Origin of the sequence: Brachybacterium sp. SW0106-09, assembly GCF_001293905.1 — a bacterium.
GTDB lineage: Bacteria > Actinomycetota > Actinomycetes > Actinomycetales > Dermabacteraceae > Brachybacterium > Brachybacterium conglomeratum.
This window is the reverse complement of the sequence record NZ_BCAK01000003.1, coordinates 1-57,671: the sequence shown is the minus strand read 5'-3', so window position 1 is coordinate 57,671 and position 57,671 is coordinate 1. Positions and strand designations below refer to the sequence as shown.

General features: G+C 73.4%; 48 protein-coding genes and 1 tRNA gene (1 of these 49 running past the window's edge). 31 read left to right on the top strand and 18 right to left on the bottom strand.

The genetic code is table 11. From position 1 onward, the window contains the following. Positions 1-237: the 5' portion of a hypothetical protein gene (locus Y09_RS02460; protein WP_053916081.1), read on the bottom strand. Its footprint begins 1,353 nt before the window's first position; 237 of the gene's 1,590 nt are visible here — the first part of the coding sequence; the start codon lies at positions 235-237; its stop codon lies beyond the left edge, outside the window. Further along, positions 234-1,538: a tRNA guanosine(34) transglycosylase Tgt gene (tgt, locus tag Y09_RS02455; protein WP_053916080.1), complete on the bottom strand. Its 1,305-nt coding sequence runs from the start codon at positions 1,536-1,538 to the stop codon at positions 234-236. The genes Y09_RS02460 and tgt overlap by 4 nt, the downstream gene beginning before the upstream one ends. On the opposite strand from tgt, the gene Y09_RS02450 reads away from it, so the two are divergent. The 4 genes from Y09_RS02450 (at position 1,531) to Y09_RS02435 (ending at position 10,010) form a co-directional block, all read left to right on the top strand. Further along, complete coding sequence (locus tag Y09_RS02450; protein WP_053916079.1) at positions 1,531-4,200, top strand: acyltransferase family protein; 2,670 nt, start codon at positions 1,531-1,533, stop codon at positions 4,198-4,200. The two genes, tgt and Y09_RS02450, sit on opposite strands and share 8 nt — an antisense overlap. An 85-nt stretch (positions 4,201-4,285) precedes the next feature. Beyond that, positions 4,286-6,493: a DUF6541 family protein gene (locus Y09_RS02445; RefSeq protein ID WP_053916078.1), complete on the top strand. Its 2,208-nt coding sequence runs from the start codon at positions 4,286-4,288 to the stop codon at positions 6,491-6,493. Beyond that, positions 6,490-7,809, top strand: coding sequence for a M18 family aminopeptidase (locus tag Y09_RS02440; RefSeq protein WP_053916077.1), 1,320 nt, complete (start codon positions 6,490-6,492; stop codon positions 7,807-7,809). Before Y09_RS02445 ends, Y09_RS02440 begins: the two co-directional genes overlap by 4 nt. 74 nt (positions 7,810-7,883) lie before the next feature. Next, positions 7,884-10,010 (top strand): acyltransferase family protein, encoded by a 2,127-nt coding sequence (locus tag Y09_RS02435; protein ID WP_053916076.1) that lies wholly within the window; start codon positions 7,884-7,886, stop codon positions 10,008-10,010. Positions 10,011-10,044: 34 nt separating this feature from the next. On the opposite strand, the gene Y09_RS02430 is transcribed toward Y09_RS02435, so the two are convergent. Further along, positions 10,045-10,311 (bottom strand): hypothetical protein, encoded by a 267-nt coding sequence (locus Y09_RS02430; protein ID WP_053916075.1) that lies wholly within the window; start codon positions 10,309-10,311, stop codon positions 10,045-10,047. Between the two features lie 92 nt (positions 10,312-10,403). Between Y09_RS02430 and Y09_RS02425 the strand changes: the two genes are divergently transcribed. After that, positions 10,404-10,802 carry a hypothetical protein gene (locus Y09_RS02425; RefSeq protein ID WP_053916074.1) on the top strand — a complete coding sequence of 133 codons (399 nt, stop codon included), beginning with the start codon at positions 10,404-10,406 and terminating at the stop codon, positions 10,800-10,802. A gap of 31 nt (positions 10,803-10,833) precedes the next feature. On the opposite strand, the gene Y09_RS02420 is transcribed toward Y09_RS02425, so the two are convergent. Next, positions 10,834-12,309: a glutamyl-tRNA reductase gene (locus Y09_RS02420; protein ID WP_053916073.1), complete on the bottom strand. Its 1,476-nt coding sequence runs from the start codon at positions 12,307-12,309 to the stop codon at positions 10,834-10,836. A gap of 299 nt (positions 12,310-12,608) precedes the next feature. On the opposite strand from Y09_RS02420, the gene hemE reads away from it, so the two are divergent. From hemE to Y09_RS02355, 13 genes are all read left to right on the top strand, one after another. Beyond that, positions 12,609-13,667 carry a uroporphyrinogen decarboxylase gene (gene hemE / locus Y09_RS02415; RefSeq protein WP_053916072.1) on the top strand — a complete coding sequence of 353 codons (1,059 nt, stop codon included), beginning with the start codon at positions 12,609-12,611 and terminating at the stop codon, positions 13,665-13,667. Further along, complete coding sequence (gene hemG / locus Y09_RS02410; protein ID WP_053916071.1) at positions 13,664-15,154, top strand: protoporphyrinogen oxidase; 1,491 nt, start codon at positions 13,664-13,666, stop codon at positions 15,152-15,154. Before hemE ends, hemG begins: the two co-directional genes overlap by 4 nt. Continuing rightward, positions 15,151-15,876 (top strand): hydrogen peroxide-dependent heme synthase, encoded by a 726-nt coding sequence (gene hemQ, locus Y09_RS02405; RefSeq protein ID WP_053916070.1) that lies wholly within the window; start codon positions 15,151-15,153, stop codon positions 15,874-15,876. Before hemG ends, hemQ begins: the two co-directional genes overlap by 4 nt. Before the next feature lie 46 nt (positions 15,877-15,922). Next, positions 15,923-17,176, top strand: coding sequence for a ferrochelatase (locus tag Y09_RS02400; protein WP_053916069.1), 1,254 nt, complete (start codon positions 15,923-15,925; stop codon positions 17,174-17,176). Next, positions 17,173-18,192, top strand: coding sequence for a hydroxymethylbilane synthase (gene hemC / locus Y09_RS02395; protein WP_053916068.1), 1,020 nt, complete (start codon positions 17,173-17,175; stop codon positions 18,190-18,192). The genes Y09_RS02400 and hemC overlap by 4 nt, the downstream gene beginning before the upstream one ends. Beyond that, positions 18,192-19,034 carry a uroporphyrinogen-III synthase gene (locus tag Y09_RS02390; RefSeq protein ID WP_053916067.1) on the top strand — a complete coding sequence of 281 codons (843 nt, stop codon included), beginning with the start codon at positions 18,192-18,194 and terminating at the stop codon, positions 19,032-19,034. The genes hemC and Y09_RS02390 overlap by 1 nt, the downstream gene beginning before the upstream one ends. Further along, positions 19,031-20,053: a porphobilinogen synthase gene (hemB, locus tag Y09_RS02385; protein WP_053916066.1), complete on the top strand. Its 1,023-nt coding sequence runs from the start codon at positions 19,031-19,033 to the stop codon at positions 20,051-20,053. The genes Y09_RS02390 and hemB overlap by 4 nt, the downstream gene beginning before the upstream one ends. 100 nt (positions 20,054-20,153) lie before the next feature. Further along, the gene (hemL, locus tag Y09_RS02380; protein WP_053916065.1) at positions 20,154-21,482 is read left to right on the top strand and encodes a glutamate-1-semialdehyde 2,1-aminomutase; all 1,329 of its coding nucleotides are present in this window, start codon (positions 20,154-20,156) and stop codon (positions 21,480-21,482) included. Between the two features lie 170 nt (positions 21,483-21,652). Further along, entirely contained in the window at positions 21,653-22,540 is an 888-nt protein-coding gene (locus Y09_RS02375; protein ID WP_148639490.1) for a WXG100 family type VII secretion target, read from the top strand. 58 nt (positions 22,541-22,598) lie between these two features. After that, positions 22,599-23,774 carry a WD40 repeat domain-containing protein gene (locus Y09_RS02370; RefSeq protein WP_053916063.1) on the top strand — a complete coding sequence of 392 codons (1,176 nt, stop codon included), beginning with the start codon at positions 22,599-22,601 and terminating at the stop codon, positions 23,772-23,774. A 76-nt stretch (positions 23,775-23,850) separates the two neighbouring features. After that, the gene (locus Y09_RS02365) at positions 23,851-24,396 is read left to right on the top strand and encodes a DUF4919 domain-containing protein (protein ID WP_053916062.1); all 546 of its coding nucleotides are present in this window, start codon (positions 23,851-23,853) and stop codon (positions 24,394-24,396) included. An 86-nt stretch (positions 24,397-24,482) separates the two neighbouring features. After that, positions 24,483-25,469 carry a WXG100 family type VII secretion target gene (locus Y09_RS02360; protein ID WP_053916061.1) on the top strand — a complete coding sequence of 329 codons (987 nt, stop codon included), beginning with the start codon at positions 24,483-24,485 and terminating at the stop codon, positions 25,467-25,469. 51 nt (positions 25,470-25,520) lie between these two features. Beyond that, the gene (locus Y09_RS02355) at positions 25,521-26,657 is read left to right on the top strand and encodes a WD40 repeat domain-containing protein (protein ID WP_082358590.1); all 1,137 of its coding nucleotides are present in this window, start codon (positions 25,521-25,523) and stop codon (positions 26,655-26,657) included. 46 nt (positions 26,658-26,703) lie between these two features. On the opposite strand, the gene Y09_RS02350 is transcribed toward Y09_RS02355, so the two are convergent. Continuing rightward, positions 26,704-28,386 (bottom strand): DUF222 domain-containing protein, encoded by a 1,683-nt coding sequence (locus tag Y09_RS02350; protein ID WP_234695599.1) that lies wholly within the window; start codon positions 28,384-28,386, stop codon positions 26,704-26,706. 336 nt (positions 28,387-28,722) lie between these two features. On the opposite strand from Y09_RS02350, the gene Y09_RS02345 reads away from it, so the two are divergent. Together Y09_RS02345 and Y09_RS02340 are read left to right on the top strand one after the other, a co-directional pair. Then, positions 28,723-28,796 (top strand) — tRNA-Met (locus Y09_RS02345). A gap of 54 nt (positions 28,797-28,850) precedes the next feature. After that, positions 28,851-29,513, top strand: coding sequence for a pentapeptide repeat-containing protein (locus Y09_RS02340; protein ID WP_053916059.1), 663 nt, complete (start codon positions 28,851-28,853; stop codon positions 29,511-29,513). Between the two features lie 136 nt (positions 29,514-29,649). On the opposite strand, the gene Y09_RS02335 is transcribed toward Y09_RS02340, so the two are convergent. From Y09_RS02335 to Y09_RS02305, 7 genes are read right to left on the bottom strand one after another with little or no spacing between them, the layout of a single operon-like run. Beyond that, positions 29,650-30,213 (bottom strand): CoA-binding protein, encoded by a 564-nt coding sequence (locus Y09_RS02335; protein WP_082358589.1) that lies wholly within the window; start codon positions 30,211-30,213, stop codon positions 29,650-29,652. Beyond that, on the bottom strand, positions 30,210-31,610 hold the full coding sequence (locus Y09_RS02330; protein ID WP_255351626.1) for an O-acetylhomoserine aminocarboxypropyltransferase/cysteine synthase family protein: 1,401 nt from the start codon (positions 31,608-31,610) through the stop codon (positions 30,210-30,212). The genes Y09_RS02335 and Y09_RS02330 overlap by 4 nt, the downstream gene beginning before the upstream one ends. Then, complete coding sequence (gene sfnG, locus Y09_RS02325) at positions 31,607-32,845, bottom strand: dimethylsulfone monooxygenase SfnG (RefSeq protein WP_053916058.1); 1,239 nt, start codon at positions 32,843-32,845, stop codon at positions 31,607-31,609. The genes Y09_RS02330 and sfnG overlap by 4 nt, the downstream gene beginning before the upstream one ends. Positions 32,846-32,898: 53 nt before the next feature. Further along, on the bottom strand, positions 32,899-35,001 hold the full coding sequence (acs, locus tag Y09_RS02320; protein ID WP_148639489.1) for an acetate--CoA ligase: 2,103 nt from the start codon (positions 34,999-35,001) through the stop codon (positions 32,899-32,901). Beyond that, positions 34,998-35,882, bottom strand: a complete 885-nt coding sequence (locus Y09_RS02315; RefSeq protein ID WP_053916057.1) for an ABC transporter permease — start codon at positions 35,880-35,882, stop codon at positions 34,998-35,000. The genes acs and Y09_RS02315 overlap by 4 nt, the downstream gene beginning before the upstream one ends. Next, the gene (locus Y09_RS02310) at positions 35,879-36,943 is read right to left on the bottom strand and encodes an aliphatic sulfonate ABC transporter substrate-binding protein (protein WP_053916056.1); all 1,065 of its coding nucleotides are present in this window, start codon (positions 36,941-36,943) and stop codon (positions 35,879-35,881) included. The genes Y09_RS02315 and Y09_RS02310 overlap by 4 nt, the downstream gene beginning before the upstream one ends. Next, positions 36,943-37,839, bottom strand: a complete 897-nt coding sequence (locus tag Y09_RS02305; RefSeq protein WP_053916055.1) for an ABC transporter ATP-binding protein — start codon at positions 37,837-37,839, stop codon at positions 36,943-36,945. Before Y09_RS02305 ends, Y09_RS02310 begins: the two co-directional genes overlap by 1 nt. Before the next feature lie 254 nt (positions 37,840-38,093). On the opposite strand from Y09_RS02305, the gene Y09_RS02300 reads away from it, so the two are divergent. Genes Y09_RS02300 through Y09_RS02290 form a run of 3 tightly spaced genes read left to right on the top strand, consistent with a single transcriptional unit; the run spans position 38,094 to position 40,787 of the window. Beyond that, a complete protein-coding gene (locus Y09_RS02300; protein WP_053916054.1) occupies positions 38,094-39,032 on the top strand; it encodes a WXG100 family type VII secretion target in 939 nt (312 codons plus the stop codon). Next, complete coding sequence (locus Y09_RS02295) at positions 39,029-40,213, top strand: WD40 repeat domain-containing protein (protein WP_053916053.1); 1,185 nt, start codon at positions 39,029-39,031, stop codon at positions 40,211-40,213. Before Y09_RS02300 ends, Y09_RS02295 begins: the two co-directional genes overlap by 4 nt. A 49-nt stretch (positions 40,214-40,262) precedes the next feature. After that, positions 40,263-40,787 carry a hypothetical protein gene (locus Y09_RS02290; protein ID WP_053916052.1) on the top strand — a complete coding sequence of 175 codons (525 nt, stop codon included), beginning with the start codon at positions 40,263-40,265 and terminating at the stop codon, positions 40,785-40,787. Between the two features lie 22 nt (positions 40,788-40,809). On the opposite strand, the gene Y09_RS02285 is transcribed toward Y09_RS02290, so the two are convergent. Genes Y09_RS02285 through Y09_RS02275 form a run of 3 tightly spaced genes read right to left on the bottom strand, consistent with a single transcriptional unit; the run spans position 40,810 to position 43,778 of the window. Next, positions 40,810-41,496, bottom strand: a complete 687-nt coding sequence (locus Y09_RS02285) for a GNAT family N-acetyltransferase (RefSeq protein ID WP_082358588.1) — start codon at positions 41,494-41,496, stop codon at positions 40,810-40,812. Then, entirely contained in the window at positions 41,489-42,619 is a 1,131-nt protein-coding gene (locus Y09_RS02280) for a glycosyltransferase family 1 protein (RefSeq protein ID WP_053916051.1), read from the bottom strand. The genes Y09_RS02285 and Y09_RS02280 overlap by 8 nt, the downstream gene beginning before the upstream one ends. Positions 42,620-42,629: 10 nt before the next feature. Next, complete coding sequence (locus Y09_RS02275) at positions 42,630-43,778, bottom strand: NAD-dependent epimerase/dehydratase family protein (RefSeq protein ID WP_053916050.1); 1,149 nt, start codon at positions 43,776-43,778, stop codon at positions 42,630-42,632. A 147-nt stretch (positions 43,779-43,925) separates the two neighbouring features. Here Y09_RS02275 and folP point away from each other — a divergent pair, with 147 nt between their 5' ends. Further along, the gene (gene folP / locus Y09_RS02270) at positions 43,926-44,873 is read left to right on the top strand and encodes a dihydropteroate synthase (protein ID WP_053916049.1); all 948 of its coding nucleotides are present in this window, start codon (positions 43,926-43,928) and stop codon (positions 44,871-44,873) included. A gap of 105 nt (positions 44,874-44,978) precedes the next feature. On the opposite strand, the gene Y09_RS02265 is transcribed toward folP, so the two are convergent. The 3 genes from Y09_RS02265 to Y09_RS02255 form a co-directional block, all read right to left on the bottom strand. Further along, complete coding sequence (locus tag Y09_RS02265; protein ID WP_053916048.1) at positions 44,979-48,125, bottom strand: alpha-mannosidase; 3,147 nt, start codon at positions 48,123-48,125, stop codon at positions 44,979-44,981. 83 nt (positions 48,126-48,208) lie between these two features. Beyond that, positions 48,209-49,015: a serine hydrolase gene (locus Y09_RS02260; protein WP_053916047.1), complete on the bottom strand. Its 807-nt coding sequence runs from the start codon at positions 49,013-49,015 to the stop codon at positions 48,209-48,211. Further along, a complete protein-coding gene (locus Y09_RS02255) occupies positions 49,012-49,845 on the bottom strand; it encodes a serine hydrolase (RefSeq protein ID WP_053916046.1) in 834 nt (277 codons plus the stop codon). The genes Y09_RS02260 and Y09_RS02255 overlap by 4 nt, the downstream gene beginning before the upstream one ends. A gap of 316 nt (positions 49,846-50,161) precedes the next feature. Between Y09_RS02255 and Y09_RS02250 the strand changes: the two genes are divergently transcribed. The 7 genes from Y09_RS02250 to Y09_RS02220 all read left to right on the top strand — a co-directional run. After that, entirely contained in the window at positions 50,162-50,920 is a 759-nt protein-coding gene (locus Y09_RS02250) for a L,D-transpeptidase family protein (RefSeq protein ID WP_053916045.1), read from the top strand. A gap of 232 nt (positions 50,921-51,152) precedes the next feature. Further along, positions 51,153-51,866, top strand: a complete 714-nt coding sequence (locus Y09_RS02245) for a DUF3662 and FHA domain-containing protein (protein ID WP_053916044.1) — start codon at positions 51,153-51,155, stop codon at positions 51,864-51,866. Between the two features lie 7 nt (positions 51,867-51,873). Then, entirely contained in the window at positions 51,874-52,401 is a 528-nt protein-coding gene (locus Y09_RS02240; protein ID WP_053916043.1) for an FHA domain-containing protein, read from the top strand. After that, a complete protein-coding gene (locus Y09_RS02235; RefSeq protein ID WP_053916042.1) occupies positions 52,398-53,747 on the top strand; it encodes a PP2C family serine/threonine-protein phosphatase in 1,350 nt (449 codons plus the stop codon). Before Y09_RS02240 ends, Y09_RS02235 begins: the two co-directional genes overlap by 4 nt. Then, positions 53,747-55,138 carry an FtsW/RodA/SpoVE family cell cycle protein gene (locus Y09_RS02230; RefSeq protein WP_053916041.1) on the top strand — a complete coding sequence of 464 codons (1,392 nt, stop codon included), beginning with the start codon at positions 53,747-53,749 and terminating at the stop codon, positions 55,136-55,138. Before Y09_RS02235 ends, Y09_RS02230 begins: the two co-directional genes overlap by 1 nt. Next, entirely contained in the window at positions 55,135-56,580 is a 1,446-nt protein-coding gene (locus Y09_RS02225; RefSeq protein WP_053916040.1) for a penicillin-binding protein 2, read from the top strand. Before Y09_RS02230 ends, Y09_RS02225 begins: the two co-directional genes overlap by 4 nt. Next, positions 56,577-57,671: serine/threonine-protein kinase (locus tag Y09_RS02220; protein WP_053916039.1), on the top strand; the 1,095-nt coding region annotated here is incomplete at its 3' end. The genes Y09_RS02225 and Y09_RS02220, both read left to right, overlap by 4 nt.

The following is a 57,671-nucleotide window of genomic DNA, read 5'->3' as shown; positions in this document are numbered from 1 at the left end:
GCCCGCGGCGAGGAGCGTCCGCGTCCGACGGCGGAGGCGACCGCCGAGCAGGGCGATCAGCAGCACGCCGAGGCCGGCCCCGGCGAGCACCCCGGCCGCGAGACGCAGCACACCGAGCAGGAAGTGGCCGCCGAGCAGGGCGCAGATCCCGGCGAGCGCGAGCAGCACCACCGCCAGGCCCAGCGCCGTCGCCGCGTCCGGCGCGTGCTCACCGGCCGGTGCTCGGTCCTCGCTCACCGCGGCTCGCCGTAGTAGGCGCCGGTGGTCTCCTCCCGCAGGGCGTCGAAGGTGCCGTCCTGGAGGGAGGCCCGAATCCGGTCCACCAGCCGCACCACGAAGCGCTCGTTGTGGATCGTGCACAGGGTCGAGGAGAGCATCTCCTTGGCCCGGAAGAGGTGGTGGACGTAGGCGGCGGTGTAGTGGGTGCAGGTGTAGCAGTCGCAGGTCTCGTCGATCGGCGCGAACTGTCGGCGGTAGCGGGAGCCGGTGAGGTTCACGCGGCCGGTACGGGTGTAGACCGCGCTGTTGCGCGCCACGCGCGAGGGCGAGACGCAGTCGAAGGTGTCGGCCCCGGCGGCGATCGCGACGAAGAGGTCGTCGACCTCGCTGATGCCCAGCAGGTGGCGGGGCTTGTCCTCGGGCAGCTCGCCGGTCACCCAGCCGACGATGGTGCCGAGATTCTCCTTCTCCAGCGCTCCGCCGATCCCGAAGCCGTCGAAGGACCAGCCCTCGACCTCCATGCCGCCGAGGTCATGGGCGGCCTGTCGCCGCAGGTCCTCGTACTGCGCGCCCTGGATGACGCCCCACAGCTGCTGGTAGGGGCGGTGGGTGCGCTCGTGGGTGAGACGGGCGTGCTCCGCCAGGCAGCGCAGCGCCCACAGCCTCGTGCGCTCGAGCGCCTGCTCCTGATAGCCGCGGGAGTTCATGAGCGTGGTCAGCTCGTCGAAGGCGAACATGATGTCCGCGCCGAGGCCGTGCTGGATCTGCATGGAGATCTCGGGGGTGAAGCGGTGCTCGTCGCCGTTGATGAAGGAGCGGAAGGTGACGCCGTCGTCGTCGACGTGGGCGAGACGCTCCTTGCCCTCGCGGACGGCGTCGTCCTCGCCGTTGGCGGTGCGGGCCTTCTCGCCGCCGGAGAACTCGGAGGAGAGCACTTTCTGGAAACCGGCCCCCAGGCTCATCACCTGGAAGCCGCCGGAGTCGGTGTAGGTGGGGCCGGGCCAGTTCATGAAGGCGCCGAGGCCGCCCGCCTCGTCGACGAGGTCGTGGCCGGGCTGGAGGTAGAGGTGGTAGGCGTTCGCCAGCAGCGCCTGAGCGCCGAGCTCCGCCATCGACTCCGGCAGCACGCTCTTCACCGTCGCCTTGGTGCCCACCGGCACGAAGGCCGGTGTCGCGATGTCGCCGTGCGGGGTGGTGATCACCCCGGCGCGGGCCTTCTCGCCGTGACGGGCGGTGACCTCGAAGCCGACGTCGGCGGGGGACGGGGCGGCGGCAGGCGTCTCGGCCGCGGAGGGCGCAGGGGGCGGGGGCGTGGTCACCGTCCCATGGTCCCACGGCCTACCGCGCCGTAAGATCGCGGAGGCCGCACGACCCGCACCGCAGGAGGGACCATGTCGACACCCCCGAACGACGCCTCGGCGTCGTCGCTGCCGTCGACGATCCCCGCGGTCCGCGCGGTCGGCCGGGCCCCTTCGGGAGGGGTGCGCGATCAGCTCCCCCAGTGACCCGCCCGCTCCGCGCCGCGGGGGCCGACAGGCACGGCAGCAGGAGGACGGGGAGCACGCCGAGGGAGATGCCCCGCGCCTGGCCGACGACCTCTCCGACTGGACGCAGGAGGCCGCGGACGCAACGGCGCCCGGCCCGACGCCCGAGCCCGCGACCACGACCACCCCCACCCCGTCCCGGCCGCGCTCCACCCTCGCCGCGTGGACCGCGGATGCGCTGCCCTCCTCGACCTCGTCGCTGGACGACTGGCTGCAGGGCCCCGTCGAGGCGCATGCCGAGCGGGAGGCGGAGGACGCCTGGTCCACCAGCGGCTCCGTCTCCGGCACCTGGCGGCCCGAGGGCGAGGAGAGCCGATCGCGTGACGCGGCGAGCGCCCCCTCCGTCGGCGTCGCCGGCGGCCCCGCACCGGCCGGCGCCCCCACGCCGCCGCGGCCCGCCTTCCGCCGCGAGCTGCACGGCCTGCGCGCCGTCGCGCTCGGGCTCGTCGCCGTCTACCACATCTGGCTCGGCCGGGTCTCCGGCGGCGTGGACGTCTTCCTGTTCCTCTCCGCCTTCTTCCTCACCGGCACCTTCGTGCGCCGCCTCGAGAGCGGCCGCCCCCTCGGCGTGCCCCGCTACTGGCTGCACACCTTCAAGCGCCTGCTCCCGCCCGCGGCGGTGACGATCCTGCTCACGCTGCTGGCGACCGCGCTGCTGCTGCCCTCCTCGATCTGGCCGACGATCATGCAGCAGGCCGTCGCCTCCGCGGTCTACCTGCAGAACGCGCTGCTGGTGGGGATGCAGGTCGACTACTACGCCCGGGACGCCGGGGCCGCCTCCCCGCTGCAGCACTTCTGGTCGCTGTCGGTGCAGGGACAGGCGTTCATCGTGTGGCCGCTGCTGTTCCTGCTGGTGGTGCGACGGGCGCGGGCCGGGAAGTCCGTGCGCCGCCCGCTGATCGCGATCATCGCGGTGATCGGTGCGGCCTCGCTGACCTGGTCGATCCTCTCCACCCAGTCCCAGCAGCAGATCGCCTACTTCGACACCGCCGCCCGGATGTGGGAGTTCGCCGCGGGCTCTCTCCTCGCCCTCTCCCTTCCGGTGCTGGACCGGATCACCGGCGCCCGCCGCCCCGAGGACGGGGTCCCGCCGCGGATGCGCACCCTGCGCGCCCTGGCCGGCTGGGCCGGCATCGCTGCGCTCCTGGCCTGCGGGATCGTGCTGGACGTCTCCTCGATGTTCCCGGGCTGGATCGCGATCTGGCCGCTCGCCGCGGCCGCGGCCGTGGTCGTCGCCGGGCACTCGGGGCGGCGCTGGGGCGTGGATGCGCTGCTGTCCACCCGTCCGGCCGCGTTCATCGGCGACATCTCCTACGCCCTCTATCTCGTGCACTGGCCGCTGCTGGTGCTCTGGCTGCACCGCAGCGGCCAGGAGCGCGCGGGCCTGCTGGACGGGTTCGCGGTGCTCGCGGCCGCAGTGCTGCTGGCCTGGCTGCTCACCCGCGCCGTCGACGCGCCGGTGCGCCGCTCCCGCTGGCTCGAGGCCCGTCCCTGGCGGGCCCTCGTCGCGGTCGCGGCGAGCGTCGCCCTCGTGGCCGGGGCGGCAGGCGGCTGGTGGGGCGTGCTGCAGCGCACCGCGTCCTCCCCGCCGCCGGTCGCGAGCGAGGCCGCGATCCCCACCGACGAGGTCGCGACCGAGGCCCCGGCGCAGCTGCGCCCGGAGGGCTGGGACCTCGGCAGCCAGTGGCCGAACCTTCCCGAGGACTGCGCCGGGGTCTGGAAGCCGGCGACCAGCTTCCGCAACACGGACTGTCAGCAGCGGCTGCCCGGCGATGCCGAGCCCAGCATGACGATCGTGGTGGTGGGCAGCTCCCACTCCCGCCAGTACGTCCCCGCCCTGCTGCCCACCGCCGAGGCCCGCGACGCCCAGATCGTGAACCTCACCATGAGCGGCTGCGGCTTCCTCGCCGGCACCGAGCGGTGGCCCTACTGCGCGGGCTACGACGAGTGGGTCCTGGAGTACCTCGACGCGGTCCAGCCCGATCTGGTGATGACCACGGTGACCGAGACCGTCCCCGACTCCGCCGCGGAGACGATGCCCGAGGGGACCGAGGGCGCGATCCAGACCCTCCTGGACCGAGGGATCGACGTGCTCGCGATGAGGGACACCCCGCGCTGGGAGCAGGATCAGTACGTCTGTGCCGAGGCCGTGATCGAGGACGGCGGAACGCCCGTCGACGCCGACGCCGCCTGCGGCGCGGACGTCTCCGAGAAGCTCGCGCCGGAGAACCCCGCGGCCCCACTCACGGCGCTCACCGGACCGGACTCCGCCGTGAGGGTGCTGGACCTCACGCCGGAGGTCTGCCCCGAGGGACGCTGCTCCCCGATCCTCGGCGACACCTACGTGCACATGGATGACAACCACCTGACCCGCGTGTTCGTCGAGGAGACCCTCGCCCCGACGGTGACGCGCGAGCTCGCGGCGGCCGCCGGATGAGCAGGTCGCAGGGCCGACGGACGACTAGCATGATCCGGACCCTCGGGGCGCCCACGCCCCGCCGATGGACTGCAGGAGGCCGTGCGTGGACGTTCTGAGAGTGTTCGCGGTGCTGGTCGCGGCACTCTTCGTGCTCGGCGCGCCCGGACTGCCGACGGTCCTGGCGCTGCGGCTGCGGCCGCTGACGGCCCTCGCCGTGGTGACCCCGGTCTCGGCCGTGCTGATCGCCGCCTCCGCAGAGCTCGGCCACCTCCTCTCGATCCCGTGGACGGTGCTCTCCCCGCTCGTGCTCGGCCTGGTCCTCGGCGGTCTGCTGTGGTCGGCCGGCATCGGCCGACGCCGCTCCCGGCACACCCACCGCGCCGGCGCCGCCCCGGAGCCCGTCGCGCACGACGCGGCGGAGCACCGCGTCGCGGCGGAGGACGCCGACGGCGCAGCGGCCGACGGCGCCGACGCGGCGACCCCCGACGCGCAGACCGTCGACGCAGCGCACGACGCCGAGGGCGCCGCCTCCTCCACGTCCACGGCGACCGCCGCGGCGACGACCACTGCCACAGCCACGACGACCACGGACGTCCCCGGGACCGCCCTCGGCCGCGCCCTCGCCACCCGCCGCGGCCGCGCCGTCACGATCCTGCTCGGCCTCGCGATCGGCGGCGGGTACATCCTGCTGCGCGCGCTGGACATGATGGGCGGCCTGTTCCGGGTCAACCAGTCCTACGACAACGTCTTCCACCTCAACGCCGTGCGGCACATCCTCCGCCTCGGCGACGGCTCCGCCTGGACCGTGGGCGGGATGACCACCCTGCCCGGTGAGGAGACGTTCTACCCCGCGCTCTGGCACCAGACCGTGAGCCTGGTCGTCCAGCTCTCCGGGCAGGACATCGTCCTCGCCTCGAACCTCGTGATGCTGCTGCTGGGCACGACGGTGTGGCCGCTGGCGCTGACGGCACTGGTGCGCACCGGCACGAACGCGGGCCCCGCCGGCTGGCTGGCCGCGGGCGCCCTGGCCGGGGTCGCCTCCGCCTTCCCTCTGTCGATGATGTCCTGGGGCGTGCTGCTGCCCTATCTGTACTCGCTGTCGATGATGCCGCTGGTGCTGATGCTGATCGTGCACCTGGTGCGACTGGCGCCGGACGGGGGCCAGCGCCTCACCGGGGGACAGCTCGGCGTGCTGATGCCCGCCGTCTTCGGGGCGGTCGCGCTCGCCCATCCCCAGGGGGTGTTCGTCGCGCTCGTGATGGGCGTGCCGATGATGGTGTGGGCCGTGCTCGCCACGGCGACCGACCTCGTGCGCCGCCGCCCGCGCGCCGGGATCCGGCTGGCCGTGCTCGTGCCGCTGACCGCCCTCGTCATCGTCGTCGGCCACGACATCTGGTACCGGTTCCGGCCCGTGGAGGCCTCGGCCGCCGTGTGGGACCCGAACGCCACGACGGACGAGGCGATCTGGCAGACCCTCACCCTCGCCCCGAACGCGACCCCGATCTGGCTGCCGCTCGGCGTGCTCGTGGCGCTGTGCGCGCTCGCGGTGCTGATCGGCTCCCGCTCCCGCTGGCTCGTGATCGCCTTCCTCGCCGCGGGCGCCCTCTCGGTCGCGACCCGCTCGCTGCCCGTCGACGACCTGCGCTACGAGCTCACCGGCAACTGGTACAGCGACAACAACCGCATCACGGTGATGCTCGCGACCGCCGCCGTCCCGCTGCTCGCCGTCGGCCTGGACGTGCTGCTGCGATGGGCCGCGCGGCTGCTGCCCGTCCTGCGCGGCGCCGCCGGCGCCGTCCTCGCCGTCGCGCTCTGCCTCGCGATCATCGCGGTGGGCCACTTCTCCCCCAGCACCGAGGTGTCCAAGAGGTATCTCGAGCGCGAGTGGCGCAGCGACAACCTGCTCAGCGACGACGAGCGGACGCTGCTGCTGATGCTGCCGGAGGTGGTCCCCGAGGAGGCCGTCATCGCGACCAACGCCTGGAACGGCAGCTCGCTGGCCTACGCGATCTCGGACCGCGAGGTGCTCAACACCTTCATGAGCTTCCAGGCGGAGGACGAGGTGCACCTGCTCAACGGCCACCTCGACGATGCGCAGAGAGACCCCGAGGTGTGCGATGCGGCGGACGACCTCGGCGTGGACTACGCGCTGGACTTCGGGCCGCAGGAGCTCCACGACCGGTCCGCGACCTACACCGGGCTCAACGAGATCTCCGAGACCGGCGCCGCCGAGGTGGTGCTGCAGGTGGGCGACGCGAAGCTGCTGCGCATGCTCCCCTGCCGCGGCACCGATGGTTCAATGAACGGGTGACCCCCTTCTCCGCCGCGTCCCCCTCCCCCCGCGCCCGCGCCGCCGCGCTCGACCTCGGCGCCTTCGTCACCGCCTCCCCCTCGAGCTTCCACGCCGCCCGCGAGGCGGCCCGGCGCCTCGCCGCGGCAGGCTTCACCGAGCTGGTGGAGACAGCGCCCTGGACCGCAGGCGACGTCGCCGGGGACCGCTTCGTGCTGCGCGACGGCTCGCTCATCGCCTGGTCCGCCCCCGAGGGCGCGGACGCGGCCACCCCCTTCCGGATCGTCGGCTCCCACACCGACTCCCCCGCCCTGAAGGTCAAGCCCGATCCCCGCTTCGGCGCCGAGGGGCTCAGCCAGGTGGGCGTCGAGATCTACGGCGGACCGCTGCTGAACTCCTGGCTGGACCGCGAGCTGCGCCTGGCCGGCCGGCTCGCCCTGGCCGACGGGTCGACCGTCCTCGTGGACACCCCGGGCCTGCTGCGCATCCCGCAGCTCGCCGTGCACCTGGACCGTGGCGTGAACAAGGACGGCCTGACCCTGGACCCGCAGCGGCACATGCAGCCGGTCCTCGGCTTCGCGGGTCTGGACGTGCTGGAGATCCTCGCCCATCACGCCGGGGTGGACCGTGCCGAGATCGTCGGCCTCGACGTCGTCACCGTCGACGCGCAGGCCCCGGCGCTCTTCGGCGCCGACGAGGAGTTCCTCGCCTCGGGCCGGCTCGACAACCTCACCTCCGTGCACGCCGAGGTGGAGGCGCTCGCGACCGTCGCCGGCGCCACCCGCCCGGAGACCGCGGAGGGCCCCGCCCCGATCGCGATGATGGTCGCCAACGACCACGAGGAGGTCGGCTCGGCCACCCGCTCCGGCGCCGCCGGCCCCTTCCTCGAGGACGTGCTGGTGCGCGTCCACGCCGCGCTCGGCGGCGACGAGGCGAGCCGCCGCCAGGTCCTCGCCTCCTCCCTCGTGCTCTCCGCGGACGCCGGCCACGCCGCGCACCCGAACTACCCCGAGCGTCACGACCCCGTCACCAGGCCGCGCCTCGGCGAGGGCCCGATGCTGAAGATCAACGCCCAGCAGCGCTATGCGACCGACGCCGTCGGCATCGCCGCCTTCGTCGCCGCCTGCGAGCGGGCCGGGGTGCCGCACCAGCACTTCGTCTCCCACAACGCCATGCCCTGCGGCTCCACGATCGGGCCGATCACCGCGACCCGTCTGGGCATGACCACGATCGACGTGGGCATCACCCTGCTGTCCATGCACTCCGCCCGCGAGATGTGCGCGACCGCGGACCCGCTGCTGCTGCAGCAGGCCTGCGCCTCCTTCCTGCGGGGCTGACGCCCCGCACGGCGGCGCCCCGCGCATCCCCTCTCCCCCTCCCGGCCCTCCCCGAGATCCTCCGAGTCCCCTCCATGCCTTCGCAGCCCTCCTCCCCCGCCCGCGCCGGGACCGCCGCAGCCGGCGCCGCTCCCGCCGGCGGGACCACGCCCGCCGGTCGCTTCCGCCCCGAGCTGCACGGCCTGCGCGGCCTCGCGATCGGCCTGGTCGTGCTCTACCACGTCTGGTTCGACCGGGTCTCCGGCGGCGTGGACGTGTTCCTGTTCATCTCCGCGTTCCTGCTGGTGGGGACGTTCCTGCGCAAGGCCGATGCGGGCCGGGCGATGCGACCGCCGGCCTACTGGGCCCGCACCTTCAAGCGGCTGCTGCCGCCGACGGCCGTGGTCGCGCTCGCGACCCTCGCCGGGGTGTACCTCGTGCTTCCCGCGGACCGCTGGATGACCGCGCTCACCGATGCGATCGGCTCGGTGCTGCACGTGGAGAACTGGGTGCTGGTCCAGCGGGGCGTGGACTACTACGCGGCGGAGGAGACGGGCGCCTCGGCCTTCCAGCACTTCTGGTCGCTGTCCATCCAGGGGCAGGTGTTCCTGGCGTGGCCGCTGCTGATCGCGGGCGGCGTGCTGCTGGCGCGGTGGCGCGGCTGGTCCGTGCGCGGCGTGCTCGCCGTCGTCTTCGCGCTCGTGCTGGTGGCGTCCTTCGCCTGGTCGGTGCACTCCACCGCCGTCCAGCAGGAGATCGCCTACTTCGACACCTTCGCCCGGCTGTGGGAGTTCGCAGCCGGGTCCCTGCTGGGCCTGGCGCTCCCGGCCTGGGAGGAGCGCCGCGCCCGCACCGGCCGGCGCCGCCGTCCCCGTCCCCGCGCCGCCCTGGTCCCGGTGGTGATGGGCTGGGCGGGCATCGTCGGGCTCGTCTCCTGCGGCCTACTGGTCGACGTGGAGGGCGCCTTCCCGGGCTGGATCGCGGCCTGGCCGCTCGCGGCCGCGGCGCTGGTGCTGTGCGCCGGCACCACCGGGCATCCCCTCGGCGTGGACCGTCTGCTCTCGACCCGTCCCGGCCGGGTGCTCGGCGACATCTCCTACGGCCTGTACCTGGTGCACTGGCCGCTGCTGACCCTCTACCTCGCCCGGGCCGGGAAGGAGCGCGCCGGCCTGCTCGACGGGCTGGTGCTGATCCTGCTCTCGCTGGTGCTCGCCTGGCTGCTCACGAAGGTCGTCGACACCCCGGTCCGGCGCTGGCGCTGGGCGGGAGCGAAGGCGCGGCGCGGCGGCCTCGTGGTCCTCGCCTGCCTCGTCCTCGCGCTCGCACCGATGATCGGCGCGCAGCAGCACCTGCTGGGCGAGCAGCGCGAGGCGGAGGCCCGCGCCGTGGCCGACAATCCCGGCGCCCGCGTGCTGGACCCCGATTTCACCGTCCACCCCGACGCGGACCCGTCGGCCGAGCCGCTGCCCACCGCGGCGACGCTCGGGAAGGACTGGTTCACCGGGACCGAGCCGTGCACGGGCGCTCTCGAGCCGCAGGGCGAGGCCGCCGAGCGGCTCTCCACCCGCTGTGCGCAGATCCCCGGCGAGGAGGGCGGCCCGGTGCTGGTCAGCGCAGGCAACTCCCGCATCGAGCAGTTCACCGGCGCGCTGGCCCCGCTCGCCGCGCGCGAGGGCTGGACCGTGATCACGCTGTGGGAGGGCGGCTGCACCTACGCGCCCGACGCTCATGTCAACGAGGTCTGCGACCGGTTCAGCGCCGACGCCGAGGCGTACATCGAGCAGATCGCGCCGGAGGCCGTGGTGCTGAACACGACCTTCCTCTCCACCGACTACGAGGAGACGCTGGTCCCCGGGATCGAGCAGACCCTCGCTTCGCTCAGCGCGCAGGGCTCGGCGGTGATGGCGCTGCGGGACCAGCCGCGGCTGGAGGTCGAGCCGGTGCCCTGCACGGAGGAGAAGGGCGCGGAGGACCCCTCCTGCATCTCTCCCCTGCCCGCGCCGCTGGCCGAGGAGCGCCCGGACGCGGCGCTGCTCGAGCAGGCGCCGGGCCCCGTCGTGCCGCTGGACGTCAACGACCTGATCTGCCCGGGCGGCGAGTGCCCGCCGGTGATCGGGAACGTGCGCGTCTCGCTCGACAACGACCACATCACCGAGACCTACGCGATCTCGATGCAGGGGGAGGTCGATGCGCGCCTGCGGGAGGGCGGCTTCCGCTGGTGAGGCGCGGGGCCGACGGGCCGAGGTCCGCGCCGGCTCAGCCCCGGCGGACGATCTCCTCGACCGCGTCCTTCGCGGCGCGCGCCCGCACGGTCGCCTCGTGCTCCTCGCCGTGCTCGCGCCGCGCGTCCTTGAGCAGCTCGTCGGCCTGGTAGTAGGCGTCCTCGAGCTGGCCCGCCTCGGCGGTGGCCTCGGCGAGCTCGGCGCGCAGCGTGATCGCCTCGGGCGTCGTGGACTCGCCCTCCTCGAGCAGCGTGAGAAGGCGTCGGGTGGTGTCGCGGACGCGCTCGGCCGGGGTGCTCATTCGGGTCTCCTCGTGCTGGTGGTCGACACCTGATCCTACGGTCCCCCGCCCGGTGCGGCGGCCCCTCGCCCCGGCAGTAGGCTGGGCGCGAGATGGAGATCAACCCCTACGACTCGCGTCTACGCATGCTGCAGCAGATCGACACCGTCGCGATGCAGCGCGAGGCGGCTCCCGACGAGGAGACCGCCGGCTGTCCGGGGTGCCCGTTCTTCTGGACCTGCCCGGTGCCGCACCGCGGCGAGGAGGTCCGCGTCCCGCAGGAGCCGGCGGCGGCCGAGGTCGAGGAGCTCCTGCCGGGCCGTCGCCCCTTCGTGCCCCGGGACGAGTCCGACGTCGGCTGGACCGACGTGTGGGTCGACGAGGACGGCCTGCGGATCGACCCCGAGGACCTCGAGCAGCCGGAGCCGGCGCAGGAGCCGTCCGAGGAGTCCGCGCCGACTCAGGAGGAGCCCGCGCGCCGTCGCCGCTGGTGGAGGCGCTCCCGGCGCTGAACGACGTGCCGTGGTCCCGGCCCCGGGAGGCTCAGCCCTCGGCGTCGTGCCCGGCCGGGCAGCCCCCGCCGCGCAGGGTCCGCCGGGCGAGCTCCGCCCCGGCGGGCCGGCCGCCGACGGCGAGGGCGGCCGCTCCCGCCAGTCCCGCGAGGTCGGCGGGGCCGGGCGGGACCGTGCGGTCCACGCGCATCCAGCCGGCCGGCACGGGCTCGGCGGCGCCGGGCGCCGCCGGCACCGTCGGGTCCTCGGCGCCCTGCGCGGCGGAGATGTCGATCCCGAAGATCGTGTGGAAGGCGGAGACGTACTCGTCGGCGAAGCCGGTCTCGGCCAGGTGCCGGGCCCGCTCGGCGGGCTGGTGCATGACCCTGGCGAGGATGCGGCGCACCGAGCGCTCGAGCTGGTCGGCGGTCTCCCCGGAGACGTCGCGGCGCAGGCGGTCGATCTCCCCGTCGGCCGCGTCGAACACCTCGCGGCGCAGGGCGGCCATCGCCGGGTCGATGCGGCGCACCTCCTGCTGCTGGCGGAAGGCCTCGACGTTCTCGGCGATGATGCCGCGCGCGGTCACCAGCGCCGGGTCCTCGCCGTCCGGGTCCTCCCGGCGCAGGTCCTCCAGCCGCAGCACGGTGATGCCCTCGAGGCGGCGCACGAGGGGGTGGAGGTCGGAGTGCAGCGCGAGGTCGAGCACGACGGTGCGGCCCGCGTTCAGGAACAGCTCGGGGAACAGCGAGGTGCCGCGGCCGGAGGCGGCCAGCACCAGGTCGGCCTCGCGCAGGGCCCGCTCGAGCCCCTCGGCCTCGACGGCCTCCGCGCCGTGGCGCTCGGCGAAGCCCGCCGCCCGCCCGGACGGCGAGAAGACCTGCATCCGGGAGACGCCGCGTCGCGCCAGCTCCGACAGCCCCAGCCGGGCGTAGGCGCCGGTGCCGACGATCAGCACGCTGCGGCCCTCGAAACCGCCGAGCTGCATCCCGGCGCGGTCCAGCGCGACGGCGGCGCCGGAGCGACCCGCGGCGCCGACGGGGGCCTGGGTGGCGACGCTCTTGGCGCAGCGGAAGCCGTGCTGGAAGAGGTCGTGGAGCATCGAGGTGGTGCGACCGGCGCGGCGCGCGGCCTCGTAGGCCTGCTTCACCTGGCCGGAGATCTCGGCCTCGCCCATCACGATCGACCGCAGCCCCGAGGTGACCTCGAACAGGTGCTGCGGGACGGGGGCGTCCATCGCGGCGTCGAAGCAGAGGGAGACCACCTCGCGGTCCAGGCCGCTGGTGCGGGAGACCGCGTCGATCACGAGCTCGACGCCCTCGTGGAAGCGCTCGGTGTCGAGGTAGACCTCGAGCCGGTTGCAGGTGCTGAGCACCACCGCTCCGGAGACGACGGGCGGGGCGCCGATGGTCCCGGCGCGCTCGGCCTGCAGCTCCTCGAGCGCCTCGGGCAGGGACTCCGCACCCCGGGTCAGGGCGTCGAGCATCTCGAGGTCGAGATGCTCGTGGGAGGCACGGAGAGCAGCGAGCATGATCCTCAGTCTAGGCACGTCCGCCCCTCGCTCCGCCCCCGGAGGACCTGTCTGGCGACGCCGCGCGCGAACGTGTGCACAATGGGGGCGTCATGAACCAGAACCCCATGTCAGAGCCCATTTTTGCCGACGGTGCGTCAGATCGATCGCGACACCTGTCAGCATCCGGGAACGCCGCAGGCCCCGGGCTCGCCACCGCTGCCGCACCCCTTGCCGAGACCCCTTCGACGCACCCCCTCACGGGCCCCGGATCGCTCCCCGAGGAGCATCCCGCGCGCCGCTCCGCCGTCGACGGCGGCGTGGCCGACGCCTCACTGCTGCAGGAGCTGCGCGGCGTGAGGAGCGACACACCGAGCGTGTGGTTCATGCGTCAGGCGGGGCGCTCGCTGCCCGAGTACCGGGCGCTGCGCGAGGGCACCACGATGCTCGACTCCTGCGTCCGCCCCGACATGGCCGCGGAGATCACGCTCCAGCCGGTGCGCCGCCACGGCGTGGACGCCGGGATCTTCTTCTCGGACATCGTCGTCCCCGCCCGCCTCGCCGGGCTCGGCGTCGAGATCCGCCCGGGCGTCGGCCCGGTCTTCGACCATCCCGTGCGCACCGAGGCCGACATCGAGGCGCTGCCCCCGCTCGGCGACGACTACGAGGAGGCGCTCGCCCCGATCCGCGAGGCGGTGCGCCTGACCGTGGCGGAGCTCGGCACCACGCCCCTGATCGGCTTCGCCGGCGCCCCCTTCACCGTCGCGAGCTACATGGTCGAGGGCGGCCCCAGCCGTGACCACCTGCGCACCCGCGCGCTGATGCGCTCGCGCCCGGACCTGTGGGAGCGCCTGGCGACCTGGGTCGCGGAGCTGTCGGGCCGCTTCCTGCGGGCCCAGGTCCTCGCGGGCGCCTCCGCGGTGCAGCTGTTCGACTCCTGGGTGGGCGCGCTCGGGCAGGAGCAGTACCTCGAGCACGTGCAGGCCCATTCCGCCGCTGCGCTCGCCCATGTCTCCGACCTCCCCGTGCCGCGGATCCACTTCGGCGTCGGGGCCGCGCACCTGCTGCTGCCGATGCTCGGCGCCGGCGCGACCGCGATGGGCGTGGACCACCGCCTGCGCCTGGACCGGGCGCTGGAGGTCCTCCCCGCCGGCACCCCGGTGCAGGGCAACATCGACCCCGCGGTCCTGTTCACCTCGGAGGAGGCGCGCTTCGCGGAGGCGCGCGGCGTGCTCGAGGCGGGCGCGGCCGCGGCCGGGCACGTGGTGAACCTCGGCCACGGCGTCCCGCCGGACACGGACCCGCAGGTCCTCACCGACCTGGTCGCCTTCCTCCACTCCCAGCGCGTCCCGCGCGCCGCGGAGGCGCCCGAGGCATGAGCGCCCGGATCCTCGTCGTCGGCGGCGGCCTCGCGGGGCTGCTCGCCGCCCGACGCCACCAGCGCGCGGGGCACCGCGTGGTGCTGCTCGAGGCCGAGGACCGCCTCGGCGGCGCGGTCGCGGAGCTCGCCCTCCCGGGCGCCGGCGACCTCGCCCTGAACGCGGGCGCGGAGGCGTACTCGACCGCCTCCGGCGCGGTCGACGCGCTGGTCGCGCAGCTAGGGCTCGCAGATCGGATCGTCTCCCCGCGCGAGGGGCTCGGCAGCCGGATCGTCTCCGCCGCCGGGGTGCACCGCGCCCCGGCCGGCGCCCTGCTCGGGGTGCCCGGCCGACCGCTCGCCGCCGACGTCCGCGCCGTGCTCGGCTGGCCGGGGGCGCTGCGCGCGGCGCTCGAGCCCCTGCTGCCCGCCCGCGTCGGCGCACGGCCCGGGGCGACCGTCGCCGAGACGGTGGGACGCCGGATGGGCCGACGGGCGCTCGAGCGGCTCGTCGCCCCGATCGTCGGCGGGGTGCACTCCGCCGATCCGGCCGAGCTCGAGCTCGCCGCCGCCTCCCCGCAGCTCGCGACGGGCCTGGCCGAGCACGGCTCGCTGGTGCGGACCGTGCGCCGCCTGCGCGGCGGGGGACGACGGGGCGACGCCGGCCGCACGGCCGGCGCGAGCGCCGGGACCCGTGTGCACGCCCTCGCCCCGACCATGGCGGCCCTTCCCGCGGCGCTGCGCGAGGAGCTGCTCGCCGCGGGCGGGATCGTGCGCACCGGCGTGGAGGTCACGGGCCTGGACCGCGAGGGCGAGCCGTGGCGGGTCCGCACCGCCCGAGGCGAGCAGCTCGAGGCCGACCGCCTCGTGCTGGCCTGCCCTCCTGACACCGCCCGCGTCCTGCTCGCCGGGGCCGCGCCGGAGATCGCGGAGGCGATCCCGGAGACCCCGTCGGCCGCGGTGCGGCTGGTCGCCCTGGTGCTGGACGCCCCCGCCCTGGACGCCCATCCCTCGGGGACCGGGGCCCTCGTCGCGCCAGGCACCCCGGGGATCCGCGCGAAGGCCCTCACCCATGCGAGCGCCAAGTGGGAGCACGTCGAGCGCGCGCTGCGCGAGGCCCTCCCGTCGGCCGCCTCCCCGCACCTGGTGCGCCTCTCCTACGGCCGTCCCAGCGAACAGCTGCCGGAGCGGGAGGAGATCGTCGACCTCGCCCTCGCCGACGCCTCCGCGATCCTCCGCACCCCGCTCACCCGCTCCCGGCTCGCGGACTCCGCCGTGATCGACTGGGACCGGGCGATGCGCCGGCCCCGCCCCGGCCACCGCGCCGCCCTCGACGCGCTCGCGGCGCTGCTCGAGGCGCGGGACGACCTCGAGCTCGTCGGCTCCTGGCGGGCCGGCACCGGCCTCGACGCGATCGTCCGCGCCGAGGACGGACGCGCCGAGGACGCCTCCGCCCCGCAGACCACCCCGATCTCTCCCACCGCTCCCACGGAAGGAACCCCACGATGAACGACACCCCCGCCTCGACCCCCGAGCAGCTCGCGCAGACCACCCGGTACACGAGCTACACCGTGTTCCGCCGCCTCTCGGGCCTGACCGAGGACGGCGAGCTCACCGCCGCCCAGGTCGCCGAGGCGCTCGCCCAGACGGTCCCACTGATCGAGTCTGCCAGCGATGGAGGAGTCGAGATCCTCGGCTTCTACGACGTCTCCGGCTTCCGCGCCGAGGACGACCTGATGCTATGGCTCGCCGCCGAGGACCCCGAGGCGCTGCAGCGCGGCCTGCGCGAGTTCGAGCGCTCCCTGGTCGGCACCTGGCTGCACCGCGAGTGGTCGTCGGTCGGCGTGCACCGCATGGCCGAGTTCGCCAAGGGCCACGTCCCCTCGTTCATGGTCCCGAGCGCGACGCGCAAGCAGTGGATCACCGTGTACCCCTTCGTGCGCAGCTACGAGTGGTACCTGCTGCCCGACGAGGAGCGCAATCGCATGCTGCGCGAGCACGGCCTGCTGGGCCGGGACTACCCGCAGGTGAACGCCAACACGGTCGCCGCCTTCGCACTCGGCGACTACGAGTGGCTGCTCTCCTTCGAGGCCGATGATCTGCACGACCTCGTCGACATGATGCGCCACCTGCGCTACTCCGATGCGCGCCTGCACGTGCGCGACGAGCTCCCCTTCCACACCGGCCGCCGCCTCGAGGACCTCGAGGACGTCGCCGCGCTCCTGGCCTGATCCCGGACGCCTCCCTGCCCGCACGACCTTCACCGAGGACCACACCATGACCGACACCACCACCCATATGCCCGCGCCGCGCACCGCGGCCCCCGACTCCCCCACCCATGCGCGACGCGGCGAGGCCCGTCCCTTCGACGCGATCCTGTTCTCCTCCTTCGGCGGCCCCGACGGGCAGGACGACGTCATCCCCTTCCTGCGCAACGTCACCCGCGGTCGCGGGATCCCCGACGAGCGGCTGGAGGAGGTCGCGGGCCACTACCGCGCTCTCGGCGGACGCAGCCCGATCACCGAGCAGAACGAGGCGATGATCGCCGCGCTCGCGGAGGAGCTCGCCCGCCGCGACGTGGATCTGCCGATCTACTTCGGCAACCGCAACTGGGCGCCCTACAACGCCGAGGCCGTCCGCGCTCTGCACGCCGACGGCCACCGCCACGCACTCGGTCTCGTCACCAGCGCGTACTCCTCGTACTCCTCCTGCCGGCAATACCGGGAGGACTTCGGCATGGTGCTCGAGGAGACCGGTCTGGCCGGCGAGGTCACCATCGACAAGGTCCGCGTCTACTTCAACCACCCCGGGTTCCTCGCGCCGGTGGTCGACGGCGTCGAGGCCGCACTGGCGAGCCTCGCCTCCGAGGGCCACGACAGCGAGCGCATCGCGGTGCTCTTCTCCACCCACTCGGTGCCCACGGCGATGGCCGAGGCCTCCGGGCCGGAGGAGACGCGGTTCGAGGGATCCGGCGGCTGGTACGTCGAGCAGCATCTCGCCGCCTGCCGATGGGTGATGGACCAGCTGCACGACGATGCCCCCGAGCTTCCCGACTGGCAGCTCGTCTACCAGTCCCGCTCCGGGGCGCCGCACATCCCGTGGCTCGAGCCGGACGTGAACGACGTCATCGCCCGGCTCGCCGAGGAGGACTCCGTCGACGCGGTCGTCGTCGTCCCCATCGGCTTCGTCACCGATCATGTGGAGGTCGTCTGGGACCTGGACACCGAGGCGAAGGAGACCGCCGAGGAGAAGGGCCTCGCCTTCCGCCGCGTCGCCACTTCCGGGGAGGATCCCCGCTTCATCGCCGCCCTCGCGGATCTCGTCCAGGAGCGGCTGGACGAGTCCTTCCCGCGACGGGTGGTCACTGATTTCGGGGGCACCCCGGACGTGTGCGGGACGAACTGCTGCGCAGGACGCATCTGCCGTCCCACCACCAGCGCGGTGGACTCCGCGTCGGACGTCGAGCGGGCCCGGGCCGAGCGCCGCGCCGCGGCCGGCGACGGCCAGGCGGGCACAGGATCCCTCTCGTGACCGCGTCCCCGCTCCGGCTCGGCACCCGCGCCTCCGAGCTCGCGCTCACGCAGTCCGGGCACGTCGGCGCCGCGGTCGTGGAGGGCACGGGTCACGAGGTCGAGCTGGTGCACGTGAGCACCCATGGCGACCGCGACCGCACAAGCCCTCTCGCCCAGATCGGCGGCACCGGCGTGTTCGTCACCGCCGTGCGACAGGCGCTGCTGGACGGCGAGGTCGATGTGGTGGTCCATTCCTGGAAGGACCTGCCCACCGCGCCGCTGGACGAGATCACGCTCGCCTGCTCGCCCGTGCGGGAGGACCCGCGCGATGCGCTGTGCGCCCGTGACGGGATGACCCTCGCGCAGCTCCCGGCCGGGGCGCGGGTGGGCACCGGCTCCCCGCGTCGCGGCGCGCAGCTGCTGCGGGCGCGGCCCGATCTCGAGGTCGTGGGGATCCGCGGCAATGTCGAGACCCGCCTGAACCGAGCGCTCGGGAAGGACGCGGACCTCGATGCCGTGGTGCTCGCCGCCTCGGGGCTGCGCCGCGTGGGCAGGGAGGCCGTGATCAGCGAGCTCCTGCCGGTCGAGGTCATGCTGCCCGCCCCCGCCCAGGGCGCGCTCGCGGTCGAGGCGACCACCGCCGCGCTCGCGCCGTCGCCCTGGTTCGCCGAGCGGCTCGCGGCGGTCGACGACGCGGCCACCCGCGCCGCGGTCACGGCGGAGCGGTCCCTGCTGCGGGCGCTCGAGGCGGGCTGCTCCGCCCCGGTCGCCGCGTACGCGGTGCTGGAGCCGGGCGCGGAGCCCGGCCCGGGGCCCGATACGGCGCCCGCCGCCACGCAGGTCCTGCGCCTGCGCGCCCTCGCGATCCGTCCCGACGGGACGCACGTCGTCGAGGGCGAGGCCCGGGTGGACCTGGACCTCGCCGCCGATGCGCTCTCCGGGCCGGGCTCGGTCCCGGTCGAGCTCGGCCAGGAGCTCGCCGCGGACCTGCTCTCCCGCGGCGCCGGCGAGATCCTCGCGGAGGCCCGCGCCTGATGCCCTCCGCCGAGATGCCCTCCTCCCCGCCCCGCGCCGCCGGGCCCGTGCTGGTCACGCGCCCGGCGGGGCGGGGCGAGCATCTCGCGAGCCTGCTCGAGGCGGAGGGGCTCACGGCCGAGCACGCCCCGCTGACCCGCCTCGTCCCGAGCACCGGCGAGGAGCTCGAGGCCGCCCTCGAGCAGCTCGCCGCGGGCGCGTTCACGCATCTCGTGGTCACCTCCCGCACCGCCGCAGAGCGCCTCGCCGGGGCGGAGGCTCCCTTCGAGACGGCGGTCATCGCCGTCGGAGGGGGCACCGCCGAGACCCTGCGGGCGGCGGGTCTCTCCCCGACCGCCGTGGCCGACGGCTCCGGTACGGCGCTCGTCGCCGCGATGCCGCCCGCCGCCCCGGGCGACCGAGTGCTGCTGCCCGCCTCGGCCGCCGCCTCCCGCACCGTCCCCGAGGGGCTGCGCGCGGCCGGCTACGAGGTGGTGGAGGTCGAGGCCTACCGTCCCGAGCCCGTGGACCCGCCCCCGGCGGTCGCGGAGTCCCTGGCCGCAGGGCGGTACGCGGCGATCGTGCTGACCAGCCCGATGATCGCCCGACGCGCCGCCGAGCTCGGCGTGCACCCCGCCACCGCGGTGATCGCCATCGGCGACCCGACCGCCGAGGCCGTCCGCGCGGCCGGCCTCGGCCCCCTCCACCAGGCCGCCGCCCCGACCGACGAGGCGCTCGTCGCGGCCGTCCTCGAGGCGCTCGACGCGGCGCCGCACGAGCCGCCCCCGTCAGGCCCCGCCGCTCCGAGCCCCGCCCCGTCGGCCGCCCACCCCTCGCACCCCCGATCGAAGGAGACCCGATGACCCAGCCGACCCTCCCCGGACCGATCGACCGCCCTCGCCGCCTGCGCAGCAGCGCCGTGATGCGCTCCCTGGTGCGGGAGCACGCCCTCCGGCCCGCCGACCTCGTGCTGCCGATGTTCGTGCGCGAGGGCGCGCGCGAGAACCGGCCGGTGTCCTCGATGCCCGGCGTCGAGCAGCACACGATGGACTCCCTGGTCCGCGCCGCGACCGAGGCGGCCGAGCGCGGCGTCGGCGGCGTGATGCTCTTCGGCGTGCCCGAGCACAAGGACGCCGTCGGCTCCGGCGCCACCGACCCGGACGGGATCCTGAACCTCGCCCTGGCCCGCCTGCGCGCCGAGCTCGGCGATCGGACCGTGATCATGGCCGACCTGTGCCTGGACGAGTTCACCGACCACGGCCACTGCGGCGTGCTGGACGCCGACGGCCGGGTCGACAACGACGCGACGCTCGTGCGCTACCGCGAGATGGCCCTCGCGCAGGCCGAGGCCGGCGCGCACCTGCTGGGGCCGTCGGGGATGATGGACGGCCAGATCGCCGCGATCCGCGATGCGCTCGATGCCGAAGGGCATCTCGAGACCGCGCTCTTCGCCTACACCGCGAAGTACGCCTCCGCCTTCTACGGCCCGTTCCGCGAGGCCGTGGACTCGTCCCTGCAGGGCGATCGCCGCACCTACCAGCAGGATCCCGCCAACGGCCGCGAGGCGCTGCGCGAGCTGGAGCTCGACGTCGCCGAGGGCGCGGACCTCGTCATGGTCAAGCCCGGCCTGCCCTATCTCGACGTACTGAAGGACGTCGCCGCCGCCTCCCCCGTCCCCGTCGGCGCCTACCAGGTCTCCGGCGAGTACGCGATGATCGAGGCGGCCGCGGCGAACGGCTGGATCGACCGTGACCGCACCGTGCTCGAGTCGCTGCTGGCCTTCCGCCGCGCCGGTGCCTCGACCGTCCTGACCTATTACGCGAGCGAGGTCGCGGGCTGGTTCCAGCAGGGCCTGCCCCCGCACCTGCGCGAGTTCGCCTGAGCCGCAGCCCGGCCCGCGCCCGTCGGCGCGCCCGCCGTGCCGCGGCCCGGCGCCGCACCATCACCCGTCGTCCCCCGCCCCATATGCAGAGGAGCCCCGCATGACCCCCTCGACCACCCTCTCCGCCGATCTCTTCGACCGCGCCCGCCGCGTCATCCCCTCCGGCGTGAACTCGCCCGTGCGCGCCTTCGGCTCCGTCGGCGGCACGCCCCCGTTCCTCACCAGCGCGAAGGGCGCCCTGCTCACGGACGCGGACGGCAACGAGTACGTGGACCTGGTCGGCTCCTGGGGTCCGATGATCCTCGGCCACGCCCATGACGGCGTGGTCGAGGCGGTGCGGGAGGCGGCCGGTCGCGGCCTGTCCTTCGGCGCCCCGCAGGCCGGGGAGGTCACCCTCGCCGAGGAGGTCTCAGGTCGCATCGGCCCCGTCGAGCAGCTGCGCCTGGTCAACTCCGGCACCGAGGCGACGATGAGCGCGCTGCGCGTGGCCCGCGCCGCGACCGGCCGCGACGTGGTCGTGAAGTTCGCCGGCTGCTATCACGGGCACGTCGACGCCCTGCTGGCCGAGGCGGGCAGCGGGGTCGCGACCTTCGCCATGCCGGGCTCGGCCGGCGTCACCGCCGCGACCGCGAAGGACACGGTCGTGCTGCCCTACGGCGACCGCGAGGCCGTCACGTCCCTGTTCGCCGAGCGCGGCGGCGAGATCGCCGCGATCATCACCGAAGCGGCGCCCGCGAACATGGGCGTCGTCCCGCCGCTGGCGGAGGACGGCGTCGGCTTCAACCGCTTCCTCGCCGACACCGCCCACGCCGCGGGCGCGCTGCTGATCAGCGACGAGGTGCTCACCGGCTTCCGCGCGAGCCGTGAGGGGCACTACGGGGTCGACGGCCCGCGCGGCACCGGCGAGGACTGGGCTCCGGACCTGATGACCTTCGGCAAGGTGATCGGCGGCGGCCTGCCCGTCGGCGCCTTCGGCGGGCGCGAGGACCTGATGGGCCTGCTCGCCCCGGCCGGACCCGTCTACCAGGCCGGCACCCTGTCGGGGAACCCGCTCGCGACCGCGGCGGGGCTGGCGACCTTCGCCGGGCTCGACGACGCGGCCTACGAGACGCTCGGCCGCGCCTCGAACGCGCTGCAGCAGCTGGTCGCCGACGCGCTGACCGCCGAGGGCGTCCCGCACGTGGTCCAGACCGCCGGCACCCTGTTCTCGGTGTTCTTCCGCGGTGAGCCGGTCAGGACCTACGACGACGCGAAGGCGCAGGACACCGACGCGTTCACCCGCTTCTTCCACGCGATGCTCGAGGGCGGGGTGTACCTCCCTCCCTCGGCCTTCGAGGCCTGGTTCGTCTCCACCGCCCACACCGACCAGGTCCTCGACCGGATCGCGTCGGTGCTGCCGGCGGCGGCGAAGGCGGCCGCACGGGGCTGAGAGCGCGAGACGTCACGCGGTGCCGTGCCCGGGGAGTTCTCCCCATCGCTCTCGTGCAGGGCTCGCTCTACCATCGGACCGACGACGCGTGACGCGACAGATCGCACGGTGCCGAGGGGGCACGGAACCGCGCGCGGGACGAGACGGGGGATCCCATGGCCTTCATCGGCATGAGCACCGACCAGGCATCGGCGCAGGCAGAGCGCACCGACACCGGTGCTCAGCAGCTGGAGCAGCTGGCCGAGGAGCTGGGCTCGGCCGTCGTGCGCAGTTCGGAGTTCTGGATCGGTGCCGATGCAGAGGCATTCCGCGCCTCGTGGAGCTCGACGGCGCAGGCGCTCCGCACCGCCGCAGGAGATCTGATCACTCGCAGCGGCGAGCTGTCCCAGCACCGCGACGAGCAGGAGAGCGCCTCCGAGAGCGACGGGACTGCTGCCTCCTCCGGCGCGGGCGACGAGGCCGGGTCGGCGACGGGCCCCTCGGCACAGGACGGCCCCAATGCACCTGGCGAGGAGCCGTACTACGGCAAGGTCGATCCGGAGGTCGCCGAGCGCTGGGAGTCGATGAGCAAGGAGGACCGCGAAGCGGTCGCCCGAGCGATCATCGAGGAGGAGCTGGAGCAGTACGGGATCGAGGACGTGCCCATCGATTTCGCCCTGACCGACGGGAACGGCCTGTGGTCGTTCGGCGAGGAAGGACACTCGATCTCGATCAACGGCAGCGTCCTGGACACCCCGCGCCTGCTGCACACCCTCGCTCACGAGGCCCGTCACGCCGCACAGTGGGAGGCCGTACAGGATACGGAGCCCGGGTTCTGGGACTGGCTGCCCGGCGTGGATTCCACCGCGGACGACTACGAGCGCCTCGAGGAGGAGCACGGCTTCACCCGGGAGGAGATCGACTCCTGGCGTGAGCACTGGGAGGCCTCCGAGGAGGAGAAGGATCCGTATTACGACAGGTCCGTCGAGGTCGATGCCCGTAACGCCGGGGCAGAGTTCTCCGAGGAGCTGACGATGGAGGATCTCGACCGATACGAGGAGCGGGCAGGGGTCCGATGAGGAACACTCTGATGAGCAGTGCCGAGCGTCCTGACACCGACCACCACGAGGAGCGACGATGACCCCCTCCCCGAGCCGCCGGAGACTGCTCGGCGCGAGCCTGCTGCCCGCGGCGCTCTCCCTCGTCGGCTGCGGATCCTTCGGCGGCGGCGACGAGCCCTCGCAGGACCCGGTCACCGCCGACGGACCGGGGGAGACGCAGACGGTCGCGTCGCCGGATCGCTGCCTGTCGGACGAGGACGCGTCACGCCGGGAGCGCCCCGAGCCGCCCGCGCGCGCGGACGCCGGCCCGGAGAACGAGGCGATCCCGGACCGGCCGCTGTCGGAGTACGGCCTGGCCCTGTTCGCGGGCGGGGAACGGATCGCCGCCCAGCAGACCTCGGACGCGCTGATGCTCGGAGAGTCGGACACCTTCGGGACCGTCGTGTGGAGCACCGCCGACGGCACGATCCTCGAACGGCTCGACAACGGCCTGGTCGGTGCGATCGCCGCGGACGCCCGCGGACGGCTCGCGATCGGCGGTGTCACGACCGCCGAGCTCCGCGAGGCGGACGGCGAGGTGCTGAAGGTGCTGACCGGCGGCGAGGAGCCCTTCGGCCCCCGGATCGGGAATCGGGTCGGCGATCTCGCCCTCACCGCCGACGGCACCCGCCTGGTGGTGCTCGGCGCCGACGGGCGCGTCACGATCTGGCACCTCGAGGACGAGACCTGCGAGGTCGAGCACGAGATCGCTGCGGAGCTCGGGACGGTGATCGCGCTCAGCCTCTCCCCCGCCGACGACACGCTCGCCCTCTGCGCCGAGGACGGCACGGTCGAGCTCTGGGACCCGCACGCCGGGACGCGCACGGGCACCGGGCCGGACCTCCCCGGGACGGTCGCCGGGCTGGCGCACGCCGAGGACGGCACGCTGATCCTCGCCGCCGACGGGGAGCGCGCCCTCCACGCCCTGGCCCCGTCCGGCGAGGTGGCCACCGGACCGGCTCTCTCCGCGGAGGGCCCGTACTGGGTGGCCGCAGGGGCGGGGGGACGTGTCGCCGCCGTCGGCCGGGGCGACAACCGGGTCCTGCTCTGGGAGCGCGAGACCGACGGGACCGTCGAGCTCCCCGTCGTGCGCGGATCCGCAGGCCGGCTCGTGTTCTCCTCCGACGGCAGGACTCTGTACAGCGCCTCCCCGTCCCAGGGCGTCGTCGCCTGGTCCGGAGGCGAGTCCTGGAACAGCTTCGAGACGCCCTGATGCTCCTGACGCACCGACCGACATGGACCTCCTCCGCCTCCACGGCTCTCCCACCTGACCCGCGAAAGGACACACGATGTCCCTGAACGACCTCGTCGAGGCCTACGCCCTGGACCCGACGGCCGAGGGTCTTCACGACCTGCAGGCCGGGATCATGGCGGCTCCCCGCTACGACCCCCTGCTCTCAGTCTCCCGGGCGGTGGTCCCGCTGCTGCGCGACGGGAAGCACCAGGAGATCGTCGACCTGATCCGCTCGTGGATGCCCGGCGCGCTCCTGAGCCCGTCGGCGCACGGCTACCTCGCCAAGGCGCTCACCGAGCTGGGCGACGCCGAGGCAGGCCGCATCGAGGCGAAGTTCTCCCGGCTCGCGCTCGACAGCATCGCGGCCTCGGGCAGCGGCTCCGAGGAGGAGCCGTGCTCGGTGCTCCGCATCGAGGACGAGTACGACATCCTGCGCGCCTCCTCGCAGCGCCCGACCGCCCAGCGGCAGGTCTCCGACGAGCGCGGACAGTTCGACGTCCACACCCTCGAGGACGGCGGCGAGGTGTGGTTCCGGCTGCTCTGGCTCGCCCCGTCGGCCGCCGTGCAGGAGGACGAGGCCGGAGACGCCCCGGAGAACTGAGCTCCGTCCACAGGGGAGGACTCCCCATGTCGCCGACCGCCGAGGTCCCCTAGTGTCGATCCCGGGACGGAACGAAAGGGGAGGCCATGGGGCTCATCGGCATGGACACCGCGCAGGGCGAGGCCCACGCCGAGCGCCTGCGCGCTGCCGGCGAACGGCTCGAGGAGCGGCACGACCTGCTCGTTGCGCTCGTGGGGGCGAGCGAGGCGATCTGGCGAGGGCCGGATGCGGACCGCTTCCGCGCGGACTGGAGCACCGGTGCATCGCGGCTGCTGCGCGAGCAGTGCACCGCGCTCGGGGCCGCCGCGACGCTGCTCGAGGAGGAGGCGGATCAGCAGGAGACCGCCTCGCAGGACGAGAACGGCAGGGGTGAGAGCAGCAGCAGCGGGGTCAGCTCCTCCGGCAGCGCATCGGGACGTGGCCGCCGCGCCGGCGGCGACGGGGACGGGACGGTGAGCCAGGAGGTCGCCGACGCCTGGACCGCGATGGACCCGCCTGAGCAGAAGCGGGTCCTCCGGGAGATCGTCGCCCAGGAGCTCGAGCGTCAGGGTGTCGACGACGTGCCCGTCTACTTCGACGATCTGTCGGAGGACGGAGCCCTCGGCTGCTGGTACGAGTTCGACATCCGGCATCCCCTGCGCGGGGAGCACATCCAGATCGACAGCACGTCCCTCGAGGACCCGGACTCCCTCAACACCGCCGTCCACGAGGCCCGCCATGCCGCACAGGACAACTGGATCGAGGAGACCGACGAACCTCCCGCATGGCAATTCTGGCGGGAGGACCACAGCGCGGCGGAGTACGAGCGCATCAAGGAGGAGTACGGGGTCACCAAGGAGGAGATCGAGGCCTGGCGCGAGAACGACAAGGACTACACGGAATTCCCGGAGGACCAGCCGGGCGAGGACGCCCCGCAGTCGGAGAAGGACGCCTGGAACGAGGAGTACGAGGCGTACCGGGAACAGCCGCTCGAGGACGATGCCTTCGACGAGGGCGACGAGTTCGCCGAGGACATCACTCTCGAGGAGCTCCGGCAGTACCAGCTCGATGCCGGCGTCCCGGTCATCTCATGAGCGTCCCTGCGCTGAGACCGCTCCCCGGTTCCCCTTCGAGGCGGTGATGCCATGATCCTCTCCAGTGACAGGCTCGCGCTGCCGCGACGCCGCTGGCTGCTCGGGGCTGCGGCCCTGCCGGCGGCGCTGCTGCTGCCCGGTTGCGGGAGTAGCCCCGAGGTGGGCAGCTGCCTCGGACCGGACGAGGAGGTGCCGGAGCCGGAGCCGCCCCGCCTGCCACGAGGTGCCCGCGTCCGGCCCAAGATGCCGCGGGAGGGGCGCTATTTCGAGGACCAGAGTCCCGCCGTCTCCCCCGACGGCACCCTCATCGCCGCCTGCGAGGCCCCGGACCGCTACCAGCTCGACCTCGCCGACACCCACGGCGTGCTGCTGTGGGACACGCGCACCGGGGAGATCGTGCGTCGGCTGAAGCCCCGCGCCATCGGGCCGCTGTCCTGGCACCCGAACGGATCGCGCCTCGCGGTCGGCGACGCCCTCCACGTCGCGGAGGTGGATGTCGAGGGCACTCTGCTGCGGAACCTCGTGGGCAATGCGGAACCTCGTGGGACTGCCGCGCGGATCCTCGACGTCGCCTACAGCCCGGACGGATCGCTGCTGGCGGCCTCGGCGAGCGACGGCGCCGTCCGGCTGTACTCGACCTCCGCGGACAGCTGCACCGGCACCCGGGTCCTCACCCCGGGAACTCGTCGACAGAGGACCGTGGCGTTCTCGCCCGACGGCGCACGCCTCGCCGTCGGCGGCGTCGCGCTGACGGGCGCCGACGAGGGCGGGAATCCGACCGGCCTGTGGGATCCGCACAGCGGCCGGCGTGAGGAGGTCCTCGACGGGGTCGACGGGGTGGTGCTCGGGCTCGGGTACGGCGGGGACGGCGCCCTGGTCCAGGTGCTCGATGCCCCGTCCTCGATCACCGTGCATGCGCCCGACGGCGCGACGAGCACGGGCCCGCCGGTGGGCTCGGCGCGGTTCAGGGACCTGGCCGTCGGTGCGGGATCCCGGGTCGCGGTGCTCAGTGCGTCGGGCACCCTCCAGCTGTGGGATCGGGACAGCGACGAGCAGGAGACGCTCGAGATGTCGCTCCTGGAGAGGATCTGCTGGTCCCCGGACGAGGCGACGCTCTACACGCTGAGCGAGTCGGAAGGGATCTCTGCCTGGGACCGGACGGAGTGGCGGCAGTTCGAGCTGCCGTGAGCACATCCGCCGTGACGTGCTGCGGTGGTGTCACTGCGGTGACGAGCTAACTCCCCGTCGGCTTCCGCGGCGACATCGGCCACGTCGGGTCGGCCGATTCCGGGGAGTCGATCGGTCCCGTCGGCCCGGCCGGTCCCCCAGGGCATGCCGCTCCTGTCGGTCCGTCAGGTTCTCGAGTGCACGCCCGTCCCGGGGCATCGGCCGGCTCCTGCGGTGCTGTCCCGTCCGTCGGCAGCTGCAAAGCCTGTTCCCTCGGCCCTGGATCTGGGGGCTCCACGCGATGAGTCAGCGACGCCGAGCGGGTCCGTCGGGTGGTGCCGAGCCGCGTCGTCCACTCCACCACGTGCCCGTCGACCGCCGGGTCCCCGACCCGCTCCACGCTCGCCAGCTGCTGCTCCTTGTCGTTGCAGTAGGCGCAGACCCCCTGCCCGTTCTCCAGGCAGGTGCATCCCCCGGCAGCGTGGGGCCGGATGTGGTCGATGTGGCGGATCGGGGCGTTGCAGTGGGGGCCGCGACAGGTCCGGTCGCGCAGACGGATGAACCGGGCGAGCGCGGACGGGAAGGCCCGCGCCCGGGATTCGACGGCGACCAGTTCCTCGGTCCTCGGGTGCTCGTACAGCTTTCGCAACACGGCGCGCAGTGCCGGACCGTCGGGACCGAGCGGGTCCTCGTCCGTGCCCGCGATCGCGTCGAGCGGATCGCGCAGACTCTCCCTCACCGCCTCGGCGGGAACCGTGCCGTAGCCCTCGATCTGGGCGAGGTCGCCCGTGCCGGGGTCCAGGAGCACGTGGTCGGTGATGATCACGCCGATGTCCAGCGTCACCGGCTCCATGCTCCCGCTGCGGCCGATCAGGGTGTCCACGAAGGTGTCAGCCTGGATGGCCTGATGCCCGCGGCGGTCGCCGGCAGTGCGCAGCCGCTCGGCCTCGAGGGAGAGACGCTTGCGGATCAGGGCCGCGTCCAGCGCGGTGACGTGTGCCGTCACCGTCGCCATGCCGTGCTCGCCGCGGCGCACCGTCACGTGCCGCTCCCGCTTGGCGTGCTGGTGGCGCCGCGCCTCGCCGTCCGGGTCGGCGAGGGAGATCGCGGCGGCGCGGGCGTCGGCCCACTCCTCGGAGCCGGCACCGTCGAGATAGGGCAGGCGCTCCCCGAGCAGCCGGTCCGCCTCACGGCGCTGGGCCGGGGTGAGCGGGGCGAAGGAGCGGGCAGTGCGATAGGCGTCCTCGGTGGTGACCTGGGAGTCCGCGAGGGCGGAGAGCATCACGGGCATGTCCGCCACGAGCCGACGCCGGGCGGCGAGCGAGCGGGAGGCGGATGCCGGGGAGCGGCGGGTGAGCATCGAGACCTCACGGGCCGCCTCCCGGGAGGCCGCGCGCAGCAGCTGCGCGGGCGGGGTCTCCTCCCCAGCCTCCTGCGCGGCGTGCGCCCTCGCCTCGGACTGCCTGCGCAGGGCGAGGGAGTCGGCGAGCGCGACGACGGCGCGGGTCTCGAGCGCGTCGATCGCGCTGCGCAGGGAATGCAGGCTGCCGATCACGTCGCGGAACGCCTCGGCCGACGGATCCGCGGGGGCGAACAGCTCCAGCGGGAACCCGGTGAGGGCGCTCAGCACATGAGCGCGGTCGCCGAGCTCCTCGGCGAGCGCCCCGGGACCTCCCGCACGCACGGCCTCGATCAGCTGCTGGTGGGGATCACCAGCAGCCGCGCCGAGGTCCTGCACTGCGAGAGTCATGGCCCTATTCTTCCGGCCCCCACCGACAAAGGAAAGGCCCGCAGAAGAATGTGGATAACGCCGATCAGGGAGAAGCCGTCGCACACACACCTGCCCGCCGATCCGACCATATGTGCAGGCCAAAGACATTCCACTCGGACCCGAGCGTCACGTCCTGAAACGCATCCACACACCACTCGGACACTCCACCGAATGCGACGCGAGAATGTGGATAACCACCCTCTGTGGAGGAAAGGTCGCGGGTGCCGCACCTCGAATGCGACGGCAGATGACAGCGCGCTCGACACCGCCGGACCGGTCCCGCAGGCTGGTCCCACAGCACCCGTTCGACACCACCGCTTCGTAGCTCAGCCCGGTAGAGCACCTCCCTCATGAGGAGTGGGTCGCAGGTTCGAATCCTGCCGGAGCGTCTCCCCCTCCCCGTACCCTCGAGGACGACCTCACGCCGCCGACCCGAGGACCTCATGCGCCGTCGCACCACCACCCGCCCGCCCGTCCTCGAGCGCCTGGTCCTTCCCGACCTCGAGGAGGCGGACGCCGCACAGCTGAACGCCCAGGACCGGCACGACGGCCTGCGCCTCGTCGGCGCCGATCTCACCGGGGCGGACCTCACCGGCGCGACCTTCACCGAGTGCGAGCTGGTCGACGTCACCGCGCACACCACCGTGCTCCAGCACACCCGGCTGCTCGAGACCCGGATCGAGCGCCTGAACGCCCCGGTGCTGGATGCGACCCGCTCCACCTGGCGCGACGTCGAGCTGGTCGGCTCGCGGATCGGGGCGCTGGACGTCTACGACGCCGAGATCCGCTCCACCCGCATCACCGGCACGAAGTTCGACTGGATCAACCTGCGCTCCTCGACGCTGGAGGACGTGCTCTTCGAGGACTGCACGATCGACGAGCTCGACCTCGGCGCCGTCACCGCCTCCCGCGTCGCCTTCGTGAACTGCCGCGCCGGCTCCGTCGCCCTTCCCCACGCCCGGCTCGAGGACGTGGACCTGCGCGGGCTGGAGATGGGGTCGATCGCGAACCTCGAGGGCCTGTCGGGCGCGACGCTCGACGCCGCGCAGGTCACCGCGCTCGCACCCCTCCTCGCCGCGCACCTGGAACTCCGCATCGAGGGGTGAGCGGTGCCGGTGCGCCCCGGATCACCGGACCCGCAGGACCGGCCCGAGCGGCGCCGGGCCCCAGTGCTCATACCCCCGGACAGCAGAACGCGGGCCGGGGTGATCCCCGGCCCGCGCCTGATCTCCGAGCGTACGCTCAGCGCCGCGCGCTGACCCTCTGCTTGCGGGAGGTGATCTCGCCGGTGTTGAACCCGGCCAGGTGCAGCCCGCCGTGGAAGCGGGCGTGCTCGATCTTCACGCAGCGGTCCATCACCACGTCAAGGCCGCCGGCCTCGGCGATCGCGGCGGCCTCCTCGTTCCAGGAGCCGAGCTGCAGCCACAGCGCCTTCGCGCCGACCTCCACGGCCTCGCGGGCGACGCCCGGCAGGTCGGCGTCCCGGCGGAAGACGTCGACGATGTCGGGCACGACGGGCAGGTCCGCGAGCGAGGCGTAGGCCGGCTGCCCGAGGATCGTCGTCGCTCGGGGGTTGACGAAATAGACCTCGTAGGGCGCGCTCGAGAGCAGGTAGGTGCTCACGAAGTAGCTGGCGCGGGCGGGGTTCGTCGAGGCGCCGACGATCGCGATCGAACGCGCCCGGCGCAGGATCGCGAGCCGCTCCGGGGCCGAGGGGCCCTGCCAGGTGCGCGCGGGCACTCCCTCGACGTCCGTCGCCGACGGCGCGGCGCAGGCCGCGCCGGACTGGATGCTGATGCCGCTCATGCCTGCTCCTCCCTGCTGCGGCCGGTCGCCGCGGTGATCGCCTGGTCGAGGTCCCAGAGGATGTCCTCCACGTCCTCGAGGCCCACCGAGATGCGGATGAGGTCGGGCCGGACGCCGCCGGCGACGAGCTGCTCCGCGGTGAGCTGGCGGTGCGTGGTCGAGGCCGGGTGCAGGACGAGGGTGCGCGCGTCCCCGATGTTCGCCAGGTGCGAGGCGAGCTGCAGGTTCTCGATCACCCGCTCGCCCGCGGCGCGGGCCGCGGCCGCCTCGTCCTCGGCGCTCGCGTGCTCCCCCGTCGGCCGGACGCCGAAGGCGAAGACGGAGCCGGGGCCGAGCGGCAGGTACTTCGAAGCGCGCTCGTGGTGCGGATGGGACTCGAGCCCCGCCCAGGTCACGAACGAGACCCGCGGGTCCGCGTCGAGCCACTCGGCGACCGCGCGCGCTCCGGCCAGGTGCGCATCGATCCGCTGCGGGAGCGTCTCCACGCCCTGCAGCAGCTGGAACGCCGCCTGCGCGGAGAGGGAGGGGCCGATGTCGCGCAGCTGCTCGGAGCGCAGCTTGGTGAGGAAGCCGTACTCGCCGAAGTTGTCCCACCAGCGCAGCCCGCCGTAGGACTCGACCGGCTCGGTCATCGAGGGGAACTTCCCGTTGCCCCAGTCGAAGCGCCCCGACTCCACGACCACGCCGCCGAGGGTGGTGCCGTGCCCGCCGAGGAACTTCGTGGCCGAGTGGATGACGATGTCCGCGCCGTGCTCGAGCGGCCGCACCAGGTACGGGGTGGCGAGGGTCGCGTCGACCACCAGCGGGACGCCGTGCTCGTGGGCGAGCTCGGCCAGGCCCTCGAGATCGGCGATCTCGCCGGAGGGGTTGCCGATCATCTCGACGTACAGCACCTTCGTCTCCGGCCGGAACGCGGCGCGGTAGTCCTCCGGGTCGGAGGAGGCGACGAAGGTGGTCTCCACGCCGAAGCGGCGCAGGGTGACGTCGAGCTGCGTGACGGTGCCGCCGTAGAGCTGCGCGGAGGAGACCACGTGGTCCCCGGCGCCGACGAGCGCCGCGAAGGTGATGAACTCGGCGCTCATGCCCGAAGCGGTCGCGACCGCCCCGATCCCGCCCTCGAGCGAGGCGATGCGCTCCTCGAAGGCGGCGACGGTGGGGTTGCCGATGCGGGAGTAGATGTTGCCGTACTTCTGCAGCGCGAACAGGGTCCCGGCGTCGTCCGCGTCGTCGAAGACGAACGAGGTCGTCTGGTAGATCGGGACGGCGCGCGCGCCGTGCTGCGCGTCGGGGGTGCCGCCGGCGTGCAGCGCACGGGTGCGGAACCCGAAACCGCCCTCCGGGGCCGACGGGGACTCCGGGGCCGACGGGACCTGGTCCTCGAGGGTCTCCTGGCTCACGCGGCGGCCCCAGCCTTCGCCGGGTGGTCGGCGGGGAGGGTCTCGGCGGTCGCGGCGGCGGCCTCCTCGGCGGAGACGCCGGGGGCGATCGGGAGCAGGTCGGTGTTCAGCTCGGTGCCGTGGGCGCGGGCGAGGTCCTTCTCCTTCTCGCGCACGATCGGCATCACGTCCCGACCGAAGGCGGCGACCTCCTCCTGGAAGTGGAGGTAGCAGGTCAGCAGGAGGTTCACGCCGATCTTCTTGTACTCGATGATGCGGTCGGCGATCTCCTCGGGCGTGCCGATGAGGCGGGTCTTGAAACCGTCGTTGTACTGGACGAGGTCCTCGAAGGAGGAGTCCGCCCACATGCCCTTGCCGTCCTTGGTGGAGGCGCCGGCCTCCTGCACGGACTGCCTGAAGCCCTCGACGGCGGGGCGGTGCGCCTTGGAGACGATCTCGCGCAGCGTGTCCTCGGCCTCCTGGCGGGACTCGCGGGCGATGACGAAGCCGTTCAGCCCGAACCTCGGGGAGCGGCCGGCCTCGGCGGCGGAGGCGAGGACGCCGGCGACGTTCTCCTGGTAGCCCTCGAGGGTGCGGCCGTTGGAGAAGTACCAGTCGGCGACGCGGCCGGCGGTGGCCTGCGCGGCGGTGGAGTTGCCGCCGAAGAAGATCTCGGGGTGGGGGCGGCCGGGGACGTCGACGGGCTTCGGGTTCAGGGTGAAGCCGTCGATCGAGTAGTACTTCCCGTCCTGGGTGTACCCGTCCTCGGTGAGCAGGCCGCGCAGCGCGCGGATGAACTCCTCGGTGCGCACGTAGCGCTCGTCGTGCTCGAGCCACTCCAGGCCGAAGTTCACGAACTCGTCCTTCAGCCAGCCGGAGACGATGTTGACCGCGGCGCGGCCGCCGGAGAGGTGGTCGGCGGTGATCAGCCACTTGGCGAGCACGCCCGGGTGCCACATGCCGGGGTGGAAGGCGGCGATGACGCGAAGGCGCTCGGTCGCGCCCAGCAGGGCGAGGGAGAAGGCGGAGGCCTCGTGCTGCTTGTCCGCGCCGTAGCTGGCGGCGTAGCGGGTCTGGGTCAGCGCGTACTCGAAGCCGGAGTCCTCGGCGATCTTCGCCAGGCGCGAGTTGTAGGGCAGCTGCCAGTCGGTGCGCTGCTCGATCGTGGAGACGACGAGGCCGCCGGACACGTTCGGCACCCAGTACGCGAACTTCAGCGGCGTCTCGAAGCTCGAGGCGGGGACGGTGGTGGTCATGGGTCCTCCTTGGTCGGCGGGGCCGACGGTCGGTGCGGGCGGTGGGAAGTGTGTCAGTCCTGCGGGGAGACGGCCGGGTCGTCCGCGGGGAGGGATGCGAGCACGTCCGCGACCGAGGCGACGGCCTCCGGGTTCTGCAGGGAGGTGACGTCCCCGAGCGGGCCCGGGGTGCGGCCGGCGCGGCGTGCCCGCTCGGTGTGGACGAGCTGGGCGAGCAGGCGGCGCATGATCTTCCCCGAGCGGGTGCGGGGCAGGTCCGGCACCTCGATCACGTGGCGGGGCTTCGCGATCGGGCCGATCTCGCGGGCCACCCGGTCGCGCAGGGCCGCGGCGTCGGGGCTGCGGTCCCCGCGAGGGATGACGAACACGGCGACGGCCTGGCCGGTCAGCGCGTCGTCGATGCCGGCGGCGCCCGCCTCCTGCACGCTGCCCTCGGCGACCAGCGCCGACTCGATCTCGATCGTGGACAGGCGGTGCCCGGAGACGTTCACGACGTCGTCGAGGCGGCCGAGGATCCAGAAGCATCCGTCGGCGTCGACCGTGGCGGAGTCCCCGGCGACGTAGTAGCCGCCGTGCTCGCCGCAGCCGGCGTAGTCCCGCCAGTAGGAGTCGCGGTAGCGCTCCGGATCGCCCCACACGGTGCGGGCCATCCCCGGCCAGGGCCGACGGGCCACCAGCGTGCCGGCGACCCCGGCGGGGACCTCCCGGCCGGCCTCGTCGACCACGGCCATGTCGATGCCGGGCAGCGGGCCGGTCGCGGATCCGGGCTTCAGCGTGGTCACCCCCGGCAGGGGCACGAGCATCGACGCGCCCGTCTCGGACTGCCACCAGGTGTCGATGATCGGCAGCTCGCCGCGGCCGAAGGTGCGGTGGAACCAGATCCAGGCCTCGGGGTTGATCGCCTCGCCGACGGTGCCGAGCAGGCGCAGCGTGGACAGGTCGTGGCCGGACGGGAGCTCCTCGCCGAACCAGGACATGAGGGTGCGGATCAGGGTGGGCGCCGTGTAGTAGACGGTCACGCCGTAGCGCTCGATGATCTCGAGGTGTCGTTCGCGGTGCGGCTCCCCGGGGGTGCCCTCGTAGATGACCTGGGTGAGGCCGTTGCTGAGCGGGCCGTAGATCTCGTAGGTGTGCGCGGTGACCCAGGCGAGGTCCGCGGTGCACCAGTGGACGTCGGAATCCTTCGCGTCGAAGTGCGCCCAGTGCGACCAGGAGGCGTGGGCGAGATAGCCGCCCGAGGTGTGGACCAGGCCCTTCGGCTTCCCGGTGGTGCCGGAGGTATAGATGATGAACAGCGGGTGCTCGGCATCGAAGGGCTCGGGCGCGTGCTCCTCGCTCGCGCGGTCCACGCTCTCGTGCCACCACACGTCGCGGCCCTCGGTCCAGGCCACGTCCTGGCCGGTGCGGCGCACGACGAGGACGTGCTCGAGGTCGGGCAGGTCGCGGGCGGCCTCGTCGGCGGCGGACTTCACCTCGACGGCCTTCCCTCGGCGGAACTGCCCGTCGGAGGTGACCAGCAGCTTCGCCCGGGTGTCCTGGAGGCGGAAGCGGACCGCCTCGGCGCTGAAGCCGCCGAAGACGAGGGAGTGCACCGCGCCGATCCGGGCGCAGGCGAGCGCGATGACGACGGTCTCGATGAGCACCGGCAGGTAGACGACGACGCGGTCGCCGGGGCCGATGCCGAGGTCGGTGAGCGCGTTCGCGGCGCGGGAGACGCGAGCCTGGAGGTCCGCGTAGGTGATGGAGAGGCGGTCCCCGGGCTCGCCCTCGAAGTGGAGGGCGACCTTCTCGCCGCGGCCGGCCGCGACATGGCGGTCCACGCAGTTCTCGGCGACGTTCAAGCGCCCGCCGACGAACCAGCGCGCGGCGGGGACGGACAGCTCCCCGCTCGCGGGGTCGGTCGTCGGCGGCTCCCACTCGAGCGCCGTGTGCCACGGCTCGGCCCAGTCCAGGCGCCGGGCGGCGTCCTCCCAGAAGGCGATCGGGTCCGCCTCGGCCTGCGCGTGGATCCCGGGGCCGACGTTCCAGGTGCCCGCGAGCGCCGGGTCCGGCGCGAAGGTGCGGGCCTCGACCAGTCGGGACTCGGTGGTGTTCGCGTAGGCGGTGTTCGTGTCGGTGGTGTTCGTGTCGGTGGTGTTCGTGTCGGTGGCGGTCATGCCCACTTCCTCAGGAGCTTCTTCTCGACGAGGCCCAGCAGGGCGTTGGTGAGGCTGCCCAGCAGGGCGAGCAGCACGATGGTCAGCAGGATCCGGTCCACGCGGCCGTTCTGCTGGGAGTCGTTGAGCAGGAAGCCCAGGCCCATCGAGGAGGCGATCAGCTCCGCGGCGACGAGGAACAGCCAGGCCTGGGCGAGCGCGAGGCGCAGTCCGGAGACGACCGAGGGCACCACGGCCGGCAGCTGGACGGTGCGGAACAGGGACCAGCCGCGCAGGCCGAAGCAGCGCCCCGCCTCGACCAGGTGCGGGTCGATGTGCCGCAGCGCGGCGGCGACGGTGGTGAAGACGGGGAAGAAGGCGCCGATCGCGATCAGGGTCACCTTGGACTCCTCGCCGATCTGCAGCCACAGGATCAGCAGAGGCACCCAGGCGAGCGAGGGCACGGCCCGCAGCGCGGCGAGGGTGGGGCTCAGCAGCGCGTCCCCGGCACGGGAGAGGCCGACGACCGCGGCGACGGCGAGGCCGATCACGGACCCGATCGCGAAGCCGAGCAGCACGCGCTGCACGGAGATCGCGATGTGCAGCCCGAGCTCGCCGCGGGAGACGAGGTCGCCGCCCGCCTGCAGCACGGTCAGCGGCGCCGGCAGGCGGTAGGCCGGGACGAGCCCGGTCGCGGTGACGAGCTGCCAGGCCGCGAGGATCACCACCGGCACCAGCGCCCCGGCCGCGAGGCGCACCCCGGGACGGTCCCAGGCGGAGGGCCGAGCACCCGACGCCCCGACCGAGGGGCCGCCGGCCGACGGATCGGCGCCGGATGCGCCCGCGCCGGCCGGGGCCGCCGGGCCGGTCGAGGTGGGCAGGGGGCTCTCGGCGAGGCTCACTTCTCCTCCACCGCGGCGAGCGCGAAAGCGTCGTGGATGATCTCGTTGCGAGCCTTCTCGACGTCCTCGGCGCCGCCGGCGACGTCGCCCGAGTCGGCGAGGACCGGCGAGATCGCCTCGAGCACCGCGAGCTGGTCCTCGCCCGGCACCCCGGAGACGTCGAGGTTGGAGCGCTCGGTGATCACGGTGCTCGCGACCTCGGAGCCGATGCCGGCGACCTCGGCGAGCAGTGCCGCGGTCTCCTCGAGGTGCTCGAGCGCCCAGGCGCGCGCCTCCTCGTAGGCGTCGACGACCACCTGGGCGACATCGGCGTGCTGATCGATGAACTCCTCGGTGGCGTTGAGGAAGCCGTAGGTGTTGAAGTCGACGTTGCGGAAGACGAGCTGCGCCCCGGACTCGACCTCGGCCGCGGCCATGATCGGGTCGAGCCCCGACCAGGCGTCGACGCTGCCGCCCTCGAGGGCGGAGCGCCCGTCGGCGTGCTGCAGGGGCTGCAGCTCGACGTCCCCGATGGACAGCCCCGCCTCGGCGAGCGCCTGGACCAGGAAGAAGTACGGGTCGGTGCCGGGGGTCGCGGCGACGGGGCGGCCGGCGAGGTCCGCGGGACCGGTCACGTCGCTGCCCTCCGGCACGACGAGCGCGGACCACTCGGGCTGGGAGTAGATGCCGATGACTTTGATCGGGGAGCCGTTGGCGCGGGCGAGCAGTGCGGCGGAGCCCGCGGTCGAAGCGACGTCCGCCGAGCCCGAGCGCAGCAGCTCGTTGGCCTTGTTGGAGCCGGCCGACTGCACCCACTCGACGGTGACGGACTCACCGAGGGCCTTCTCGATCAGCTGCTGGTCGCGGACGACGAGGCTGAGCGGGTTGTAGGTCGCGAAGTCGATGGTGAGCGAGTCGGTGCTCCACTCCCCTGCCCCGCCTCCGGAGGCTCCCGCGCCGGCGGCGGTGTCGTTCGAGCCCTCGCCGGCGACGCAGCCGGCGGCGCCGAGAGCGGCGGCCGCGGTCAGGCCGAGGGCGGCGACGGAGCGGCGGGTCAGGGTGCGGGCGGTGCGGTGGCTCATCAGCGGTCCTCGGAGGAAGTCGTGGTGGACGGGGTGGTGTGCGCGTGGACGCCGAGTCCCTCGAGGAGCTCCATGCGGAGCCCGGCGAGGGCGGCGTCGGCGCGGTCGCGGGGGCGGGCGCCGGGCACCTCGACGATGCGGGCGAGGGAGGGCAGGCCCGGCTCGACCTGGTCGGCGGTGCGCAGGGAGCGCAGCAGCAGCACCCGGTCGGAGAGGTACAGCGCCTCCTCGACGTCATGGGTGACGACGAGGACGGTGGTGGGCTCGGCGGCGTGGATCTCCAGCAGCAGGTCCTGCATGCGCAGGCGGGTCAGGGCGTCGAGCGCGCCGAAGGGCTCGTCGAGCAGCAGCACCTGGGGGCTGCGGGCGAGAGCGCGGGCGAGGGAGGCGCGCTGGGCCATGCCGCCGGAGACCTCGCGGGGGCGCAGGTCCGCGGCGTGCTCGAGGCCGACCAGCTGCAGCAGGTGGCGCACCCGCTCGCGGCCCGCCTTCGCGGGGGTGGTGCGGGGCAGGCCGAGGGCGACGTTCTTCTCGAGGGTGCGCCAGGGCAGCAGGCGCGGCTCCTGGAAGGCGACCGCGGTGCGCTCGTCGGTGCCGACGAGGGCCGTGCCGCCGAGGCTCAGCGCACCGGCGCTCGGCCGGTCCAGGCCCGCGATGAGCCGCAGGAGGGTCGACTTCCCGCAGCCGGAGGGGCCGACGACGGCGAGGATCTCGCCGGAGCGGAGCTCGAGGTCGAGGCCGCGCAGCACGTCATGGCGGCCCTGCGGGGTGTCGAAGGAGCGGGCCACGCCGTCCAGCCGCACGCCGTCGGGCGCGCTGCGCCGGGCGGCGGCTGCCGCGGGCTCCGGGACGGTGCTGCCCGTGCGAGTGCCGGGCTCGGTGGCGGTGCTGGTCATGACCCCGACTATGACGGCGTGGGACGGGAGCACGCCAGAATCGCGTCATAAGCCGTCATAGTCGGGGTGCGAAGGCGGTCTACGGGGCATGGTGGTGCGATCTGGGCCACAGGGGTCGCCGCGGCCTTGCTACCCTGACGGGACCGACGCGCGGGGACGTGCAGGGGGCGCGGGGGAACGCGCACGGCACGGATGCCCGGGGAGGCGCGGAGGCCTGGACATCGAGATGCAGGGGTCGGGGACAGAGGACGAAGATGGCCTTCCAAGGGATGGATCCCGAGCAGGTGCGAGCGACCGCGGAGCGGATGCGCTCCTCCGGGACGCTCCTCGCCCAGCAGTACGACACCCTCCATGGACGGATCCTCGGCAGCGCGGAGATCTGGCGGGGCGAGGATGCGGAGCGCTTCCGCGAGACCTGGTCCTCGACCGTCGGACCGCGGTGGAGCCGCGCGCTCGAGCGCCTCCAGCAGCTGGCGGAGACCGCCGAGCAGGACGCCGAGGAGCAGGACGTCGCCTCCGCAGGCGAGGACGACGCGGGCGGAGGCGACAGCGGCGGCACCGGCAGCGGCAGCTCCTCCGTCACCATGTTCGACGGCGATGCGGGCGACGTCCCGGTCGACTTCGAGGTGCAGGACGCATGGCGGGAGATGGAGCCCGACGAGAAGAAGGCGGTCCTCCAGGAGATGGTGGACCAGGAGTTCGAGCGCTACGGCATGGACCCTGTGGAGATCACGTGGTTCTCCGGGAAGCCAGATCCGGTGACCAACCTGGTGACCTTCGGGTCGTGGAACGAGGACGATCAGGTGCTGAGGCTCAACGACTTCCTCCTCGACCAGCCCGACCTTATGTTGACCACCGTGCACGAGGTCCGTCACGCCGTGCAGTACGAGTTCATCGAGCAGACTGAACCCGAGTTCTGGGACTTCCTGCCGTTCGTCGACTCCCAGGCCGACGACTATGCAGCGATCGAGGAGCAGTACGGCGTCACCCGCGAGGAGATCGAGGCCTGGCGCGAGAACTTCTCCGGCGACAACTACAAGTCCACCGACAAGGGAGACACTCACGAGGAGTACCAGAGCCAGCCCGTCGAGGTCGACGCCCGCGAGCGCGAGGACGAGTTCGCCGGGGAGGAGCTGACCATGGAGCAGCTGAAGAAGTACCAGGAGGACGCCGGCGTCGAGGTGGACGAATGATCGGCATGTCCCGCCGCCACGGCCGTCGCCCCGTGCTCGGGCTCCTCGGCGTCCTTCCCGCCGCCGCGCTGCTCGGCGCCTGCGGGCCGGGGGGCGACGCTCCGCCCGATGAGAAGGTCCCGAGCGGCTCCCTCGCCGCCTCCGCCTGCGCCGAGGGCGCGACGGTACCGCGCCCCTCGGAGAGCCGGCAGGGCGACGGGGAAGCCGGGAAGGTCGCCCCCGACGAGTCCGTCGTGGCCCGGAACGCGATCGCGGTCTCCCCGGACGGCATGCTCGTCGCCGCCGGTGCGAGCCTCGGGCCCAAGCTGCGGGGCGACTCGGAGACGGCGGGGACCACCCTGTGGCGCACGGCAGATGGATCGGTCGCCACACGCTTCGACAACGAGCTGACCGGGGCCATCGCCTGGCATCCGGACGGCTCGATGCTCGCGATCGGCGGCGCCGAACACATCGAGGTGACCACCCTTGAGGGGAAGGTGCTGTGGACGCTGACCGGCCACTCCCCGCCGCGCGAAGGGCACGAGAACCGCGGGGTCCAGGACCTGGCATTCAGCGCCGACGGCGGCACCCTGGCCTCCCTCGGCGCGGATGGCGCTGTGCGGCTGTGGACCGAGCTGGGCACCGGATGCACCCCCTCGGGGGTGCTCGACGTCCATGCCCTGCGCCCGCTGGCCCTATCGATCTCGCCCGATTCCACGACCCTGGCGGTCGCCGGCACGGAGGGTCCCGTCGAGCTGTGGGATCTCGCCGCTGCGCAGCGGTCCCGCACGGTGGACGGCACGGAGTTCCCACCCCGCGCAGTGACGTATACGCCCGACGGCACCCTGCTGATCGGCACCGGGGTCCCGCTCGAGCACACCTCTTCCGACCCCGCGCATGCGATGCTCTATGCGCTGTCCCCCGAGGGAGAGCTGCAGGAGGCGCCGCCCCTCCCTGGTGACGACGCCGGGCACCTCGCCGTCTCCCCCGACGGTCGCCGCATCGCGGTGACCTCCTGGACGGGCGCGCAGGTGACGCTCTGGGACCGTTCCGTGGACCAGCTCGAGGAGCTCTCCCGCCCGGAGGGCTCGCCGGGGGCGATCGACTTCTCCCCCGACGGCTCCACGCTGTTCTCGGCGTCTCCGACCCTGGGCGTGATCGCCTGGGACGGGACCGAGTGGACGCCCTGCGCCCTGCCCTGACCCTCACACCGGCCGCGACCCGCACAGACCGCACACGAGGAGCACAGACATGACCCTCTGGGACCTCATGGAGACCTATCTCCTGGAACCGATACCGGCGCACCTCGACGCGCTGCGCATCGCCGTGATGGCGTCCCCGGCGTACGACCCGATGATCTCGCTGCACGCCCTGACCGCCGCGGCGGAGGGCCCGAGCGGCACCGCCGAGGAGGTCGCCGCTCGTCTCGAGAGGGACATCACCTCGCACATGCCCGGTCTGCTCCTCAGCCCCCGGGCGCACACACTGCTCGGTCGCTCCCACCGCACGCTCGGTCGCGAGGCCGACGCCGTCCGCGAGGAGAAGATCGCAGCCCTCTCCTTCGCAGGCATCCGCGGCGAGGGCGACGGCGGCGAGGCGGCGCCTTTCGAGGTGCTTCGCGTCGAGGACGAGTACGACGTCTTCTCCTACTCCCGGCTCCGGCCGACGGGGCAGGTGCTGCGCGAGACCGACCACGGCGCCTTCGACGTCCACACGCTCGAGGACGGTACGGAGGTGTGGTTCCGCCTGCTGTGGAGGGACGCCGGGACGGGCTGAGCCGCTCGGCCACGGCCCCCGATCAGCCGCGCGGCGAGCGCTGCGGCCCGGCGATCCGCCCCTCCAGCATCGCCCGGATCCCCGGCCACTCCGGCGCGAGGATCGAGTACACGACGGTGTGGCGCACCGAGCCGTCGGGCAGGATGCGGTGGGCGCGCAGGATCCCGTCCTGCTGCGCGCCGAGGGCCTCGACGGCGCGGCGCGAGGCGACGTTCAGGTGGTGCACGCGGAACTCGACGCGCAGCATCTCGAGCTCGTCGAAGGCGTGGGAGAGCAGCAGGTGCTTCATCGCCGTGTTCACCCCGGTGCGGTGCACGGAGCCGGCGAGATAGGTGTTGCCGATCTCGAGGCCGCGGTCGGCGAGGGCGAGGTTCATGAAGGTGGTCAGCCCGACCACCTGCTCGTCCGCCGCGCGCACGACGGCCCAGGCGAGACGGGTGCCCGCCTCGACGTCGGCCAGGAGCCCGCGCACGGACGCCCGGACCGCCTCCGGCGCGGGCACGTGCGGGGCGAAGGGCAGGCGGTGGATCCCCCCGTCGGCGACCGCGCCCTGCAGGCCCGGGACATGCGCCTCGGAGAGGGGCTCGAGGCGGATCCCGTGCCCGGCGAGGGTCACCGGCTCCGGGCGCGGCAGCGGTGCGGTGGGGACGGCGCGGGTGCGCTCGTCGCGCCTGCCGGCCGCCCCCTCGGCGGCGCCCCGGTCAGTCATGGCTCCGGCCGTGCTTCTCGATCGCCATCTCGTAGTAGCGCAGCAGGTCGTCGGAGGCGTTCTCCCAGGAGAACCTCTCCGCCTCGGCGCGGGCGGCCTTCCGGATCCTCCCGCGCAGCTCCGCGTCGCCGAGCCGGGTCAGGGCCGCGTCCAGGCTCGCCTGGTCGCCGGAGTCGTAGAGCAGGCCGTCGGCCCCGTCGGTGACCTGCTCCATCGTCGGCCCCGAGCGGGCGGCGACCACGGGCAGCCCGGAGGCCATGCCCTCGAGGATCACCAGTCCCAGGGTCTCGGTGACCGAGGGGAAGACGAAGGCGTCGGAGCTCGCGAAGGCGCTCGCGAGCTCCTCCCCCTCCATGAAGCCGGGGAACGTGGTCCGGGTGCCGGCGAAGAGCTCCTCGAGCTCGCCCCGGTAGGGGCCGTCGCCGACGATCGCGAGGGCCACGTCGTCGCGCCGCTCCATCATGGGGCGCAGCGTGTGGATCTCCTTCTCCGCGGCGAGCCGGCCCACGAACACCAGGAGCTTCTTCTCCGGGTGCCCGCCGGTGAGCCGCGAGCGCATCTCCTCGTCCGCGAAGCGGGGGTGGAAGGTCTCGGTGTCCACCCCGCGCCGCACCACGTGGAGGTCCTCGATCCCGTGCTGGGCGAGCTCCTGCTTCATGGTCTCGGAGGTGGCGATGTTGATGTCGGCCATCGCGTGGTTGCGCTTGATCTGCCACCACACCGCGGGCTTGCCCCAGGTCCAGGCCCGGTAGAGGTCCAGATAGCGGGGGATGTGGGTGTGATAGCTGGCGACCAGCGGGATCCGCTGCCGGCGTGCGGCGAAGGCTCCCGAGGACGCGAGCAGCAGGGGCTGCGCGGCGTGGACGACGTCCGGGTGGAAGCCGCGGATGATGCCGTCGACGTTGGGGCTGGGGAGGGTGAAGCGCCGATGCTTGTAGAACGGCAGCGTCACCGGGCGGATGCCCACCACCCGTGCCCCGTGGTGCTCGGTGACCCCGAGGTCGGGGGCGATCACCATGACCTCGTGGCCGAGGTCGGTGAACCGTTCGACGGCGTGGCGCAGGCGGGTCACCACGCCGTCGACGGAGGGCAGGAAGGTCTCCGTGACGATCGCGATCTTCACGGAACGGGCCTCACTTCCAGGTGACGGTGGGCATGACCAGCTCCCGCTGGACCCGGTCGGTGTTGTTCATCGCGACCTTCAGCACCTCGGCGAGATGCTCGTCGGTCAGCAGGTGCGGCTGCAGCCCGAGGTCCAGGAGGTTGGTGTTGACCGCGTTGTAGTAGTGGTCGTACTTCTCCACGCGCGGGTTCTCGGTCGTGGCGATGTTCACGTCCAGGCCCAGGTCGCCTCCGACCTTCTGCACCTTCTCGGCGAGCTCCTTGACGGAGAACTGCTCGGTGAACTGGTTGTACACGCGGAACTCGCCGCGATCGGCGGGATTCTCGCAGGCGATCTCGATGCAGCGCACGGTGTCCTGGATGTCCAGGTAGCCGCGGGTCTGGGAGCCATTGCCGTAGACGGTGAGGTCGTGGCCGATCGCGGCCTGGATGATGAAGCGGTTCAGGGCCGTGCCGAACACCGCGTCGTAGTCGAAGCGGTTGACCAGGCGCGGGTCCAGGCGGGTCTCGTCGGTCTCGAGGCCGTAGACGACGCCCTGGTTGAGGTCGGTGGCGCGGATGCCCCAGATGCGGCAGGCGAACATGATGTTGTCGCTGTCGTGCACCTTGGTGAGGTGGTAGAACGAGCCGGGGGCCTTCGGGAACGGCAGGCGGTCCTTGCGGCCCTTGTGCTCGATCTCGATCCAGCCCTCCTCGATGTCGATGTTCGGCTGGCCGTACTCGCCCATGGTGCCGAGCTTGACGAGGTGGCAGTCGGGGGCGAAGTCCTTGATCGCCCACAGCACGTTCAGGGTGCCCTCGACGTTGTTGCGGTGGTTCTCGATCGCGTGCTCGCGGTCGATCATCGAGTACGGGGCCGAGCGGTGCTCGGCGAAGTGCACGAACGCCTCGGGCTCGATGTCCTGGAAGACCGACGCCACCGCGTCGTAGTCGGTGAGGTCCGCGATGCGCACCTCGATGTCCTTGCCGGAGACCTCCTTCCACGCCGCGACCCGCTCCTCGAGCGGCAGGATGGGGGTGACGGAGTTCGAGCCGAGCTCCACGTCGATCTCGCGTCGCACCAGGTTGTCCACGATCGTCACGTCGTGGCCCTTCTGCGAGAGGTACAGGGCGGTGGGCCAGCCGCAGAACCCATCTCCACCGGCGACGACGATCTTCATGGGGCAAGTCCTCCAATAGTCCAGGTCCCCGGATCCCGTGAGGCACGGGCGCCGGGTGGTGCAATACCGTGTGCAGTCTTAACGTAGTGCAGGTCAGGCGACGCTCAAAGATGTGGGACGACCGCCCGAACAGCAGAGGAACGGACCATGAACACCGTGCATGACGAACGTCCGACGGGCCGTCCTCCGAGCCGTCTCGCCACTGTATCCCCCGAGCCCGGGACCGGGCTGGACGCTCCGACGCCGCGCCCCCTGCCCGACACCTCCCGGCGCGTGCTGGTGATGGGGATCGTCAACCGCACCCAGGACTCCTTCTTCGACGAGGGACGCACCTGGGAGCTCGAGCAGGCGGTGTCCGCAGGGCTCCGCGCCGCGGAGGAGGGCGCCGACATCGTCGACGTGGGCGGGGTGAAGTTCGCACCCGGCGACCCGCTGGACCCCGCGGAGGAGGCCGCACGGGTGGTCCCCGTGATCGAGCAGCTGCGCCGCGAGCTGCCGGGCGACGTGCTGCTCTCGGTGGACACCTTCCACGCCTCGGTCGCCCGCGCCGCGCTCGAGGTCGGGGCGGACCTGATCAACGACACCACGGGCCTGTCCGATCCGCGGATGGCCGGCGAGGTCGCCCGCGCCGGCGCCTCGCTCGTGCTCACGCACTCGGTCGCGGAGCCGCGCCGCCCCTTCCCCCGGCCCCGCTACGAGGACGTGGTCGAGGAGGTGCGGGACTTCCTCGCCGCGCGCCTGGAGCGGGCGCTCGAGGCGGGCATCGCGCGGGAGCGGATCGTGCTGGACCCGGGCCCGGACCTCAACAAGAGCACGCAGCAGACCCTCGAGGTGCTGCGCGACTGGGGCGAGTACGCCGCGCTCGGCCTGCCGCTGCTCGCGGCGCTCTCGCGGAAGGACTTCGTGGGCGAGTCGCTGGGCCTGCCGAAGGAGGAGCGGCTCGCCGGCTCCCTCGCCGCGGCGGCCTGGACGATCCGTCTGGGCGCCCGGATCCTGCGGGTCCACGACGTGCGGGAGACGGTGCGGATGGTCCGGATGCTCGAGGTGCTCGCCGGCTGGCGCGAGCCGGCGGGACCGCTGGTCCACAACGTCTGAGGGGCCGGGCACCGGACGTTCGCCCCTCGCGCACGGCGGTCACGGCGAAGACGTCGGCGGGGGCGGGGGTCATCGGGCGACTCCCCCGTCGGCCGATCGCCCACCTCAGCCGCGGGCGATGCGCAGCGTCTTGATCTCGAAGGGACGGAAGGAGAGCTCGACGGTGCCGTCCTCGCCGCGCGCGAGGGCGGAGCGGAACGCCGGGGCGTCCTCCCCGAAGGGCCGCTCGAGCAGGTCCGTGGCCGTCACCTCGCCGCCCGCGAGGACCGGGTCGAGGGCGAGGGTCGCCGCGGCGCGGGCGCCGGAGGACTCGTACAGCCGCAGCACCAGGTCCCCGGAGCGGTCCTCGGCGAGCTTCACGGACTCGACGATCACGCTCGAGGCGCCCTCCCCGTCGGCCGGCGCGACCGTGACCGGCGGCGCGGCGAGCAGGGACGCGGCCGCTGCGGGCGCGGTGCGCTCGGGCAGGTTCAGCCGGTAGCCCTCCTCGATCGCCTCGGCGATCCCCGCGCCCGGGCGCACCGTGACGCGCAGCGTGTACCGGCCGTGGTCGGCGGTGGGGTCGGGGTACTCCGGGGAGCGCACCAGGGTCAGGCGGGTCGTGGTGGTGGTGCCGCCGTCGTCCTCGCGCACGGTGCGCAGCACGTCGTGGCCGTAGGTGGAGTCGTTCGCGATCGCCACCCCGTGCTCGCCCTCGGCCGCGTGGACCCAGCGGTGCGCGCAGGTCTCGAAGCGGGCGAAGTCCCAGGAGGTGTTCACCGGGACCGGCCGGTCCACGTGCCCGAACTGGATCTCGCTGGAGAGGTGGGAGGCGCGCAGGTCCAGCGGGAAGGCGAGCTTGAGCGCCTTCTTGCGCTCGCGCCAGTCGAGGTCCACCTCGATCCCGAGGGAGGTGTCGTCCGGGCGCAGCACGAAGGTCTTCACGATCGTGGAGCCCGCGCCGGTGACGCCGGAGGTCTCCTCGCCCTCGGCGAGCGCGGTCGTGTAGGTGAAGGAGACGCGGACCCCGCCGTCCTCCTCCTCGACCTCGGCGGCGGTCGGAGCATCGAGGTCGCGGACCACGCGGCGGTAGAACTCGTCGATGTCCCAGGCGTCCCAGGCGTTGGGCGTGTCGCGGTGCAGCTGCAGCAGCGCGCCGCGGGCGCCTGGGGCGATGGTCTCGCGTCCGTCGGCCCGGCCGACGAGGGAGACCAGCGCGCCGGAGGCGTCGAGCACCGCGCGCACCACCTGGTTCTCGAGGCGGACCTCGCCGCCCGCGCGGGTCACGACCACGGCCTCCTGGACCGGCTCGGGGCGGCCCGCGCCGTAGGCGGGCACGCCGCGGCGCGGCACCGGGGCGGTGTTCAGCAGCACCGCGCCGTGCCCGTCGGCCGCACCCGCCGCCTCGCCCTCGCCCTCCCCGCCGGCCGCGGCGAGCGCGGCGAGGGAGCCGGCGATGATCCGCTCAGCCCGTTCGGCGAGCGCGGCGTGCTGGGCCTCGGCCTCGCGGTGCACCCAGGCGATCGAGGAGCCGGGGAGGATGTCGTGGAACTGGTTCAGCAGCGTGTCCTCCCACAGCGCGGCGAGCTCGTCGTGGGGGTAGGGGTGCTCGGCGCGGAGCGCGGCGAGGGTCGCGAGCAGCTCGGCCTCGTGCAGGAGGTGCTCGCTGCGGCGGTTGCCCTGCTTGGTGCCGAGCTGCGCGGAGTAGGTGCCGCGGTGCAGCTCGAGGTAGAGCTCCCCGTTCCACACGGGCGCGTCGGGGTACTCGGCGCGGGCCCGCTCGAAGAAGTCCTCGGCGGTGCCGAACTCGACCCTCGGGGAGCCCTCGAGGTCGGCGGCGCGGCGCCCGGCGGCCATCATCTCGCGGGTGGGCCCGCCGCCGCCGTCGCCCCAGCCGAACAGGTCGATGCCGATCGAGGAGCGGCCCTTCTCCTTGAAGTTCCGCTCGAAGTAGGCGAGCTCGGACCCGGTGAGGGAGCCGTTGTAGGTGTCGGCGGGCGGGAAGTGGGTGAACACGCTGGTGCCGTCCAGGCCCTCCCAGCGGAAGGTGTGGTGGGGGAAGGTGTTGATCTGGTTCCAGGAGACCTTCTGGGTCAGGAAGAACTCCTGGCCGGCAAGCGCGGCGATCTGCGGCAGCGCGGCGGAGTAGCCGAAGGAGTCCGGCAGCCAGGTCTCGCGCGTCTCGACCCCGAGCTCCTCGAGGAAGAACCGCTTGCCGGCGACGAACTGCCGCGCCATCGCCTCGGAGCCGGGCATGTTGGTGTCGGACTCGACCCACATCCCGCCCACGGGCACGAAGCGGCCGCCGGCGACGTGCTCGCGGATCCGCGCGAACAGCTCCGGGTACCGGTCCCGCATCCAGCGGTACTGCTGCGCGGAGGAGGCGGAGAAGGTGATGTCGGGGTCGTCCTCGATCAGGGTGCAGGCGTTGGAGAAGGTGCGGGCGACCTTGCGCACCGTCTCCCTCACGGGCCACAGCCAGGCCGAGTCGATGTGGGCGTGGCCGGTGGCGAGCACGGTCAGGGCGGAGGAGCCGGCCGTCGCGGCCAGCGCCGGGGCGAGCGCCTCGCGGGCGGCCCGGGCGGTGCCGGGCATGTCGTCGGGGTCGGCGACGTCGCAGGCGGTCTCGAGCGCGCGGAGGATCTCGTGGCGGCGGGCGCTGGTCCCGGGCAGCTCGTGCATGAGGCCGGCGAGGGCCCGGACGTCCTCGTGCAGCTCCCAGATCCGCACGTCGCGGCGGGCGAGGTGGAGCTCCTCGATCGTGTACAGCTCCTCCTCGGGCACGGTCGCGAGGTCGCCGAGCGGGGTCGGTGCGAAGGTCCAGCCGCCGGTGACCATCGGGTTCGCGGCGCACTCGAGGTAGTAGTCGAGCTCCTCGCCGGGCCGGACGGGGAGGTGCCGGTTGCAGGGGTTGATCGCCTTGACGGGCACGCCGTCGGGCGTGAACACGAGCGCCTCGGCCTGGAAGCCGGGCTGGCCGGTGAAGGCGAGATCGACGATCAGCTCGGGGGCGGAGTGCTCGTCGGCGGCCCAGTCGGAGGGGACGGTGCCGGTCACGTGCAGCCAGGTGGTGGACCAGGCGCGCCCCAGCGGCGCCCCGACCTCGACGGGGCCGTACTCCCGGGCGATCGCCTCGCGCGGCGGGATCGGCTCGCCCTCGAGCCGGTGCGCGGTGATCGTGACCTCGGCCCGCCCCTGGTGGATCCGCGGGACCAGGTGGTCCTGCGTGAACCGGCGGATGCGGGCCTCGGTGAGCTCCCGGTCGTCGAACATGTGGCGGCTCCTTCGGCGCGTGGCGCGGGTCGCGGGGCTCGTCGGCCCTCCGGTGTACCGGGGTCGTCCTGGACGCTATCGCGTCAGCGGTGCGCGGCGAGCACGGCGTCGCCGAGGCGCGGCATGATCTCGCGGTGCGCGTCGCAGAAGTCGTGGGAGGTGCCGACGACGAGGGCGAGGTCCGCCTCCGGGTCGATCCAGAAGGCGGTGCCGCGCATGCCGAAGTGGCCGTAGGTCCGCTCGCTGCTGGTGGTCGCGGTCCAGTGCGGGGACTTGGTGCCGCGCACCTCGATGCCGAGCCCGAAGGGGTTGGGGTCCTGCTTGCCGAATCCCGGCATGATGCCCACCAGCTGCGGGAAGTGGACGCCGACGAGCTGGGCGTGGATCTCCTGGTCCAGGAGCGTGGGGTGCTGCAGCTCGGCGGCGAGCAGGGCGAGGTCGACGAGGGCGCCGGAGGCGCCGACGGAGGCGGAGCCCTCCCACTCCAGGCCCGTCATCCCCAGCGGGTCCGCGATCCGCTCCTGGACCCAGTCGCCGAAGTCCCGGCCGACGGCGCGCTCGACGTGGCGGGCGGCCTCGTCGATGCCGTGGTTCGAGTAGTGGCGGCGCAGGCCCGGCGCCTGGAGGGTCGCGTCGGACTCGTAGAAGTAGCCGGAGGCGTGGGCGAGGAGGTGGCGGAGCGTGGCGCCGGGCGGGCCGGCCTCGTCGTCGAGGGCCACGTATCCCTCCTGGAGGGCGAGCGCGGCGCCGAGGCCGGTGAGGGTCTTGGTGACCGAGCGCCAGGGGCGGATCCGCTCGACGTCGCCGCGCCGCTCCCGCTCTCCCTCGGGGCCGAGCACGATCGCGGCGGCCTCGAAGCCGAACTCGTCCAGCAGTCCGAGGGCGCTCATCGGCCGGTCCCGCCCCCGGCGAAGCGCTCGAGGATCGCGTCGGTGATCCCGGGCCAGATCCGCACGTGGTCGGGGCCGAAGCGCCGCTCGCCGAGGAAGGCGGCGGCGAGGCCCGCCTCGGGGTCGACCCAGAGGAAGGAGCCGGACTGGCCGAAGTGGCCGAAGGTCCGCGGGGAGGAGTGCGCGCCGGTCCAGTGCGGGTCCTTGTGCCCGCGGATCTCCATGCCGAGGCCCCAGTCGTTGGGCTTCTGACGGCCGTAGCCGGGGAGGATCCCGGCGAGCCCCGGGAACTGCACCGTGCGCATCTCCTCGTGGAGGGCGTCGGAGATCAGGGTGGGCGCGAGCAGCTCGCGGCCGACGACCAGCAGGTCGGCCACGGTGCCGCGGTAGCCGGCGGCCGGGGAGCCGTCCACCTCGAGGTCCACGAGGTCCAGGCCCTGGATCACGGTCTGCTCCATCCACTCGGGGAAGTCGTAGCCGGTGGACTCCTCGACGTGGGCGGCGAGCACCTCGAAGCCGGTGTTGGAGTAGATGCGGCGGGCGCCGACCGCGCCGACCGTCTCCTCCCCCTCGAAGGGGTAGCCGGCGGTGTGCGCGATCAGGTGGCGCACGGTCGCGCCCTCGGGCCCGGCGGGCTCGTCGAGGTCGACCAGGCCCCGCTCGACGGCGACGAGCACGCCGAGGGCGGCCAGGGGCTTGGAGACGCTCGCGAGGTCGAGGACCCGCCCGGTCTCGCCCTGGAGGTGGACGGTCCCGCCCGGGTCCGTGACGCCGAGGGCGTGGGCGGCGTCGAGGTCGACGGGGATCACGGGCGCGGTGGAGGGCTGCACGCGCTCCACTATGGCACGGGCGGGAGGGCGCGGGCGGGCCGCTCCCGACGGTCCACCGGGCCGCGTCCGACATCCGTCCAGGAGTCCTGGATGCCCGCTTCGGGCGGTTCGTGACAGAATCGTGACTTGCCCGTTTCGCCCGACTGCCTGCGGCGTCACATTTCCTTCACATCACCCGGCGCGAACTGGACACTTTTCCTCTTGTTTACCATCTCTTGACCCCGCAGTCTGTCCGTCGACGGGCCCGAACCCGGGTGCCGCACGATCGCCCGCTCCACAGAGCACCGGGCGAGAGGACTCGAAGGGGAGACCACCGATGGACCTGACGATCAGACCGAGAGCCGACCGACCGCCGGAGGCCGGGGAGGCCGGGGCGCTCCCGCCCCTCGCGCTCCCGAGCCGACGACTCCTGCTGCTGGGCGTGGGCACGCTCGGCGCCGGGCTCGCGCTCGGCACCGGGGCCGCCGACGCCGCCGGACCGACGCTCCGCAAGGGGGACCGCGGCAGCGCGGTGACCACCCTGCAGAAGCGACTGAACGCCCTGCGCTACTGGTGCGGCACTCCCGACGGCAGCTTCGGGCACCTCACCCAGCAGGCCGTCTTCGCCGTGCAGAAGGCCGCCGGCCTCGGCCGGGACGGCGTGGTCGGGGCGAGGACCTGGGGCGCGCTCGATGCGGGGAAGCAGCCGAGCCGCCGGATCACCAGCGGCAGCGGATTCGAGGTCGACCTCTCCCGGCAGCTGCTGATCCTCACCGGGGGCGGCCGCATCGCCTGCATCCTGAACACCTCCACCGGCAGCGGGGAGCGCTACTACTCCGGCGGCCGCTGGAAGACGGCGACCACGCCGAAGGGCGACTTCCGGATGTACCGCCTGTACTCCGGGGGCTGGCAGAACGGGCCGCTGGGGAACCTGTACCGGCCCGGCTACTACGACCGCGGCTGGGCGATCCACGGCTCCACCTCGATCCCCACCTATCCCGCCTCGCACGGCTGCAGCCGCATCTCCGTGGGCGCGTCGGACTACCTGTGGGCGCGCGGCTGGTTCCGCACCGGCCAGCGGGTGCTGATCCGCTGAGGCACGGACCGGACCACGGATCGTCCGACCCGCCCGCTGCGCCCCGGCGTGCTGCCGGGGCGCAGCGACGTCCCGGGACCGCCGCCTTCACCTCTCCTGCACGATTCCCTCGCCGCCTCCGCGCCCTGCGCGCCCGGTCGGCGCCCTGCCACGCGCTACGATCGGGGGGCGCGCAGCACCGTCGACGGGTCGCTGCCCGCACCTGGCAGCCCAGCGAGAGCGAAGGACCACCGTGGGGATCTTGGATCGGATCGAGCGCAGCCTCGACCGCGGCGTGACGAGCGTGTTCTCGCCCGGTCGCGGGCAGCTGAAGCCCCTCGACCTGGCGCAGGGCCTCAAGCGCGAGTGCGACGACCAGATCCAGGTGCTCGACCGCACCCGGACCCTGGCCCCGAACGTGTACACCGTCTACCTGCACCCGCAGGACTTCGAGCGCTTCTCCTCCTGGCAGGACACCCTCCTCGACGAGCTCCAGCGCGTGCTCATGGAGCATGCGGACAAGCAGCGCTACATGTTCGTCGGCGCCGTCTCCGTCGCCCTCGAGCAGGACGAGGAGGTCCGTCAGGGCCGCTTCGAGACCGAGTCCCGCACCGAGCGCGGCAGCGTCGCCCCGGCGACCGGCGCCGCCCAGGACAGCCCCGGCGGCAGCCCCATCGTCGAGATCGACGGGCAGCAGTACCTGCTCACCGGCCCCGTCACGGTGATCGGCCGCGGCGGCGACGCGGACATCATCCTCGAGGACACGGGCGTCTCCCGGCACCACCTCGAGCTGCGCGCCGAGCCGGACTCGTCCCTGGTCGCCACCGACCTCGGCTCGACCAACGGCACCTTCGTCGACGGCGAGCGCATCCGCACGCCCGTCCCGCTGCACGACCGCTCCCTGATCAAGATCGGGCGGACGCGCCTGACCGTCCTGCTGCCGGGCTCGACCCCGGCGGCCTGGTGAGCGCCCCATGAGCGAACTGACCCTCGTCGCCCTGCGTCTGGGCCTCGTCCTGGCGCTGTGGATCTTCGTGGTGGTCGTGGTGCTCGTGCTGCGCAACGACCTCTTCGGCACCACCGTCGTCACCCGCTCCAGCCGCGACCCGCGCCGCGAGCAGCGACCGGCCTCCGGCCCGATCGGCGGCGCCGCCTCCGAGGCGGGCGCCGATCCGGCCTCGCTGCGCACCGATCCGGAGGTCACCCAGGCCGCGATGGTCGTGACCGCCGGGCCGCTGCGCGGCACCTCGCTGACGCTCGGCTCGACCCCGATCCTCATCGGCCGGGCCCCCGAGTGCACGCTCGTGCTCGACGACGACTACGCCTCCAACCGACACGCCCGCGTCTTCCAGCGCGAGGACGAGTGGATGGTGGAGGATCTCGGCTCGACCAACGGAACCCTGGTCTCCGGGCGGCGCATCGAGGGCGCGGTGCCCTTCCGGCCCGGGGCGCAGGTGCGGATCGGCCGCACCGAGATCGAGCTGAGACGAGGTCCGCGATGAGCATCGCCCTGCGCTACGCCGCCCGCTCCGACGTGGGCCTGGTCCGCTCGAACAACCAGGACTCCGCCTACGCGGGCAGCCACCTGCTGGTGGTCGCCGACGGCATGGGCGGCCATGCCGGCGGCGACGTCGCCTCCTCGGTCGCGATCGGGCGCCTGGCCGCCCTGGACTCCGAGACCCCGGCCTCCGACATCGTCGCGACCCTCGAGGAGAGCGTGCTCGAGGCGAACCAGGAGATCCTGCGCCGCGCACGGGACGAGCCGCAGCTGCGGGGCCTGGGCACCACGATCACCGCGCTGCTGCGCGCCGAGGGCAAGTTCGCCCTCGCCCACATCGGCGACTCCCGCGCCTACCTCCTGCGCGACGAGGAGACCGTCCAGATCACGAAGGACCACACCTTCGTCCAGCGCCTGCTGGACGAGGGCCGACTCACGGAGGACGAGGCCGAGCGGCATCCGCAGCGCTCGGTGCTCATGCGCGTGCTCGGCGACGTCGACGCGGATCCCGAGCTGGACCTCTCGCTGCGCGCGGCCCATGCGGGCGACCGCTGGCTGCTGTGCTCCGACGGCCTCTCCGGGCTCGTCTCCCTCGACACGATCGACGCGACCCTGAAGGACATCGAGGACCCCGGCGAGTGCGCCGACGCGCTCGTGCAGCTCGCCCTGAAGGGCGGCGGCCCCGACAACATCACCTGCATCGTCGCCGACGTCGTGGACCTCGACGCCCTCCCCCGCGGGGTCGAGGCGCCGTCCACGACCCCGCAGATCGTCGGCTCCGCGGCGCGGAACCGACACCGGCCCACCACCGCCTCCGGCCCCGCCGCGAAGGCCGCCGCGCTCACCCGCGAGGAGCCGGAGATCCCCTACGAGGACGAGGACTTCTCCGAGGAGGAGCCGCCGCGGCGCAGCCCCTGGCCCGCCGTCGTCGTGCTGGCGCTGCTGGTCGCGCTGCTCGGCGGGCTGCTGTGGGGCGGCTACGCCTGGTCCCAGCGGCAGTACTACGTCGGCACCGACGGCACCCGGGTGGTGCTCTACCAGGGCCTCGCCCAGGATCTCGGCCCCGTCTCCCTGTCCGAGCCGCTCGAGGTCACCGACATCGAGATCGAGGACCTCCCCGAGATCACGCGTCAGCAGGTCGAGAGCACGATCAGCGCCTCGGACCGCGAGGGCGCCGACCAGATCATCGACCGTCTCGAGCAGGCCGCGGCCGCGAACCGGCCGCCCACGGCCGTCTCCCCCTCCGACGGGGGCGGAGCCTCCGACGTCGGCGGCGCCGAGGAGGGGGCCGCGGACGGCATGGCGCCCCTGCCGACGGCCGGCTCCCCCGACGAGGGCGAGGCGACGTAGTGGCCACCATCGTCTCCTACACCGCACGGCCGCGCCGCCTGATCCAGGCCCTGCTGCTGCTCCTCGCGGTGGCGGTGGGCGTGGGGGCCTACGCCCTGGTGGGGCTGGGCCGCTTCGACGAGCTGCCCGCGAACCTGCTCCAGGTCGGCATCGGCGCGCTGGTGCTCGTCGCCGTGCTCCAGATCGCCGTGATGTGGCGCGCCCCCTACGCCGATCCCGTGATCCTGCCGATCGTGGTGCTGCTGAACCTCCTGGGCGTCACCATGATCGAGTCCGTCCACGCCGCCAACGAGATCTACGGGCTGCGCAGCTCCGCGAGCGCGGACCGCCAGATGCTGTGGGCCGTGATCGGGGTGGTGCTGTGCGTGGCGCTGCTGGTGCTGCTGCGCGACCACCGCTGGCTGCGCCGCTACACCTGGATCAGCGCCGTGGCGGGCGGCGTGCTGCTGCTCCTCCCGCTGGTGCCCGTGATCGGCTCGGCCCGCAACGGCTCGAAGATCTGGATCTCCGTCGCGGGCTTCAGCTTCCAGCCCGCGGAGCTCGCGAAGATCGCCTTCGCGGTCTTCTTCGCCGGCTATCTCGTCGCCCGGCGCGACACCCTCGCGCTCGCGGGCCCGAAGGTGCTGGGCATCCATCTGCCGCGCTGGTCGGACTTCGGCCCGATCCTGGTGGCCTGGGGCTTCGCGATGGCGGTGCTCGTCTTCGAGACGGACCTGGGGACCTCGCTGATGTTCTTCGGCCTGTTCGTGGTGATGCTCTACGTCGCCACCGACCGGCTGAGCTGGCTCGTGATCGGGGCGGTGATGTTCCTGCCGCCGGCGGTCTTCGCCGCGACCCAGATGAGCCATGTCCGCACCCGCATCACCTGCTGGCTGGACCCGCTCTCTGGCGAGAACTACTCCTCCTGCGAGCAGATCAGCCAGGGCCTGTTCGGGCTCGCCAACGGCGGTCTGGTCGGCACCGGCCTCGGGGAGGGGCGGCCCGACATGGTGCCGCACGCCGAGTCCGACTTCATCTTCTCCTCCTTCGCGGAGGAGATGGGCATGGTCGGCGCCTTCGCGCTGCTGCTGCTGTACCTGCTGCTGGTCCAGCGCGCCATCCGCGCGGCCGTCGGCATCTCCGACGGCTTCGGCACCCTGCTCGCCGGGGGCCTCGGCTTCGTGATGGCGCTGCAGGTGTTCGTCGTCGTCGGCGGCGTGACCCGGGTGATCCCGCTGACGGGCCTGACCCTCCCCTTCCTCGCCGCGGGCGGCAGCTCGCTGGTGTGCAACTGGATCATCGCGGGGATCCTGGTGCGCCTGTCCGACGCGGCCCGGCGCCCCGCCGCCCGCCAGGTCGAGGGGACCCTGCCCGGCTCGCCCGCCCGCTCCGGCCAGGAGGCGATCGCGTGAACAAGCCCCTTCGCCACGTGTGGCTGGTGGTCGGCGTGCTCTTCGTGCTGCTGTTCACCTCCACCACCTACTTCCAGTTCGTCGCCCAGGGCCGGCTCGCCGCCCACGGGCAGAACCAGCGGACCCTCCAGGGCGAGTACGGCCGCCATCGCGGGCCGATCGTGGTGGACGGGCACGCGATCGCGACCTCGCAGGAGTCCGGGGACACCTACGGCTACCTGCGCACCTACGACCCCGGCGCGATGTACGCCCCGATCACCGGCTACTACTCGGTGGTCTACGGCTTCACCGGCATCGAGCGCTCGCTGAACGACACCCTCTCGGGCGAGGCGGACTCGCTGTTCTACCACCGCCTTGCCGATGTCGTCTCGGGCCGGGAGAACCAGGGGGCGAGCGTCGAGCTCACCCTCGACTCCGCCGCCCAGCAGGCGGCCTGGGACGCGCTGGACGGCCGGCGCGGCGCCGTGGTGGCGCTGGACCCCGAGACCGGCGCGATCCTCGCGATGGTCTCCGCACCGAGCTTCGACCCCAACGAGCTCGCCTCCCACGACACCGGCGCTGTCTCGCAGGCCTGGTCCTCGCTCAACGAGGACCCCGAGCGGCCGCTGACCAACCGTGCGATCGGCGGGGACCTCTACCCGCCCGGCTCGGCGTTCAAGCTCGTCACGGCCTCCGCGGCGCTCGAGACCGGCGACTACACGGCGGACTCGGTGATCCCCGGGCCCGGCACCTACGAGCTGCCGAACTCCTCCTCGGTGATGAACAACTTCTCCGAGGGGCGCCAGGAGCCGTGCGGCCCGGACGACGAGTCCACGCTCGCCGAGGCGCTGCGCCAGTCGTGCAACACCTCCTTCGGAATGCTCGGCGTCGAGATCGGACAGGACCAGCTGCGCAGCACCGCCGAGGAGTTCGGCTTCGGCCAGGACCTCTCGATCCCGATGGGCGTGACGCCCTCGCGGATCGGGGAGGACCTCGACGACGCACAGCTGGCGACCACCTCGATCGGGCAGTACGAGACCCGGGTGACCCCGCTGCAGATGGCGATGGTCGGCGGGGCGTTCGCGAACGACGGCGTGGTCATGCAGCCGCAGCTCGTCCAGGCCGTGCGCACGGGCGACCTCTCCACCGTCTCCGAGCTGACCCCGAAGGAGGTCGGCCAGCCGCTGTCCGCCGCGAACGCCGCGCAGATGCGGCAGATGATGGTGGGCGTGGTCGAGGACGGCACCGGCTCGGCGGCGGCGATCGACGGCGTCGAGGTGGGCGGCAAGACCGGCACCGCCGAGTGGGGCGAGGACCGCTCCCCCCACTCCTGGTTCGTCGGGTACGGACAGACGGACGAGCAGAAGATCGCGGTCGCGGTCGTGGTCGAGGAGGGCGGATACGGGTCGCGCACCGCGGCGCCGATCGCCCGTGACGTGATGGAGGCGGTGATCCAGCGATGAGGACCGAACCGGGGCTCGTGCTCGAAGGACGGTACGAGCTCACCTCGCTCATCGCCACGGGCGGCATGGGTCAGGTCTGGAAGGGTCGCGACCAGGAGCTCGAGCGCGATGTCGCGATCAAGGTGCTGCGCGAGGAGTACGCCGGCGACGAGGGCTTCCTCAAGCGCTTCCGGGCCGAGGCGAGGCACACGGCCGCCCTCTCCCACGAGGGCATCGCCGCGCTGTACGACTACGGCGAGCTCGACGGCCGCGCCTACATCGTGATGGAGCTGTGCCCCGGCCGGCCCCTCTCGGACATCATCGAGGAGAACCCCGGCGGGCTTCCCGAGAAGCGCGTGGTCCAGCTGATGATCGAGCTCGCCCGGGCGCTGGACGCCGCCCATTCCAAGGGCGTCGTGCACCGCGACGTGAAGCCCGAGAACGTGCTGGTCGACGAGAAGGACGGGTGGTCCATGAAGATCACCGACTTCGGGATCGCGCGCAGCAAGGACCAGGCACGGCTGACGAAGACGGGCCTGGTCATGGGCACCGCCCAGTACCTCTCCCCCGAGCAGGCGATGGGCAAGCAGGCCACCTCCCTCTCGGACATCTACGCCCTGGGCATCGTCGCCTACGAGATGCTCGTGGGCAGCCGCCCCTTCACCGGCTCCAGCCAGGTGGAGATCGCGATGGCGCAGGTCAAGCAGCAGCCGCCGGAGCTCCCGGAGGCGATCGGCGCGGACCTGCGGCGACTGGTGATGATGATGCTGGCCAAGGCGCCCGCGAACCGTCCCCGCTCCGCGGCGGCGGTCGCGCGAATCCTCGAGGCGATCCAGCGCGGGGTCGAGCCGCGCTTCACGACCGGGGCGATCCCGGTGACGCGGGTCGAGGACCACGACTGGACGGGCGAGAACCGGGTGCGGCCCGCCGGCTCCGGCGCCGGGGAGCAGGCTCAGCGCCCCGGCGCCTCCCCCACGGGAACGCGCACCGCGGCGATGCCGCTGCCGCTGTCGGGCCGCAGCCGCGGCATCCGGCATCGCTCGGGGGGCTCGGGCCCCTCGGCGCTGTCGGCGGCCTCGGCCGGCTCCGCCCCGCGACGCGGCTCGGCGCGC

Coding starts and splice junctions, on each gene's coding strand:
- Y09_RS02435 (WP_053916076.1), top strand. CDS start 7,884: ATGCCTTCGCAGCCCTCCTCCCCCGCCCGCGCCGGGACCGCCGCAGCC.
- Y09_RS02430 (WP_053916075.1), bottom strand. CDS start 10,311: ATGAGCACCCCGGCCGAGCGCGTCCGCGACACCACCCGACGCCTTCTC.
- Y09_RS02425 (WP_053916074.1), top strand. CDS start 10,404: ATGGAGATCAACCCCTACGACTCGCGTCTACGCATGCTGCAGCAGATC.
- Y09_RS02420 (WP_053916073.1), bottom strand. CDS start 12,309: ATGCTCGCTGCTCTCCGTGCCTCCCACGAGCATCTCGACCTCGAGATG.
- hemG (WP_053916071.1), top strand. CDS start 13,664: ATGAGCGCCCGGATCCTCGTCGTCGGCGGCGGCCTCGCGGGGCTGCTC.
- hemQ (WP_053916070.1), top strand. CDS start 15,151: ATGAACGACACCCCCGCCTCGACCCCCGAGCAGCTCGCGCAGACCACC.
- Y09_RS02400 (WP_053916069.1), top strand. CDS start 15,923: ATGACCGACACCACCACCCATATGCCCGCGCCGCGCACCGCGGCCCCC.
- Y09_RS02390 (WP_053916067.1), top strand. CDS start 18,192: ATGCCCTCCGCCGAGATGCCCTCCTCCCCGCCCCGCGCCGCCGGGCCC.
- hemB (WP_053916066.1), top strand. CDS start 19,031: ATGACCCAGCCGACCCTCCCCGGACCGATCGACCGCCCTCGCCGCCTG.
- hemL (WP_053916065.1), top strand. CDS start 20,154: ATGACCCCCTCGACCACCCTCTCCGCCGATCTCTTCGACCGCGCCCGC.
- Y09_RS02375 (WP_148639490.1), top strand. CDS start 21,653: ATGAGCACCGACCAGGCATCGGCGCAGGCAGAGCGCACCGACACCGGT.
- Y09_RS02370 (WP_053916063.1), top strand. CDS start 22,599: ATGACCCCCTCCCCGAGCCGCCGGAGACTGCTCGGCGCGAGCCTGCTG.
- Y09_RS02365 (WP_053916062.1), top strand. CDS start 23,851: ATGTCCCTGAACGACCTCGTCGAGGCCTACGCCCTGGACCCGACGGCC.
- Y09_RS02360 (WP_053916061.1), top strand. CDS start 24,483: ATGGGGCTCATCGGCATGGACACCGCGCAGGGCGAGGCCCACGCCGAG.
- Y09_RS02355 (WP_082358590.1), top strand. CDS start 25,521: ATGATCCTCTCCAGTGACAGGCTCGCGCTGCCGCGACGCCGCTGGCTG.
- Y09_RS02350 (WP_234695599.1), bottom strand. CDS start 28,386: ATGACTCTCGCAGTGCAGGACCTCGGCGCGGCTGCTGGTGATCCCCAC.
- Y09_RS02340 (WP_053916059.1), top strand. CDS start 28,851: ATGCGCCGTCGCACCACCACCCGCCCGCCCGTCCTCGAGCGCCTGGTC.
- Y09_RS02335 (WP_082358589.1), bottom strand. CDS start 30,213: ATGAGCGGCATCAGCATCCAGTCCGGCGCGGCCTGCGCCGCGCCGTCG.
- sfnG (WP_053916058.1), bottom strand. CDS start 32,845: ATGACCACCACCGTCCCCGCCTCGAGCTTCGAGACGCCGCTGAAGTTC.
- acs (WP_148639489.1), bottom strand. CDS start 35,001: ATGACCGCCACCGACACGAACACCACCGACACGAACACCACCGACACG.
- Y09_RS02310 (WP_053916056.1), bottom strand. CDS start 36,943: ATGAGCCACCGCACCGCCCGCACCCTGACCCGCCGCTCCGTCGCCGCC.
- Y09_RS02305 (WP_053916055.1), bottom strand. CDS start 37,839: ATGACCAGCACCGCCACCGAGCCCGGCACTCGCACGGGCAGCACCGTC.
- Y09_RS02300 (WP_053916054.1), top strand. CDS start 38,094: ATGGCCTTCCAAGGGATGGATCCCGAGCAGGTGCGAGCGACCGCGGAG.
- Y09_RS02295 (WP_053916053.1), top strand. CDS start 39,029: ATGATCGGCATGTCCCGCCGCCACGGCCGTCGCCCCGTGCTCGGGCTC.
- Y09_RS02290 (WP_053916052.1), top strand. CDS start 40,263: ATGACCCTCTGGGACCTCATGGAGACCTATCTCCTGGAACCGATACCG.
- Y09_RS02285 (WP_082358588.1), bottom strand. CDS start 41,496: ATGACTGACCGGGGCGCCGCCGAGGGGGCGGCCGGCAGGCGCGACGAG.
- Y09_RS02275 (WP_053916050.1), bottom strand. CDS start 43,778: ATGAAGATCGTCGTCGCCGGTGGAGATGGGTTCTGCGGCTGGCCCACC.
- folP (WP_053916049.1), top strand. CDS start 43,926: ATGAACACCGTGCATGACGAACGTCCGACGGGCCGTCCTCCGAGCCGT.
- Y09_RS02265 (WP_053916048.1), bottom strand. CDS start 48,125: ATGTTCGACGACCGGGAGCTCACCGAGGCCCGCATCCGCCGGTTCACG.
- Y09_RS02260 (WP_053916047.1), bottom strand. CDS start 49,015: ATGAGCGCCCTCGGACTGCTGGACGAGTTCGGCTTCGAGGCCGCCGCG.
- Y09_RS02250 (WP_053916045.1), top strand. CDS start 50,162: ATGGACCTGACGATCAGACCGAGAGCCGACCGACCGCCGGAGGCCGGG.
- Y09_RS02240 (WP_053916043.1), top strand. CDS start 51,874: ATGAGCGAACTGACCCTCGTCGCCCTGCGTCTGGGCCTCGTCCTGGCG.
- Y09_RS02235 (WP_053916042.1), top strand. CDS start 52,398: ATGAGCATCGCCCTGCGCTACGCCGCCCGCTCCGACGTGGGCCTGGTC.